At 70.3% G+C, this 56,926-nt stretch carries 52 protein-coding genes and 2 pseudogenes (1 of these 54 cut by a window edge); 23 read left to right on the top strand and 31 right to left on the bottom strand.

All coding sequences use genetic code 11. From position 1 onward, the window contains the following. A protein-coding gene (locus tag AB0J02_RS40380) for a MerR family transcriptional regulator (protein WP_363198897.1) crosses the window boundary here: on the top strand, positions 1-281 show its 3' portion. Its footprint begins 817 nt before the window's first position; the window shows 281 of its 1,098 coding nt (coding positions 818-1,098); its start codon lies beyond the left edge, outside the window; the stop codon is at positions 279-281. A 193-nt stretch (positions 282-474) separates the two neighbouring features. Further along, entirely contained in the window at positions 475-2,073 is a 1,599-nt protein-coding gene (locus tag AB0J02_RS40375; protein WP_363198896.1) for an APC family permease, read from the top strand. A 175-nt stretch (positions 2,074-2,248) separates the two neighbouring features. Here AB0J02_RS40375 and AB0J02_RS40370 read toward each other — a convergent pair whose 3' ends face one another. After that, a complete protein-coding gene (locus AB0J02_RS40370) occupies positions 2,249-2,485 on the bottom strand; it encodes a hypothetical protein (protein ID WP_363198895.1) in 237 nt (78 codons plus the stop codon). Between the two features lie 520 nt (positions 2,486-3,005). Beyond that, on the bottom strand, positions 3,006-3,971 hold the full coding sequence (locus AB0J02_RS40365; RefSeq protein WP_363198894.1) for an NAD(P)-dependent alcohol dehydrogenase: 966 nt from the start codon (positions 3,969-3,971) through the stop codon (positions 3,006-3,008). A gap of 101 nt (positions 3,972-4,072) precedes the next feature. On the opposite strand from AB0J02_RS40365, the gene AB0J02_RS40360 reads away from it, so the two are divergent. Then, a complete protein-coding gene (locus AB0J02_RS40360; protein WP_363198905.1) occupies positions 4,073-4,753 on the top strand; it encodes a helix-turn-helix domain-containing protein in 681 nt (226 codons plus the stop codon). Positions 4,754-4,853: 100 nt separating this feature from the next. Here the strand turns inward: AB0J02_RS40360 and AB0J02_RS40355 are convergent, their stop codons facing one another. Then, on the bottom strand, positions 4,854-5,303 hold the full coding sequence (locus AB0J02_RS40355) for a hypothetical protein (RefSeq protein ID WP_363198893.1): 450 nt from the start codon (positions 5,301-5,303) through the stop codon (positions 4,854-4,856). 103 nt (positions 5,304-5,406) lie between these two features. Here AB0J02_RS40355 and AB0J02_RS40350 point away from each other — a divergent pair, with 103 nt between their 5' ends. Further along, entirely contained in the window at positions 5,407-6,000 is a 594-nt protein-coding gene (locus AB0J02_RS40350) for a GPP34 family phosphoprotein (protein WP_363198892.1), read from the top strand. Positions 6,001-6,694: 694 nt separating this feature from the next. Here AB0J02_RS40350 and AB0J02_RS40345 read toward each other — a convergent pair. Continuing rightward, positions 6,695-7,831: an oxygenase MpaB family protein gene (locus tag AB0J02_RS40345; protein WP_363198891.1), complete on the bottom strand. Its 1,137-nt coding sequence runs from the start codon at positions 7,829-7,831 to the stop codon at positions 6,695-6,697. Between the two features lie 305 nt (positions 7,832-8,136). On the opposite strand from AB0J02_RS40345, the gene AB0J02_RS40340 reads away from it, so the two are divergent. Further along, the gene (locus AB0J02_RS40340; protein WP_363198890.1) at positions 8,137-8,697 is read left to right on the top strand and encodes a TetR/AcrR family transcriptional regulator; all 561 of its coding nucleotides are present in this window, start codon (positions 8,137-8,139) and stop codon (positions 8,695-8,697) included. Between the two features lie 219 nt (positions 8,698-8,916). Further along, entirely contained in the window at positions 8,917-9,486 is a 570-nt protein-coding gene (locus tag AB0J02_RS40335) for an MFS transporter (RefSeq protein ID WP_363198889.1), read from the top strand. A 34-nt stretch (positions 9,487-9,520) separates the two neighbouring features. Here AB0J02_RS40335 and AB0J02_RS40330 read toward each other — a convergent pair whose 3' ends face one another. After that, entirely contained in the window at positions 9,521-10,492 is a 972-nt protein-coding gene (locus AB0J02_RS40330) for an SDR family NAD(P)-dependent oxidoreductase (RefSeq protein WP_363198888.1), read from the bottom strand. 141 nt (positions 10,493-10,633) lie between these two features. Between AB0J02_RS40330 and AB0J02_RS40325 the strand changes: the two genes are divergently transcribed. From AB0J02_RS40325 to AB0J02_RS40315, 3 genes are all read left to right on the top strand, one after another. Continuing rightward, on the top strand, positions 10,634-11,143 hold the full coding sequence (locus tag AB0J02_RS40325) for a TetR/AcrR family transcriptional regulator (protein WP_363198904.1): 510 nt from the start codon (positions 10,634-10,636) through the stop codon (positions 11,141-11,143). 412 nt (positions 11,144-11,555) lie between these two features. After that, complete coding sequence (locus AB0J02_RS40320) at positions 11,556-12,695, top strand: ferredoxin reductase (protein WP_363198887.1); 1,140 nt, start codon at positions 11,556-11,558, stop codon at positions 12,693-12,695. A 27-nt stretch (positions 12,696-12,722) separates the two neighbouring features. Next, the gene (locus tag AB0J02_RS40315) at positions 12,723-13,877 is read left to right on the top strand and encodes an acyl-CoA desaturase (RefSeq protein ID WP_363198886.1); all 1,155 of its coding nucleotides are present in this window, start codon (positions 12,723-12,725) and stop codon (positions 13,875-13,877) included. Here the strand turns inward: AB0J02_RS40315 and AB0J02_RS40310 are convergent, their stop codons facing one another. The 3 genes from AB0J02_RS40310 to AB0J02_RS40300 form a co-directional block, all read right to left on the bottom strand. Beyond that, positions 13,878-14,657 (bottom strand): hypothetical protein, encoded by a 780-nt coding sequence (locus AB0J02_RS40310; RefSeq protein WP_363198885.1) that lies wholly within the window; start codon positions 14,655-14,657, stop codon positions 13,878-13,880. Positions 14,658-14,774: 117 nt separating this feature from the next. After that, a complete protein-coding gene (locus AB0J02_RS40305; protein ID WP_363198884.1) occupies positions 14,775-16,004 on the bottom strand; it encodes an FAD-dependent monooxygenase in 1,230 nt (409 codons plus the stop codon). Further along, entirely contained in the window at positions 16,001-17,401 is a 1,401-nt protein-coding gene (locus tag AB0J02_RS40300; protein ID WP_363198883.1) for an MFS transporter, read from the bottom strand. The genes AB0J02_RS40305 and AB0J02_RS40300 overlap by 4 nt, the downstream gene beginning before the upstream one ends. Positions 17,402-17,565: 164 nt before the next feature. Here AB0J02_RS40300 and AB0J02_RS40295 point away from each other — a divergent pair, with 164 nt between their 5' ends. Further along, on the top strand, positions 17,566-18,198 hold the full coding sequence (locus AB0J02_RS40295; RefSeq protein WP_363198882.1) for a TetR/AcrR family transcriptional regulator: 633 nt from the start codon (positions 17,566-17,568) through the stop codon (positions 18,196-18,198). 100 nt (positions 18,199-18,298) lie between these two features. On the opposite strand, the gene AB0J02_RS40290 is transcribed toward AB0J02_RS40295, so the two are convergent. The 6 genes from AB0J02_RS40290 to AB0J02_RS40265 form a co-directional block, all read right to left on the bottom strand. Beyond that, positions 18,299-19,090: an NAD(P)H-binding protein gene (locus AB0J02_RS40290; RefSeq protein WP_363198881.1), complete on the bottom strand. Its 792-nt coding sequence runs from the start codon at positions 19,088-19,090 to the stop codon at positions 18,299-18,301. Between the two features lie 133 nt (positions 19,091-19,223). Then, positions 19,224-20,129: a Gfo/Idh/MocA family oxidoreductase gene (locus tag AB0J02_RS40285; RefSeq protein WP_363198880.1), complete on the bottom strand. Its 906-nt coding sequence runs from the start codon at positions 20,127-20,129 to the stop codon at positions 19,224-19,226. After that, on the bottom strand, positions 20,126-21,379 hold the full coding sequence (locus AB0J02_RS40280) for an ROK family transcriptional regulator (protein WP_363198879.1): 1,254 nt from the start codon (positions 21,377-21,379) through the stop codon (positions 20,126-20,128). Before AB0J02_RS40280 ends, AB0J02_RS40285 begins: the two co-directional genes overlap by 4 nt. A 15-nt stretch (positions 21,380-21,394) precedes the next feature. Next, entirely contained in the window at positions 21,395-22,261 is an 867-nt protein-coding gene (locus tag AB0J02_RS40275) for a carbohydrate ABC transporter permease (RefSeq protein ID WP_363198903.1), read from the bottom strand. A 14-nt stretch (positions 22,262-22,275) separates the two neighbouring features. After that, on the bottom strand, positions 22,276-23,298 hold the full coding sequence (locus tag AB0J02_RS40270) for a sugar ABC transporter permease (RefSeq protein WP_363198878.1): 1,023 nt from the start codon (positions 23,296-23,298) through the stop codon (positions 22,276-22,278). 53 nt (positions 23,299-23,351) lie between these two features. Next, the gene (locus tag AB0J02_RS40265; RefSeq protein ID WP_363198877.1) at positions 23,352-24,755 is read right to left on the bottom strand and encodes an extracellular solute-binding protein; all 1,404 of its coding nucleotides are present in this window, start codon (positions 24,753-24,755) and stop codon (positions 23,352-23,354) included. A gap of 131 nt (positions 24,756-24,886) precedes the next feature. Between AB0J02_RS40265 and AB0J02_RS40260 the strand changes: the two genes are divergently transcribed. The 4 genes from AB0J02_RS40260 to AB0J02_RS40245 are packed head-to-tail and all read left to right on the top strand — an operon-like array spanning position 24,887 to position 30,013. Further along, positions 24,887-25,933 carry a zinc-binding alcohol dehydrogenase gene (locus tag AB0J02_RS40260; RefSeq protein ID WP_363198876.1) on the top strand — a complete coding sequence of 349 codons (1,047 nt, stop codon included), beginning with the start codon at positions 24,887-24,889 and terminating at the stop codon, positions 25,931-25,933. 11 nt (positions 25,934-25,944) lie between these two features. Next, the gene (locus tag AB0J02_RS40255) at positions 25,945-26,745 is read left to right on the top strand and encodes a sugar phosphate isomerase/epimerase family protein (protein WP_363198875.1); all 801 of its coding nucleotides are present in this window, start codon (positions 25,945-25,947) and stop codon (positions 26,743-26,745) included. Next, positions 26,742-28,091 carry a trehalase family glycosidase gene (locus AB0J02_RS40250; protein ID WP_363198874.1) on the top strand — a complete coding sequence of 450 codons (1,350 nt, stop codon included), beginning with the start codon at positions 26,742-26,744 and terminating at the stop codon, positions 28,089-28,091. The genes AB0J02_RS40255 and AB0J02_RS40250 overlap by 4 nt, the downstream gene beginning before the upstream one ends. Further along, positions 28,088-30,013: a glycogen debranching N-terminal domain-containing protein gene (locus tag AB0J02_RS40245; protein ID WP_363198873.1), complete on the top strand. Its 1,926-nt coding sequence runs from the start codon at positions 28,088-28,090 to the stop codon at positions 30,011-30,013. Before AB0J02_RS40250 ends, AB0J02_RS40245 begins: the two co-directional genes overlap by 4 nt. A 49-nt stretch (positions 30,014-30,062) precedes the next feature. On the opposite strand, the gene AB0J02_RS40240 is transcribed toward AB0J02_RS40245, so the two are convergent. The 4 genes from AB0J02_RS40240 to AB0J02_RS40225 all read right to left on the bottom strand — a co-directional run bounded on the left by AB0J02_RS40240 (position 30,063) and on the right by AB0J02_RS40225 (position 33,333). Next, the gene (locus AB0J02_RS40240; protein WP_363198872.1) at positions 30,063-31,346 is read right to left on the bottom strand and encodes an MFS transporter; all 1,284 of its coding nucleotides are present in this window, start codon (positions 31,344-31,346) and stop codon (positions 30,063-30,065) included. Then, complete coding sequence (locus AB0J02_RS40235; RefSeq protein WP_363198871.1) at positions 31,343-31,831, bottom strand: MarR family transcriptional regulator; 489 nt, start codon at positions 31,829-31,831, stop codon at positions 31,343-31,345. The genes AB0J02_RS40240 and AB0J02_RS40235 overlap by 4 nt, the downstream gene beginning before the upstream one ends. 232 nt (positions 31,832-32,063) lie before the next feature. Next, a complete protein-coding gene (locus tag AB0J02_RS40230) occupies positions 32,064-32,429 on the bottom strand; it encodes a darcynin family protein (protein ID WP_363198870.1) in 366 nt (121 codons plus the stop codon). After that, entirely contained in the window at positions 32,419-33,333 is a 915-nt protein-coding gene (locus AB0J02_RS40225) for an NAD(P)H-binding protein (RefSeq protein WP_363198869.1), read from the bottom strand. The genes AB0J02_RS40230 and AB0J02_RS40225 overlap by 11 nt, the downstream gene beginning before the upstream one ends. 112 nt (positions 33,334-33,445) lie before the next feature. Here AB0J02_RS40225 and AB0J02_RS40220 point away from each other — a divergent pair, with 112 nt between their 5' ends. Beyond that, complete coding sequence (locus AB0J02_RS40220) at positions 33,446-34,414, top strand: LysR family transcriptional regulator (RefSeq protein WP_363198868.1); 969 nt, start codon at positions 33,446-33,448, stop codon at positions 34,412-34,414. Between the two features lie 18 nt (positions 34,415-34,432). Then, a complete protein-coding gene (locus AB0J02_RS40215; protein WP_363198867.1) occupies positions 34,433-34,852 on the top strand; it encodes a PPOX class F420-dependent oxidoreductase in 420 nt (139 codons plus the stop codon). A 50-nt stretch (positions 34,853-34,902) separates the two neighbouring features. On the opposite strand, the gene AB0J02_RS40210 is transcribed toward AB0J02_RS40215, so the two are convergent. After that, entirely contained in the window at positions 34,903-35,529 is a 627-nt protein-coding gene (locus tag AB0J02_RS40210) for a hypothetical protein (RefSeq protein WP_363198866.1), read from the bottom strand. A 273-nt stretch (positions 35,530-35,802) separates the two neighbouring features. Between AB0J02_RS40210 and AB0J02_RS40205 the strand changes: the two genes are divergently transcribed. The 4 genes from AB0J02_RS40205 (at position 35,803) to AB0J02_RS40190 (ending at position 41,340) form a co-directional block, all read left to right on the top strand. Then, positions 35,803-36,903, top strand: a complete 1,101-nt coding sequence (locus tag AB0J02_RS40205) for a hypothetical protein (RefSeq protein WP_363198865.1) — start codon at positions 35,803-35,805, stop codon at positions 36,901-36,903. A gap of 664 nt (positions 36,904-37,567) precedes the next feature. Next, positions 37,568-38,980, top strand: coding sequence for a family 2B encapsulin nanocompartment shell protein (locus tag AB0J02_RS40200; protein ID WP_363198864.1), 1,413 nt, complete (start codon positions 37,568-37,570; stop codon positions 38,978-38,980). A gap of 116 nt (positions 38,981-39,096) precedes the next feature. Continuing rightward, a complete protein-coding gene (locus tag AB0J02_RS40195) occupies positions 39,097-40,437 on the top strand; it encodes a family 2 encapsulin nanocompartment cargo protein terpene cyclase (RefSeq protein ID WP_363198863.1) in 1,341 nt (446 codons plus the stop codon). 15 nt (positions 40,438-40,452) lie between these two features. After that, positions 40,453-41,340, top strand: coding sequence for a geranyl diphosphate 2-C-methyltransferase (locus AB0J02_RS40190; protein ID WP_363198862.1), 888 nt, complete (start codon positions 40,453-40,455; stop codon positions 41,338-41,340). Between the two features lie 682 nt (positions 41,341-42,022). Here the strand turns inward: AB0J02_RS40190 and AB0J02_RS40185 are convergent. Together AB0J02_RS40185 and AB0J02_RS40180 are read right to left on the bottom strand one after the other, a co-directional pair. Continuing rightward, entirely contained in the window at positions 42,023-42,349 is a 327-nt protein-coding gene (locus AB0J02_RS40185) for a hypothetical protein (RefSeq protein ID WP_363198861.1), read from the bottom strand. Between the two features lie 737 nt (positions 42,350-43,086). Then, positions 43,087-43,325, bottom strand: a pseudogene (locus AB0J02_RS40180) (sigma factor); the annotation flags it as partial. Positions 43,326-43,479: 154 nt separating this feature from the next. Between AB0J02_RS40180 and AB0J02_RS40175 the strand changes: the two are divergent. Further along, entirely contained in the window at positions 43,480-45,126 is a 1,647-nt protein-coding gene (locus tag AB0J02_RS40175) for a hypothetical protein (protein WP_363198860.1), read from the top strand. Positions 45,127-45,159: 33 nt separating this feature from the next. On the opposite strand, the gene AB0J02_RS40170 is transcribed toward AB0J02_RS40175, so the two are convergent. From AB0J02_RS40170 to AB0J02_RS40150, 5 genes are all read right to left on the bottom strand, one after another. Continuing rightward, positions 45,160-45,642: a hypothetical protein gene (locus tag AB0J02_RS40170; protein WP_363198859.1), complete on the bottom strand. Its 483-nt coding sequence runs from the start codon at positions 45,640-45,642 to the stop codon at positions 45,160-45,162. A 96-nt stretch (positions 45,643-45,738) separates the two neighbouring features. Further along, a complete protein-coding gene (locus AB0J02_RS40165) occupies positions 45,739-46,731 on the bottom strand; it encodes a transcriptional regulator (protein ID WP_363198858.1) in 993 nt (330 codons plus the stop codon). Between the two features lie 116 nt (positions 46,732-46,847). Then, positions 46,848-47,777: an aldo/keto reductase gene (locus AB0J02_RS40160; protein ID WP_363198857.1), complete on the bottom strand. Its 930-nt coding sequence runs from the start codon at positions 47,775-47,777 to the stop codon at positions 46,848-46,850. 73 nt (positions 47,778-47,850) lie between these two features. Further along, positions 47,851-48,909: an aminoglycoside phosphotransferase family protein gene (locus AB0J02_RS40155; protein ID WP_363198856.1), complete on the bottom strand. Its 1,059-nt coding sequence runs from the start codon at positions 48,907-48,909 to the stop codon at positions 47,851-47,853. Positions 48,910-49,082: 173 nt separating this feature from the next. Beyond that, positions 49,083-51,917, bottom strand: coding sequence for a BTAD domain-containing putative transcriptional regulator (locus AB0J02_RS40150; RefSeq protein WP_363198855.1), 2,835 nt, complete (start codon positions 51,915-51,917; stop codon positions 49,083-49,085). 178 nt (positions 51,918-52,095) lie between these two features. On the opposite strand from AB0J02_RS40150, the gene AB0J02_RS40145 reads away from it, so the two are divergent. Next, positions 52,096-52,473 (top strand): SH3 domain-containing protein, encoded by a 378-nt coding sequence (locus AB0J02_RS40145; protein WP_363198854.1) that lies wholly within the window; start codon positions 52,096-52,098, stop codon positions 52,471-52,473. Positions 52,474-53,265: 792 nt separating this feature from the next. On the opposite strand, the gene AB0J02_RS40140 is transcribed toward AB0J02_RS40145, so the two are convergent. The 4 genes and pseudogenes from AB0J02_RS40140 to AB0J02_RS40125 all read right to left on the bottom strand — a co-directional run bounded on the left by AB0J02_RS40140 (position 53,266) and on the right by AB0J02_RS40125 (position 55,770). Then, the gene (locus tag AB0J02_RS40140; protein WP_363198902.1) at positions 53,266-53,571 is read right to left on the bottom strand and encodes a S1 RNA-binding domain-containing protein; all 306 of its coding nucleotides are present in this window, start codon (positions 53,569-53,571) and stop codon (positions 53,266-53,268) included. A gap of 32 nt (positions 53,572-53,603) precedes the next feature. Further along, positions 53,604-54,539 (bottom strand): annotated as a pseudogene (locus tag AB0J02_RS40135) (IS481 family transposase). Between the two features lie 114 nt (positions 54,540-54,653). After that, the gene (locus AB0J02_RS40130) at positions 54,654-54,875 is read right to left on the bottom strand and encodes a hypothetical protein (protein WP_363198853.1); all 222 of its coding nucleotides are present in this window, start codon (positions 54,873-54,875) and stop codon (positions 54,654-54,656) included. 502 nt (positions 54,876-55,377) lie between these two features. After that, a complete protein-coding gene (locus tag AB0J02_RS40125; RefSeq protein WP_363198852.1) occupies positions 55,378-55,770 on the bottom strand; it encodes an ATP-binding protein in 393 nt (130 codons plus the stop codon). 254 nt (positions 55,771-56,024) lie between these two features. On the opposite strand from AB0J02_RS40125, the gene AB0J02_RS40120 reads away from it, so the two are divergent. Continuing rightward, positions 56,025-56,429 (top strand): STAS domain-containing protein, encoded by a 405-nt coding sequence (locus AB0J02_RS40120; protein ID WP_363198851.1) that lies wholly within the window; start codon positions 56,025-56,027, stop codon positions 56,427-56,429. 356 nt (positions 56,430-56,785) lie between these two features. On the opposite strand, the gene AB0J02_RS40115 is transcribed toward AB0J02_RS40120, so the two are convergent. Further along, positions 56,786-56,926: hydrophobic protein (locus AB0J02_RS40115; RefSeq protein WP_363198901.1), on the bottom strand; the 141-nt coding region annotated here is incomplete at its 5' end.

Genomic DNA, 56,926 nt, shown 5'->3' with positions numbered 1-56,926 from the left:
GTGGGATGGCCGACGCGATCGGCGCTCGCGCCGAGCCGGTCCCCGTCCCGTGGGACTGCGCCGATGGCCTCTTCGAAGCGTACTGGCGCCGACCAGAGGCGTATCTGGAGGATCAGGTGCGCCGCGCGATATCGGTGTGGACGAGGGTCGGACCGGAGGCCGAGCAGCGTGCGGTGCGAAGCCTCGGCGACGACCTCGACTCCGGCCGGTGGGCCGAGCGCAACAGTGACCTCACCGACCTCGACGCGGCAGATCTCGGCCTGCGCCTCCTCATGGCCTGAACCGCGCCGCAACTCCGGGGTGTTGACGCCTGCCATGTCGGCACCCGAAGCTCCGCGAAGTGGTTCGGCGCGGCGGCGACTCACGTGCGCGTCCCGCCCCGACGGCGCGGGACGGGCCGATCTTCGACACACGCGACGTGCCGCGTGACACGCTGGCCCCCGGGGGCCCGTGATCGTCGAGGAGGTTTGCCACGTGGCGCAGCAACAACCGGTGGAGACTGCCGGTGCCCCGGACGTCCGTGCCGAGGAGAACCGGCTGCGCAAAGACCTCGGGTTCTGGGGTCTGACCGCGATCGGCTTCTCCAACATCCTCGGCTCGGGCTGGTTGTTCGCCGCCATGTACGCCGCTCAGACCGCCGGCCCCGCCGCGTTGCTGTCCTGGGTCGCGGCCGGTCTGCTCTGCGCACTGGTGGCCCTGGTCATGGTCGAACTCGGCGCCACCAGGCCGGAAGGCGGCGGCACGGTCCGCTGGCCGCTGTACGCCAACGGGCGACTGGTCGGCACGGTCGTCGGCTGGTCCGTCCTGCTCTCGGTGGGCGGCACCGCGGCCGAGATCAGCGCGATCATGCAGTACGCCGCCCACTACGTGCCCGGGCTGTACCACGGCGACAGCCTCACCGCGTCGGGCCTGGGCGTCGCCGCGGCACTGAGCGTGCTGCTCACCGCGCTGAACTGGTTCGCGGTGCGGCTGTTCGCACGCGTGAACAACCTGGTGTCGGTGTTCAAGGTCGTCGTCCCCGTGCTCACGGTGGTCGCCCTGTTCCTGTCCGGCACCCACGCGGGCCGCCTCACGGACCATGGGGGATTCGCCCCGTACGGTTACGCGGCCTGCCTCACCGCCCTCGCCGGCGGCGGCATCGTGTACTCCGTGAACGGGTTTCAGGCCCCGCTCGACTTCTCCGGCGAAGCCCGCAATCCGCGCCGCAACGTACCCGCCGCCGTCCTCACCGGCATCGGCCTCGCGGTACTGGTCTACCTCGGACTCCAACTCGCCTTCCTCTACACCGTGCCGGACTCGCTGCTCGCGCACGGCTGGCAGGGAGTCAACTTCGAGTCGCCGTTCGGCCAGCTCGCCCTCGTCCTCAACCTGCACTGGCTGGCCACCCTGCTCTACGCCGACGCGGTGGTCTCCCCGGGCGGCTCCGCCTACGTGGGCGTCGCGATCGACGCCCGCCACACCTACGCCCTCTCCAAGAACGGCCTGCTGCCCCGCTTCTTCATGCGCATCGACCCCCGCTCCGGCATCGCACGCCGCGCCCTGGTCCTCAACCTCGCGGTCATCATCGTGTTCATGCTGCCGTTCGGCGGCTGGCAGGACATCGTGAGCGTGATGGGCGACATGTATCTGATCATCTACGCCGCCTCGGCGGTCGCCGTGGCGTCCTTCCGGGCACACGACCGGGAGCGTGGTGTGCCCCTCGCCGACGGCCACATGCCGGGGGTGCGCTGGATCGCACCCGTCAGCTTCGCCGTGGCGACCGAGTTCGTCTACTGGTCGGGCTGGGACGACCTTCGGCTCGCCCTGCCTCTCGTCCTTGCCGGTGTCCCCCTGTTCCTGCTGCAACGACGCAGGACGGCAGGCAGCCCCCCGGCCCAGGAACTACGTCAGGGCGCCTGGCTCGTGTTCCACCTGGCGGCGCTGACCCTGTTGTCGTGGCTCGGCACGTTCGGCGGCTCCGGACATCTGCCCGCGCCCTACGACTCGCTTCTGGTGGGCGTCGCCGCCTTCGCGGTCTTCGGATGGGCGGTCCGTTCGGGAGCCGCCCACCTCCGCACGAACCCGGCCCACTGAGCGAGGACAGGCGTTCACGCGCCCGGCCCCGGGAGGGATCGCCCACCACATCCCCCCACCGGCACGGGAGTTGGAGGTGGTTTCGGCTCGTGCTGCCGCCCGGCTGAATGCCCTTTACTACCGACTGGAGCAGCCGCCTCTCGGGCAGCCTGTACCGGAAGGAGCCGCGCCCGGCTCAGCGGCGTCGTTCCTCGGGCCACGGCCGAAAACGCCGCCGGCCGGCTTCCGCCGCCCGCTCGGCAAGGCGCCGTCGCAACCAGCCCATCCAGAACCCCAAGGGAGTCACAACAAGTCCCAGCAGCAGCGCCATCCACCAACCGATGCCGGCACCCGAGAAGCGCAGCACCAGCACGACGACCGCGTAGACGGCCGCAACGATCAGGACATCCCGCGTTCTCTTCGAGAGGTTCATCCGGGCCGGATACCCCAGCATCCGACGAACACGACGAAGGGGCGCCCACGCGGTCACAGTTCGGCCAAGCCGGCGACGTCACGGCTGCCCCGCGCAGCAGGCTTCAGCCATGACAACTCCAGAGCCGGGCAAGTCTGCAACATGGGCGAGAGTCCTTGCCGCGATCGTCCTCCTCGTGATCCTGCCGCTCGTGATCTGGGCCTTGTACTCGATATCGAGGTCAAGCGCCGTTCCCTGGTGAAGCCCGTCCTTGACCGACCTGCGTCGACCGGCCCAGCACCGTGCTGCCCGCAAGGTTGCCGAAGACACCTCCCACGGACCTGGCTCGGCGCGGCACATACCGTCGGAGTGGCAGCCGGCCCCGGAATCCAGCAAGGCCCCCACAGCCGCCGCCCACCACACCACCTCCACGGCAGCAGGAGACAGCGGCACGGTCACCGTGCTGTGCGTCGGAGGCTGTTACCAGTAGGCGTCCGACACGTGGATCTGCCTGACTCCGACCAGCGGCTTCACCGTGGTTCTACGCGACCCTGACCACGTACTTGCCCTGCACGCCACCCGCCTCCAACGCCCGGTGTGCCGCCGCTGTCTCCTCCAGAGGGAAGACCGTGTCCACCGCCGGGCTCAGCTTCCCCTCGACGACATGGCGGGCCAGGTCGTCGAAATGCCCCTGCGTGGGGTTGCCGCTGAAGAAGCGCACCCGGGCGTGTCCGTGGACCATGCCGGCCGCGAGGTAGCCGAGCGACGCAGCGGGTCGTTTCAGGTCGAAGGCGATGGCGACCATCCGCCCGCCGGGATCCAGGAGGCGCCGGAAGGCCCGCAGGTCGGTCCCCGCGGTGTCCAGGACCACGTCGAAGCGGCCGAGATCCGTCGGCCGGACGGTTCGGTGGTCGACGGTGTGGTGTGCGCCGAGCTCGCGGACGAAGTCGAGGTTGGCGGCGCGGGCGAGGGCTGTGACCTCGGCGCCGTACGCCCGTCCGAGCTGGACGGCGGCGTTGCCGACGCCGCCCGCCGCGCCCCGTACGAGGAGTCGTTCGCCGGGGCGCAGCCCGGCCTTGTCCCGCAGGGCGGTGACCGCCGTGGTGGCCACCGGCAGCGCGGCGGCGTCCACCAGATCCAGTCCGTCGGGGACCCGGCCGACCCGCTCGGCGGGCACGGTCACGTACTCGGCGGCGCTGCCGAACCCGGCGGTGCGGCCCAGAACCCCCCAGATGCGGTCGCCGAGCGCAAACTGCGTTGCTCCGGTACCCAGTGCGGCGACCTCGCCGGTGAAGTCCAAGCCGACGCGCAGGGGGAACTTCCGCCCGGTGACGAGGCGGAGACGGCCTGCTCGGGCTGCCAGTTCGCCGCCGTTGACGCTGAACGCGCGGACCTTCACAAGGACCTCGCCGGGGGCCGGCTCGGGGCGTGGGACCCGGCCCACGTAGAGCACATCGGGGCCGCCGTAGCGGTCGTAGAGGACTGCCTTCATCATGCGGTCGTTCATCGTTCTGCCTTTGCCGCCGGTGACCGTACGGGGATGTGACACCGACCGTAAGCTCGTAAGTGGACACAATCGTCCGCTTGGACCGGAAGCGAGAGACAGTGATGGTGGAATCCTCTCGGATCACAGCTCAGGACGGGGTACGGGCGGATGCCCGGCGCAACCGGGAGCGCGTCCTCGTCGCCGCGCGCGCGGTCTTCGCCGAGCACGGAATCGATGCCCCGATGGCGACCGTGGCCCGCCGGGCCGGGGTCGGCGTAGCAACGCTGTACCGGCATTTCCCGACCCGGGACGCCCTGGTGCGGGGCGCCTTCGCACAGCAGATGGAGACCTGCGCTCGAGCGCTGACCGAGGCTCTGGCCGCGCCTGACCCATGGCAGGGCTTTCAACACCTGGTAGAGACGGTCTGCGCGTTGCAACGGGAGGAACGCGGGTTCCCGGCCGCGTTCGTGGCGGCTTTCCCGGAGAGTACGTCGGAGCACGCGCAGTCACGGAAACAAGCCGAGCGGGACTTCATGACCCTGGTACGCAGGGCTCAGGCGTCGGGCGCGCTGCGGGCGGATTTTCACCCTTCGGACCTCGCCGTGGTCCTGTTGGCACACTGCGGTCTGGTGACCGCCGTACCGGGTGACGGTGCAGCGTCCCGGCGCCTGGTGGCCTATCTGCTCCAGTCGTTCCGCGCCGACGCGGCCAACCAACCACTGCCTCCGCCGGCCGCGCTGGCCCTGCGCAGTCTCCCGATCGCAGCCGACGGTCCCCAGCGGCGGCGGTCCTCCAGAGCCTGACATGTAGCGCTGCCTGGCCCGGGCACGTTCTGTCGGCAGGGCGGCTGAGAGTCGTAGCCTCGCGTGGAGGTGTGATGCCCCACGTGAACTACCGGCTCGTTCATGGCCCGTGGAGTTCGGTCTCCCAAGCCTGAAACGGCGGCTCGACCTCGTACGTCGGGTCACAACAGCTGCGGATCCACTGTGCGGCGCGGTACTGCGCATCCCCGTCGTTCAGCACCTCTCCGTTTGTATCGACTTGCAACACATTGGTGTAGATCGCGAAAACCCGCTCCAACGGTGAACCGAACTGGAAGAGAGCGGGCCGGTAGTCAAACCCGTCGAGCAGATCGACGTCGATGGTGCCGTTCGCGAGGTAGAAGGCGAAGAACCGAAGCGAAGCACGTACGTCGACGGAGAGATGTCCCATCAGCACATCATGTCTGGCCGGGTCGACGGACCGCTGCCGCCCCTGGCTCGGCGGTGCTGTTCGGTCGGCTGTCCCCGAGCCCCGGGCCTCGCCGCCGTTCTGCGGATCGGCCTCCCGCACGACAAGGTCGGAGTAGGACACACGGCCGGCGGACCACAGCGAGAATGGACAAGCGGGGCCCGGTCCGCATCGGGCGGCCCTGACCCCCGCACCCCCGCACTCGGCCACCTCACGGGAGCTGCTCATGACCACAGCACGAGACCTCGCGATCATCGCCCTGAACGTGGCGCCCGACAGGCCGGTGGAGCCGGGCAATCTGTCTCTCGTGCTCGCGGGCGCCGAGGTTCTCGACCTCATCGCGGCCCGGTCCGTAGTCCTTGACGGCGACCGCATCCTGCCGGGCCCCCAGTCGCTCACGGGCGACCGTCTGCTGGACGAGGCGGCCTCGGCGCTCGTACGGCAGGAACCGTACGAGGCGGTCGAGGACTGGCTGTGGCGCCGCGGCCGCGGTCTGTCCTCGGCCTACGTCGACGAGCTGGAACGGATCGGGCTGACGACCCGCCCGCGAGGCCGCCGGATCCCCCTGCGGACCGGGCGGACGGAGCTGGCCGACTCGGCCGCCCGGCGCGAGGCGGAGGAGCGCTGGGCTTCGGGCGAGCCCACGCTCGCAGCGCTGGGCGCCGCAGCCGGAATCCGTGAGGAACCGATCGAGGGCCTCACCGAAGAGGCCGTCACCGTGCTGGCCGCTGTCGGCAACGCGGTGCAGGAACTGGAGGCCGTACGGCAGCGGAAGGTGATCGAGGACGCCGCGTTCGACAACATCTGGCGTGGCTACTAGACACCGTGACGTCGCCGCGGCTCCGGGCCTCGGTGACGACCGACCCGATCACGTCGATCCGCGCGTCGAAGATCCCGCTGCGGAGGGGCACGTCGCTGCCCAAGATCCGCACCCAGTCGCCCTGTTGGGCCGCCCAGTGCTCGGCGGCGCCCAGGGTCGTGCAGCCGCGCTCTTCGATGAGCGAGCGTCGGCCGACGCGTGCGGCCCAAGTATGCGTACACCGAACCCTCAATCGTCAGCGCCTGATCTCACCTACGGCGCCGATGACAGCCACTACAGGCCGACCACTCCGACGGACAGCCAAAGAGTGCGGATAATGTTTTCGCGACAGTCGCGCCTTCCTCATCTGCGCGGGGAGTGAACATCCGCTGCTGCCCCCTGGCGGCGAATATGCCGATGAGAACGCGGCCACCCGCCTCGCTTGCCACAAGCACCTTTCCAGATACCGTTCAAGGTCCGCTTGACCCTGAGCTTCCCAACTGGCGGAAATAAGCGGCGTGTTCAGTGCCGATACGCGTCCATGATCCCGGTGTAAAGGGACTGGTCGATGCCTCGCGATGCACGCAGCGCAGCATGGTACGGGTCTCGATGCGCTCACCCGATCGGCGCATCACAGTCTGCTCGAAGCATTGCCAACTGCATCGCCACCTGCACCGCCACCAGCATCTGCAGATGGCGAAAGAGGAACCCGGACCTAGGCGTCGAGCGCCGCGACGTCCGGCGCCTGTTCGTGGAAATGTCGCTGCAGGTGCCGTTCGATGAAGCGCTCTCCTCGGCGCTGGAGGTGTGCGCGTCCCGCCTCGGTGCGGCCGAGTATCTGGTAACGCAGGAGGTTGGCGGCTATGACGGGCGGCACGGCCCAGGGCAGGGCGGGCGGCAGGTTCAGATCGCGCATGCCCTGGCGGCCGAGGAAGTAGCGCAGCATGCTCAGCAGGCGGGCTCGAGCATAGGCGCGGCGCACTCGGGCGAAATGGGGGAAGTACAGGTGGCGCTGTGCTTCCACGAGTGCGCCGGCCAGGGGCGGGCCCGCTGTTCCGCCGTAGCTCTGGGTGAGCAACAGGTGGTAGTTCAGGCGATGTTGCTGGGACTCGCGATCGCAGAGCCAGTCCTCGTCCACGCCCATCAGGTGGCCGACGTACTTCCACAGGTGCATGAGTGCGCGTGACTCCGCGCGGGTCACGCGCACGCCAAGGAGGCGGACGCCGAGCAGTTGGACGGCGTTGAACAGACCCAGGGTGGCGGCAAGGTCGGATCTGTTGATCGGCAGGCCCCAGCGCTCGACGTCCCATCGGCCGCCGTGCTCGACCCGATGGTTGACCAGGGCGTGCATGAGGCGGACATGCACCGTCAGACGGAAGCCCTCCCCCGTGCGGCGCAGGGCGCCGGGGGCGGTGACCGCCGTCGCCCACAGCTGGGTCTCGGCGATCCTGCGCAGCGCGGAGCCGCCGAGCAGACCGCCCGTCTCGACCAGTAACCGCGGCGGGCCGTCGAATCGGTACGAGCCGATCAGCGCGAGCTGCAGCATCACATCGGCGGTGTTGCGACCGAATCGGCGCGCCACCCGCCCGCCCTCGTCGACCAGGTCGAAGTCCACCCAGTCCGGCACCGGGTCGACCGCGGCGAAGAAATCTCGAAGCGCTCGGGGCGGGTCGGGCACCGAGTCGATGCCGTCGACGAGCGCGCGCCGGAACTGCCGCATCGTGACTTTGTCGGGGTGCGCGGCGTCGGGGGTGCGCAGGGCACTCGCCAGGGCCGCGCCGATCTCGTCGCGTGCTGTCAGCCGCTCGCCGATAGTGGCGAGCAGCCGTTCGTCGACGCGGCCGCGGCTCACACGCAGAACGCGCAGCGGCCGCCCCACGCGGCGGTTGCGGCGTTCGGTCTCGCGGAAGCGTCGGGGGTACGTGCGCCGGGGCGTCCGTTTCTGGTGGGGCGTCCTCGTCCGGAACGGCGGCTCGGCCAAGTCATCTCGCGGTGAAGGCTCGTGTGCGACCATGAGTCGATGCTGACGGCCTTTCATATTCGCGTTCAACTCGTCTTCTGATGCCCACGTCATCGCCTGGCCACAATGCCCGGCGTGCGCCGCGCACTCGCGTTTCCCCGCGCAGGGCTCCGCGTCAGGAGCGGTCGCGGGCGACCGTGGAGCGCATCCTGGAGGCCGGCGAGCGGGTCCTGGCCGAGCACGGCTACGAGGGCGCTTCGACCAGCCGCATAGCGACGACGGCCGGCCTCAGTCCCGGCTCGCTGTACCAGTACTTCCCCCACAAGGACGCCATCGTCCTGTCCGTACTGGAGCGCTACAGCGACCAGCTGGTGTCCGGGGTCACCGCCCAGATGACGGGGCAGTTCGAGCAGCCCGCGCCGGTGATCGTCCGCACCACGCTCTCCACCCTGCTCGACGGCCTCGACGTGGAACCGCCGTTCCTGCGCGCCGCCATCGTCGACGGCCCTCGGCTGGACGACGGCCGAACCCTGCGGGCCTTCGAGGACCGCATCGGCGAACTGGTCCTCGCCTATCTCACCACCCGACGTGAGGAGTTGCGCCCGGACATCTCACTGCCCGCGGCGGCGTGGATGCTTGTCCGCACGGTCGAACATCTGACGGTCCGCTACCTCCTGGACCGCCCGCCCATCCCCAGGGACCACTTCCTGGCGGAGCTGACTCAAATGACGCTCAATTACCTCAGAGCGGCGGACTGACCTCTCGCTGCGCAAGTCCCACTCCACTCTGGCGCCGACGCGGCATCGGGACTTCGACGCGGCCCAGGACGGGTCGCCGACGCCCGCCGCGCCATCGCACCCAAGCGCCGAGACCGTCAGCCCTCTCGCGCCATAGCTCCCATCAGCGCGTCCAGCAGACCCGGCGCCGCCTCCTGGAGGGCCGCGCGGCGGAGGCGGTGACCGCGGGAGGGGCCGACCATGACCGGCTGGAAAATGCCCACCTCCACGCTCTACTCCCTGTACGCCGCGAAGTGGGACTACCCACCCTTCCTGACCACCATCATCTTCGCCGCGTACGGGGCCGTGGCAGTTGTCGCGATCCTCGTCTCCGGGGCCCTGTCCGACCGGTTCGGCCGACGGCCCGTACTCCTGGTGGCCGTCCTGCTCCTGCTCGCCGGGCTCGCCGTCTTCGTCTTCGCCGCGGGACCCGGGTATCTCGTCGTGGCACGGATGCTCAACGGTGCGGGGATCGGTGCGATCGTCGTCGTCGGCGGGGCCGCGCCGCTCGACGTGAACCCGGAACGGGCGGCGCGCAGCGGGACGCTCACCGCCATCGCGTTCAACGTCGGCATCGCCGTCGCCGCACTCGGCACCGCGATCCTCGCCCAGGCCGGCTTCCACCCCCTGCTCCCGCCGTATCTCGCTGACGCGCTCATCGCCCTCGTCCTGCTCGCACTCCTCCTGGTGATGCGTGAGCCGCACCCCTCGGCCGGTGCCAAGCCACTCGGGATCCCGCGCCCGCACGTCCCCAAGGAGATCCGCGCATGACCGGCCTGGGCCGAGGGCGTCGGGCTTGGAGAGTTCAGACGCGGAGCAGGTCGGCCGAGACAGCCCAGAGACGCTCGGCGAGGGCGGGGTCGAGCGCCCATTCCTTGACACCGTGCGGATGTTGCGCGAGATCGGCGTCGTTCGGCACGGTGTACGCCTCTTGGGCGTCGTCGAGATAGTGGCCTCCGGAGTGGGCGAACTCGGGGGCGACGGCGGCGACGATGCCGGTGGCGGCACCCTGCTCGACCGTTTTGTACGTGAAGACTCCGGCGGCCTCGGCCGCGTCGAGTGATTTCTTCTGTGCCGGTGTGAAGTTGCGCTGCAGTCCCGTCGCGACGCCGCCCGGGTTCACCGCGTTGGCGATGATGCCGTCGGACTCCCAGAGGCGGGTCGCCTCCACGGCGAAGAGAGAGTTCGCCGTCTTCGACTGGGCGTAGGCGATCTGCGGGTCGTAGCCGCGGCGCTCGAAGTGGAGGTCGTCGAAGTCGATGCCGGCACGCATGTGTGCCGTCGAACTGACCGAGACGATCCGTGCTCCCGTGCGGTCGGTCGCTCCGCGGGCCAGGGCGCGGTGAAGGCCGATGGCCAGAGCGAAATGGCCGAGATGGTTCGTCGCGCATTGCAGCTCCCATCCCTCCCGCGTTCGCTCGAGACCGCCGGTGACCACGCCCGCGTTGTTGATCAGCAGGTGAAGCGGGCCGCTCCACGCCCCGACGAACCGCGTGACGGATGCCCTGTCGGCGAGGTCGAGCAGGGCGACGCGCGGCCGGATCCCTCCGGTCGATCTCTCGATCCCGTCAGCGACGGCGTCACCCGCGGCCACGTTCCGGACAGCGAGCGTCACGTCCGCCCCGGCAGCGGTCAGCGCGCGGGCCGTCTCGACCCCGAGTCCGGAAGTCGCTCCCGTGACGATCGCGCGGACGCCGGTGAGATCGATGTCCCGCAGCACCTCGTCCGCGGTGCTGGAGGCGGTGAAGCGCGTAGAGATGAGTTTGCGAGGAGTCATAGCCGCGACTATACAAACTAGACGCGATTTGTATAGTTCGGTCGACGCCCGTACGCTCGCTCCATGAGCAGTCCCCATGTCGGCCACCCGCCGTCGACAGCCGCCGATACCGACCGCCGGACCGTGGTTCTGGATTCCGCCATGGTCACGTTCGCGCGATTCGGCTACCGGAAGACCTCTATGGAGGCGGTGGCACGGGCGGCGCAGATCTCCCGGCCCGGCCTCTACTTCCTCTTCTCCTCCAAGGAGACTCTCTTCCGTGCCGCGGTCACCCAGGCCCTGGAACGGGACATCGCAGCGGTCGAACACGCCCTGGCCGACACCGGCCGCCCCCTTCCGGAGCGGCTGGTCGAGGCGTTCGACCGGTGGGCGGGCCGCTACATCGGCCCGCTGACGCGCGATGTCACGGTGGTCATCGAGGACAACCCCGGCCTCCTCGGGGAGATCGTCGAGAGCGCGCCGCGACGTTTCGAGGAACTGGTCACCGGCGCGATCGCCGCCGAGTCAGGGCAACGAGCGGCTGCTTCCGTCGCACAGACGATGATCAGCGCATCGATCGGCCTCAAGCATCAGGCCGCGTCACGTGAGTTCTATCTCGACCGGCTGAAGGTCGCTGTGGATCTCCTCGTGGGCCCGGCCGCCTCCTCGTAGGACCCGTGCTCCCGGACGGTGACGGTCGGGGCCGCCTGCCGGTCGGTGTGCCCTTCTCCCCCGACAGCACCAGGCCCCGGCCCGCGTCCGCAGCTCCGCGGTGACGCGCTCCGCTGTCCCGTTGCCGAGTCCTTCCGACGTAGCTCCGCTGCGTCGCCATCGGGACATGTTCGCGTGCCCCGACAGCGTCGGCACCCTGGCCGCCGGTGCGTTCCGCCTGCCAGAAGCCGTGCGGTGCATGGCGCGAAGCGTGCCGTGGGGCGGTGTGGTCCGCCGTGCCATGTGCTTTGCTCGGTCGCAAGCGGCCCGGCATCGGCGGCGGGCCGGACGCGGGGTTGAGAGCGATGCCGCGCGATTACAGGGGAGTTCGCAACCGGCACATCGAGGGATCAGGAGAGGGAGGCGCACCCGCATGTCCCCACACCCGCGCTGGTGGTCGGGAGTGTTGCCGTCACACCTCAACGGACCGCTGGGCGGGTGGCCCGGTCACCGAGCCGCTCTGGCGGCCGTGTCCTGGCTGACCCGCCCGCTCTCGCCGGACGACTATCTCGGCCTGCTCGACCCCCTGTGGTCGGCGCGGCATCCGGCGGGCCGGGTCAGCGCAGTGCGAGCGGAGGGCCCCGGTGCGGCCACGCTGACGATCCGGCCGGGGAGGGGCTGGCACGGGCACCGGGCCGGGCAGTACCTCCCGCTCGGCGTCGAGATCGACGGCATACGGCACTGGCGTACGTACTCGATCACCTCACCGTCCACCGGCCAACCCGGCGAAGTCACCGTCACCGTGAAGGCCCATCGCGAGGGGAAGGTGTCTCCGTACCTGGTGCACCGAGCCGCTCCCGGCGCCGTGGTCCGCCTCGGGCCTGCCCAGGGTGAGTTCGTGCTGCCGCACCCCCTCCCCCGCCGGCTGCTGTTCGTGACGGCCGGCAGCGGCATCACACCTGTCATGGGGATGCTGCGGACCCTCGCCCGCCACCATGGCTCCGTTCCGGACACCCTCCTCCTGCACAGCGCGCCGGCACCGGCCGAGTGCCTCTTTCGTGCCGAACTGTCCTCCATGAACGCCCAGTTGCCTTGGCTGAGCGTCCACCGGACCCATACGCGTACGGACAGCCGCCTCACCCCGGACCGGATCGCCCGCCTCTGCCCGGACTGGCGCGTCCGGGACACCTGGGTGTGCGGTCCGGCCGGACTGCTCGACGCGACCGAGCGGCAGTGGGCCGCCGCGGGCGTACGGGAACGGCTGCGGGTGGAGCGCTTCCATCTGGCACCCCTGCTGCCACCGGGTGCCGATGCCGTCGGCGGCCGAGTCCGGTTCGCGCGCAGCGGCAAAAACGCGGACGCCGCGGGCGCCGCGCCCCTGCTCGCCGTCGGCGAATCAGCGGGCGTGGCGATGCCTCACGGGTGCCGTCGCGGCATCTGCCGGAGCTGCCTCACCCCGCTCGTCGACGGCCGCGTGCGCGACCTGCGGACGGGTGAACTGCACGGCGAACCGGGCGAGTTGATCCAGACCTGCGTCAACGCCGCAGCGGGCCCCCTCGTCCTCGACCTGTGAGACATCAGAGCTCTCGAAGGAGGCTCCATGCCCATGCCCCCGACCGTCACCGGACTCGACAAACCGCTGCAGCCCATGGCCTCGGGCGCCGACCGCGCGGAACAACTGGGCCGGGAGCTGGACCAGCTGCGCGCCGAGATCATCGCGGCCCGCGGCCCGGACGACGCCCACTACATCCATACGGTGATCGCCGTGCAGCGCGGCTGTGAAGTGGGCGGCAGGATCGCGCTCGCCTTCTCCCTGTTCCCGCCCGCCTGGGTGGCGGGCACCAGCCTGCTCACGGTCGCCAAGACCCTGGAGAACATGGAGCTGGGCCACAACATCCTGCACGGCCAGTGGGACTGGCTCGGCGACCCGGCGATCAGCTCGACGACCTGGGACTGGGATTTCGTCACACCGGTCGACGCCTGGAAACACACCCACAACCACCTCCACCACACATACACCAATGTCGTCGGCCGCGACCGCGACCTCGGCTACACCGTCCTGCGCATGAGCCCGGACCAGCCGTGGCGCCCCGTTCATCTGCTCCAGCCGTTGTACGCCGCTCTGCTCGCGCCCGTCTTCGAGTGGGGCATCGCCCTCTACGACCTGGAGACCGACGCCGCGTGGGCCGGCCGCAAGAGCGTGCGCGCCCTATTGCGCGATGCAACCGAGCTGGCCCGTAAGGCAGTTCACCAGGCGGCCAAGGACTATGTCCTCTTCCCGCTCCTGTCCGGGCCCTCTGCGCTGCCCTGCCTCCTGGGCAACCTCACCGCCAACGGCGCCCGCAACATCTGGGCCCACACGGTCATCTTCTGTGGCCACTTTCCCGGCGACGTACAGACCTTCTCCGAGGAGCAGCTCGAAGGCGAGAGCCGCGGCGACTGGTACCTGCGGCAGATCCAGGGCTCGGCGAACATCGAAGGGAGTCCCCTGCTGCACGTCCTCTCCGGCAACCTGAGCCACCAGATCGAGCACCATCTCTTCCCCGACCTGCCCAGCAACCGCTACGCCCAACTCGCCCCGCGCGTGCGGGAGATATGCGCCCGCTACGGCCTCCCGTACGTCACCGGGCCACTGTGGCGCCAGTACGCGTCGATGTGGGGCCGCATCCTGCGCCACACCCTGCCCCCGCGTAACGGCACCCGGGGCGCGGACAGCGCAGGTGTCGAACCTGCCGTCGAGGACCCTCACGCATGATCACATGAAGGCCGGGGCAGGCCTCCGCCGCCGCCCGGTCCCGCCCGGCTGACCCCTGGCGTCGGCCCCGGCGTCCATGCCCGCCGCGACGAGAGGCAGCACGTCCTCATACGCCTCGGTGTCTCGCGGAGCCTCGATCGCCGCTGTGGCACACAGGTCCTGGATCACGGTGTCCTCGTCCTGGGCGGCCACGCGGGCCAGCTCGGCAGGGCGGGGCAGCCGGCTGTCGGCGGCCAGCCGATAGGCGAACCGCCGCACCCCGCGGTCGGAGGACGCGAAGAGTGCGGCGAGCCGCCCGCGGGAGGCCCGGCGCAGGGTCTCCCCGAGCACCTCGACGCCGAAGACGCCTCTGTCGCGGCGGCCGACGCGCAGGATCAGCGGTGCGAACCGGATGGCGGCATCAACGTCCAAGGCCTCGCGCAGCAGCCGCCGAGCGTGCTCGCGCACCGGGCCGACCCAGTCGGCGCAGCGGAGCACGATCAACGGCAACAGGTCGGGACAGCGGGACGACCGACGCAACGCCTCCTGCCGGATACGACCGTCGCGGTGGCACAGCGCCACCGCCAGCCGAGCCTCGTCGACCTGGGTCAAGTCGACGGGCAGCGGGGCAGAGTGCTCCCATTCCGGCAGAACCCCCGGGCGGTGCCAGGCAATTTCACGCACTCCTGCGTCCAGCGCGAGCCAGTCGCCGGGGCCGGCACCGACGAGCGCGCTCCGCAGCGGCGCGCCTCCCGCGAGCAACACCGCCGCCCGGACCCCGCCTTCGGCGTCCTTGATCATTACCGTCCCTCACTCCCGCAGCCGTAGCGGGTGATCGTAGGGCGCGGGATATATGTGCGCCCAGCTCCCAAGTACCGCGTCGCCGGTGACGCCCCTCACGGGCGCGCTTGCCCGGCCTCACGCCAAGGGCATGAATTCGGGCAGGGTGAGAGCCGAATGGGCAGGTCGTCGTTGCACGGGGGGCACAGCGCGCGGCGCGCCGAGGCTGCGCAGCATGTCGTTGCGCTGCTCCAGAGCCCGAGCGGTGGTCGGGAAGAGCGTGGCATCGCCCTCGCCGACCTGCTCCTGATTTACGGTCACGAAGTCACGGGTGGTGTGTTCGTAGGCGGCGAAGCCGGCGGCGTGGTCCCGGTCCGCCAGGGAGCCGGCGAGCATGTACGCGCCGACGAGGGCGAGGCTGGAGCCTTGTCCGGTAAGGAACGAGGGTGCGTATGCGGCGTCGCCCACGAGCGCGATCCTGCCGTTGGACCAGCGGGGCATGCGGATCTGGCTGACCCCGTCGAAGAACAGGTCGTCCGCGTCGCGCAGGGCGGCCAGCATGCCCGGGACCTCCCACCCCGCGTCGGCGAAGACCGCGGCGACCAGGTCCCGTTGGGCCTCCGGGTCGCGGAACGCCTCGAACGGCGGTTCCGGGTGGGCGAAGTTCAGGAAGGCGTGCACGGTGTCGTTGTCCCCCACGGCGTAGAGTGCCGCGGCCCTGCCCGGGGTGTTCCACATCATGAGTTCGCGGGAGAGCCCGAAGGAGTTGCGCATGGTGAACCCGGCGAAGCAGTAGCCGAGATATCGGTGGAACTGCTCTTCGGGGCCGAACAGCAACGCGCGGGTACGCGAGTGCAGGCCGTCCGCGCCGAACACCATGTCGAACGTACGCCTGCCGCCCCCGCGGAAGGTGACGTCGACCCCGTGGCCGGACTGGTCGAGGGTGTCGATGGAGTCGTTGAACAGGAACTCCACGTCGTCACTGACCGCCGTGTAGAGAGCGTCGGTCAGGTCCCCTCGCCGTACCTCGATGTCGTGTCCCGCGACTCCGCCGGTGACGGTGTGCGGGTCGACCGAGGCGACCTCGCTGCCGTCTCCGTCGAGAAAGGTGAGCCGGCGCACGTCGATGTGCGCGTCCTGCAGTCGCGGCAGGATTCCCATCCTGCGGACGACCTCAAGTGCGGTGCCGCGTACGTCGATGGGGTACCCGCCGCCGCGAAGTGCACTCGCCTTCTCGACCACCGTGACCGCGAAGCCGTAGCGGTTCAGCCAGAACGCGAGGGCGGGTCCCGCGATGCCGGCCCCGGATATCAAAACCTTGCGCCTCGGGCGGGTACGGGTGTTCCTCAGCAGATCGGTGCGGGTCATTCCTTGACTCCTTTGCTCAGGGTGCGGGCGACGAGCAGGGACAGCGCCGTGACGGCGCCGGCCATGACGAAGCCGGTGACGAAGGCCGGTTCGGCCGGGACATCCGACCCGGCAGGGGTTCCGGCGGTGAGGATCGCGCCACTGACCTGCACACCCACGGCGAAGCCGATCACGCGCGTCACCAGGACGAGGCTGGTGGCGATGCCGGTGTCGCTTCGATCGACGGAGGTGGCGGTACCGGTCACCAGCGCCGTGACGCACAGGCCGTTGGCAAGCGCGATCATCATCTTGCCGAGGACGAGGTGCCAGATCTCGGTGTGCACGGCTGCCAGGGCGATCAGGGCGGCTGCCATGGTGACGATCCCGCCGGTGACCACGGCGCGCGAGCCGAAACGCCGCGCCCCGATCCCACCGATCGGCCCGGCCAGCGACGCGGCCACGGCGCCGGGCAGCAGGAAGAGGCCGATCTCGGTGGCGCCGGCCCCGAATCCGTAGCCGTCGGCGTCGACGGCGAACAGCTGCGGGACGAGATAGACCGGCACCGAGGTACCGACGCAGATCACGAAGGTCAGCACACACGACTTCCACACCGCAGGCCGCGCCAGCATGCGCAGATCGACCATCGGCGAGGCCGCACGCCGCTCAACGGCGGTCCATCCGGTCACGAAGGCGGCCAACACCACGATGAGCACGCCGAACACGAGGGGCTGCGAGCCGAGGTCGGGGGCAAGGGCGAGCACGAGCATGAGCGTGATCAGCGTCCCGCTCAAGAGAATCAGGCCGGGCCAGTCGACCCGGGTGCCGTCCGGCGGGCCCAACTGGTCATGCGGCATCAGCCTGTTCACAAGGATGGTGGCCCCGATGACCGCGATCGTCGGCAGCGCGAACATCCAGTGCCGGGACAGCCCTTCCGCCACGGGCCCGGCCGACAGCGTTCCCGCCATCCCGCCGCCGACGAACAACCCGCTGACCGTCCCGATGGCCACCTTCGACTCTCCCGCGGGGAGGTGTTCGCGTACCAGGATGAACGACAGGGGCAGCGCGCCCACCATCGCCCCTTGCAGGATTTGACCGAGCAGCAGCACCGGCAGGTTCGGCGCCAAGGCGGACACCAGGCCACCGGCGCAGACCACCGCCATCAGCCGGATCAGAACCCGTTTTCCGCCGTAGCGGTCACCTAATTTGCCCGCGACGGGTGTGACGAGCGCGCCGGTGATGAGGAGCACGATGCTGAGCAACGCTCCCTCGGCGGGGCTCATATGCAACTCACGTTGCAGGAGCGGGAGCGTCGGCGTCACCACCGACTCCAGGGCACCGGTGGCGACTGCCAGCATGCCGAGGGCCCAGACAGCGGCCTTCCCCATGCGGACCGGGGAAACAGCCAGAGTTGCGGTCATGGACGTCCTTTCCGTCGTTGGTGGGGCGAACTCGCGTCAGTGGCATCCGAGTTGACGAAGGCGCGGCCGCGCCGAGCGAAGCGGGTTCCTTGCGTGCGGGCCCCGTCGAGCCAGTATTACACTACACCGTGCAGTGTAGTTCGATGAGCGGCTAAGATGTGCCCATGCCGACCACGAAGACACTGCGCGAGGGGTCCACGCCGAAGCGGGCCGCCATCCTCACGGCTGCCCGGGAACTGTTCCTCGCCGACGGCTTCGACCGGTCCAGCGTCGACGCGATCGCCGCCCGGGCCGAGGTGTCCAAGCGGACGGTCTACGACTACTTCGGCGACAAGCAGACGCTGCTGCAAGCAGTGGTCGACGCCGTCGGCCAGTCAATGATCACTACGATCAGGCACACCCTCGACGACACCCTCACCGAGCTCACCGAGGACGCCGACCTCGAGGACGCCCTGGTCACGTTCTCGATGCGCATCGCGACCGACATGCTCGGCTCGGCGGAGTACGCGACGCTGCAACGACTGGTCCGGGCGGAGTCCGGCCACCTGCCGCACCGGGGCTACAACTCCATGGCCGACACCCCCGACGAGGCGATCGCCGAGCGGTTCGCCGCGTTCGCCGCGGCCGGGCTGCTCGACGTCCCCGACCCTCGTCTCGCGGCCGATCAGTTCATCGCGCTGACCTTCGGTGTCGCCCTGGACAGGCTCGGTTCCGCGAATGCCGTGGAGGACACCCGCGTCCAGCCGCTCGTCGTCGAGGGAGTGCGGACCTTCCTCCGGGCATACCGGACCAAGTAGCGCCGGGACAGCTCTGCTCGAAGCCTGCGCCCGGTTCCACGGTGTCGATGCCGACCGGGTCATGCCGTCCGCAGAGAGTGCTGCCCTGGCGTCCTACGTGTCAGGGACGGAAGGCGTCGGCGTGTGCGGCGGCCCACTGTGCGAAGGTCCGTGGCGGCCGTCCGACGACTTCCTCCACCGTCGAAGTCGTCCTGCCCACTGTCCCGGGCACCATCGCCCACATGTGCAGCATGAACTCGATGCCCTCGTCGGGCCTGCCCTCGGCCCGCCACTGACGGCGTGCCTGGGCATCGGTCGGCTCGGTGCAACGGATCACGCGGCCGGTCGCCGCCGCGACGGCGGACACCTTTTCGACCGGCGTGAGTGCTTCAGGGCCCGTCACGATGAGGCGCCTTCCCGCGTAACCGCCGCGGGCCGGCACGGTCGCGGCGACGTCGGCGACGTCCGACTCGTCGGCCGAAGCAGTCCTGCGGTGCGCGGACGGCTCGCGAACCTCTGCCGTGCCGCGGATGGCCTCGGCCCATCCCAGGGCGTTCGACATGAGGTCGATCGGCCAGATGAACGTCCGCTCGAGGCCGGAGGCACGCACGGCCTGCTCCACCTCTTCTTCTTCGCCGGGGGCCAGGACTGTCAGCCGTCGCACGCCCGCCTCCACGGCCATGGCCATGATCTGGGGCCCGGTCCGCAACGGGGCGTGGTCATGCCCGGTGGCTTTGAGCAGGTGCACGGCAAAGACACCGCCGAAAGCCGCTGTCAGCGTTCGCGGCGTCGTGAGGTCGCCGCTCACCACCTCCACGTCGCTGGGCAGACCCGTCGCCTCGACCGGGCTGCGTGTGAGCGCGCGAACCGTCTGTCCGGCTTGCCGAAGTCGCTCGACCACCTGGCAGCCCAAGGTCCCCAGGTGCTGGATGTCAGAAGCGGACCCTACGGGGCAACCAGGTCAGCCTCTGTCCGCGAGCCGCTGGTCCGGCCGGTCGGCACCGTGAAGTGGGTCGGCTCCTGAAGCGCGGGACAAACGGTGCGGATCAGCTCCCCGGCGCGGCGCGGTGCAGCAGCCGCTGAAGCCGTAGACCACGGTGCGCGTCGAGGCCGCCCGACCTCCCGGTGCGGACCGCCGTGGCGAACTCGCGCCGGAGGATCGGCCAGCACTCCTCGTGGTCGATCCCGGCCGTGTCGTAGACGAGTTCGTGCTGCCGGCCGAACAACTCGACCCGGGTCAGCGCCCGTTCGCGGGGCACCGCGCCGGACAGCGACGCCTGGCTCACGGCTCCGTTCTCGTGCTCGCAGGTCAGCTCGGTCCAGCGGCGTGTGTCGCCGGTGCTGCGCACCTCGGCGATGGGACCCACCGCGGCGTCCAGGAGGTCGAGCAGGTGCGGGCCCAGGTCGAGGAGCACGCCGTGTTCGAGTCGCCAGGACGTGGCGAAGTCACCGCCGAGGAAGGCCCCGTGGAGGTAGCAGGAACGGGCGCCGATGACGTCGAGCTGTTGTGCCTCCTCGATGAAGCGGCGGGTCACGGGGTGGTACCGCTTGGTCAGGACGAGCTGCGTGACGACGCCCGCCTCGTCGACCGCGTCCACGAGCCGTTCGGCGGCCGCGAGGTCCAGGGCCAGTGGCTTCTCCAGGAGAAGTGCCTTGCCGTGCCTGGCCGCGAGGGGCGCGAGTTCGGCCTGGACGGACGGTGGCACCGCGAAGGCGACGGCCTCGCAGTGGTCGAGGAGGTCCTCGAAACGCGCCGCCACCCGTGCGCCGTAGGGCGCGGCCGTCTCCTGGGCCGCCTCCGTACGGCGTGCCCAGACGGCGGTGAGCTGTGTCTCGGGCCCGGCGGCGAGCATCCGGGCGTGCATCGCGCGGGCCCACGGGCCCGCGCCGACGAGCCCCACGCGGACGGGCTGCCGGGTCCAGGTGACGGGTGCGGTTGCCGTGTCGGTCACGAATTTTCCTGCTCTTCCGGTGCGGTGCGGACGGGAGGCGTTGCCGCCAGGGCGCGGAGCCGGGCGTCGGCCCGCTCCGGCGCGTAGAGCACGTCGACGACCATCGCGGCGGCGCCGATCAGGCCCGCGTGTTCGCCGAGCCGGGAGGTGACGACGTTCAGGTGGGCGGTGGTACGGGGCATGGCGCGCTGGTAGAGGAGTTCGCGGACACCGGTCATGAAGGGGATGCCCGACAGGTCTCCGGCGAGCATGAGTACACCGGGGTTGAGCAGCGTCACGACGGTGACCAGGACCTCGCCCACGCGTCGGCCCGCATCCCGGGCGAGGCGGACCGCGTCCGGGTGGCCTTGGTCGAGGAGTGCCTTGACGTCGGCTCCGGGGGTGACGTCGAGTCCGAGGTCGCTCAGGCCCTTGGCCAGGGCGCGGCCACTCGCCACGGCCGCGAGGCAGCCGTAGGAGCCGCACATGCACAGGGCGTCGGGCCGGTCGTGGAGGCGGATGTGGCCGATGTCGCCCGCGCCTCCGTCGATGCCGCGGTAGATGTCGTCGTTGACGACGACACCGGCGCCGATGCCGGTGGAGACTTTCACGAGGACGAACGCGGAGCAGTCCGGGTGACTGGTCCGCTGTTCGGCGAACGCCATCAGGTTGGCGTCGTTGTCGACGAACACCGGCACAGCCGTTGCCTCCGTGCCCTCCATGCTGGGGCCCACGTGCTGCGCGTACGCCTCCTGCATCCGCTCCCGGATCGGGTACCGGTCCCAGCCCGGCATGATCGGCGGCTGCACGACCTGCCCCGTCTCCCAGTCCACGGGGCCGGGCACGGAGAGGCCGATTCCGCAGACGCGGTGGGCCGGGGTCCCGGCGGCGGCGAGCAATTCGGGGAACCAGCGCGCGAGTTGGTCGAGCACCCGGTCGGGGCCGTCGCCGATGTCCAGTTCGGCCCGGTGTTCGGCCAGGACGGTGCCGGCGAGGTCGAGGACGGCCGCGCGGGCGTACCGGGTCTCCAGGTCGATCGCGATGACGGCGGCGTGGCCGGGGTCGAAGGCGAGGCGGTGGGAGGGGCGGCCGCCGGTCGAGGTGCCGGTGTCCTGGCGCAGCCAGCCGGCCCGGTTGAGGTCGTCGAGGCGCAGCCCCACGGTGGACCGGGACATACCGGTCGCGCGTTGCAGATCGGCGCGGGTGTTGGCCTGGCCGCTGCGGATGAGCTGCAGCAGTCGGCCCGAGCTCGCCGGACTCGGCGTCGTCATCGCTGTTTCCCCTGTTCAGCTCTTGTCGGCGCCGCTGGTGAGGCCTTCGGTGAGCAGGCGTTCTGCGGCGAAGAACAGAATTACCACGGGAAGCGTCAGCACCACCGAACCGGCCATGAGTACCGTCTTGGAGACCTCGATGCCGTTGGACAGCTGGGCCAGGCCCAGCGAGACGGTCCACTTGCCGGGGTCGGCGGCGAGGAACAGCAGGGCGAAGAGGAATTCGTTCCACGCGATCATCAGCACGTACAGGCCGGTTGCCATCAGGGACGGCAGGGCCAGCGGCAGGATCACCTTGCGCATGGTCTGCAGGCGGCTGCAGCCGTCGAGGGCTGCGGCTTCCTCGATGGAGTACGGGATGGTGACGAGGTAGTTCTTCAGCATGTAGATCGCCACGGGGACCGTCTGTGCGACGTAGACGATGGCGAGCCCGACGAGGCTGGAGGACAGGCCGATCTTCGCGAACATCACGAACAGCGGGACGGCGAGGAGCGTCGAGGGGAAGAGGTAGACGGCGAGGAACAGCGCGCTGACCTGGCGGCTGCCGAAGAACTTCAGCCGGCTGATCGCGTACGCGCCGGGTACCGCGGCGAGCAGGGTCAGCGCGACCGTGCCGAGCGACACCAGGGCGGAGTTGCGCAGGAGTTGGAGGAACCCCTGGCCGCCGTCGTCGGTGGAGCGCAGTACCTCGCTGTACGTGTCGAAGGTGAGCTGTTTGGCCGACACCCACAGGGAGCCGGGGTCGAGCAGCAGGGAGTCGATGGGCTTCACCGACAGGAGCAGCATGTAGTAGAAGGGCACGCAGGTGATCAGCACCAGGAAGGCGATGACCACCCATCGTGCGACGCCGAAGAAGGTCTCCTCGAACTGGGCTCGTGTCATGGCCGCCTTACGGGTCACGACTCCTCCTGCATCTTGTTGCCGAAGAACTTGAAGTACAGGCCCAGCAGGACCATGAGGGCGACGGCCAGGACGAGTGCCTGGGCGGCCGCGGCGCCGACGTCGTAGCGCGAGGTGAGGAAGTCGTAGACGCGGACGGCGGCGACGTCGGTGCCCGCTCCGCCGCCGGTCAGCAGATAGACGTCGTCGAACTTGTTGAAGGTCATGATGAAGCGGAGCACGCACAGCAGCGCGATCACGGGCATGAGCTGCGGCAGCAGCACGTGCCGGAACTGCTGGGTGGGTGTGGCGCCGTCGACCTTCGCGGCTTCCTCGAGGCCGTCCGGTACCGCCTGGAGGCGGGCGAGGATGAACAGGAAGGCGAAGGGGAAGTAGCGCCAGCACTCGAACGCGATGACGGTGAGCAGCGCCAGCGGGATGTCGAAGTGCAGGCCGAGCAGGTGGACTTCGTACGAGCGGGTCGACAGGAACGCGATGGGATCGTCCCAGCCGAAGAGCTTCTGTCCCCACTCGTTGACGATGCCGTACTGCGGGCTGAGCGCGACCTCCCACACGAAGGCGACGGCCACGACGGGCGCCACGTACGGCAGGAGCATCGCGGCGCGCAGCAAACCGCGGCCGCGGAAGGGCCGGCGCAGCGCGAGGGCGGCGACGAGGCCGAGCGCGACGGAGCCGAAGGTGCCGCCCACGGTGTACAGGACGGTGGTGCCGAGGCTGGACCAGAAGCCGTCGGAGTTGAAGACCTGCTCGAAGTTGCGCAGGCTCCAGTTGCCGAACAGGCCCATGCCCTGGATGTCGACGAGCTTGGCGTGCTGGAAGGCGAGCAGGACCGTCCACAGGATGGGCAGCACCACGACGACGAGGACGACGAGGAAGGTGGGGCTCACGAAGGCGAGGCCGGCCCGGTTGGTGCGGCGGCTCGCGGTCATGGGTTTGCCGCGGCGGTTGTCGGCGGGCGGTGTCGGCGAGCCGTCGGGGGGGTTGTGGCGCTGGGGTGCGCTGGGGGTGGCGGTAGTCATGCTGCGGCTTTCGACGAGGCGTTCATGAGGTGTGGCGGTGCGGCGGGGGGCCGCTACTGCAGGGACTTCTTGAGGGCCGCGACCTCTTCCTCGGCTTCCCGGGCGGCGTCGGAGGGTGAGGTCTGGCCGCTGGTCATGGAGCCGATGGCCTTGGGCACGGGCAGTTCGCCGTTGGTGGCGCCGACCAGGGCGCCTTCTCCTTGCTCGATGCCCCAGCGGCGGATGTCGCCGACGCCGTCGGCAAGTTGGTCGAGGAGTTCGGGCGAGTACACCTCGTCGAGCGGCTTGCGGGCGCCGACGCCGATCTCGCTGTGCCGCCAGGCGGCCACGTACTTGTCGGGCTGTGCGGCCGTGCCGTGGCGGACCGGGATCTTGCCCTCGGCGGCCATGCCGAACCACGACTCGTAGCCGCTGCCCATCATGTACTCGATGAACTCGCGGGAGGCCGCGGTCTCGGCGGTCTTCGTGGTCACCCAGGACGTGACTTCGCCGAACTGCGCGGGCTTGTCCGAGTCCGCGCCCTTCAGTGCGGTGACGATGCCTGTGTTGTCGGAGAGGAACCGCGGGTCGTCGCCGCACTCCTTGCAGCTGGGCAGGGCGTCCTTGCGCAGGCCCGCGAGCTCGTCCAGGAGGAACGACGACCAGATCATCATGGACGACCGCCCGGAGAAGTAGGTGGCGCGCGTCGAGTCGACGGTCTGGGTGCCCGGGGCTCCGTACTCGCGCGCCAGCTGGTCATACGTGTGGAACGCCTTGACGCACTGCGGCGAGTCGAGTGTGACCTCGCCCTGTTCGTCGACGAGCTGGCAGTTGTCGGCCAGGGCCAGGCTCTCGAAGCTCTGCGAGGTGAAGACGTCCGAGGGGTCGGTCGCGGCGGACATGCCGTCGTGCCCCTCGGTGGTGAGCTTCTTGGCGGCCTTGAGCGCCTTCGCGTACGTGTCCGGCGCCTTGAGGCCCGCCCTGTCGAACTGGTCCTTGCGGTAGACCAGGAGCTGCAGCCACGCGTCGGAGGGGACGCCGAGGTTCACGTTCCCGTCGGTGGTCAGGTCGAGGGCGTTCTTGTCGAACGTGCCGCGCCCCAGATCCTTGACGATTTCTCGGGGGACGTCGGTGTTGAGCAGTCCGTTGGTGTACATCTGCCAGACCTGTCCCATGGGGGCGGCGCCGATCACGTCCGGCAGGTGGCCCGAGGCCGCGGCGGACATGATCAGTTGCGGCATCTGCCCCTCGTCGACGCCGACGAGATGGACCTTGACGCCCGTCTTCTTCTCGAACCCGTCGACGATCTTCTGCGTCGCGGCGACCCGGTCCGGAAGGTTCTCCTGGGACCACACCGTGATCTCGCGGTCCGGAGTGCCCGGCCCTGTGCTGGTGGAGCAACCGGCGAGCAGCCCGATACCCAGAGCCGTTGTGACGCCGACCGCGGTCGTCTTCGACCGCTTGGTCCTGGTGCGCATTGCCTGTCCTCATCGCCGACTTACGTCTATCCGTGACGCATCTCAGCACTACTTTTGCCTGTTGACAAGACATAAGTTGAGGATATCGTCGTCACAACCACCACCCGCATCACCTCTTTTCGGAGTCGTCCGTGGAACGCGTCGTTCAATTCACAGGTCCCCGCCAAGTGGAGGTGGCCGAGCACGACAGCGCCGGGCTGCCGCCCGGCCACCTGCGTGTCCGCACCCGCTACTCCGGCATCTCCGCGGGAACCGAGCTCACGGCCTACCGTGGTACGAACCCCTACCTGACCCGGACGTGGGACGCCGACGCCCGGCTGTTCCGCGACGACGAGGCCGGAATCAGCTACCCGGTCGTCGGCTGGGGCTACTCCGAGGTCGGCGAAGTCACCGAAGTCTCCCCGGAGTTGACCGGTACACCGGGTATGCCCGCCGTCGGCGACCTCGTGTGGGGCATCTGGGGCCACCGCAGCGAGGGCATCGTTCCCGCCGAGCGCATGGTCGGCCACACCCTGCCCGCCGGACTCGAGCCGCTGGCCGGGGCGTTCGCCCGCGTCGGCGCCATCGCCTACAACGCGGTCCTGGCCGGCGGCATCAACCTCGGCGAGGACGTCGCCGTCTTCGGCCAGGGCGTCATCGGCCTCATCGCCACCCGCCTCGCCCAGCTCAGCGGCGCCCGCGTCACCGCGGTCGACGCGCTGGACAACCGGCTGGAGAAGGCGAAGGGCTACGGCGCCCACCGCACCCTCAACGCCCGCTCCGGCGCTGTCGCCGAGTCCATCCGCGAGGCGACCGCGGGCCGCGGCACCGACCTGGCCATCGAGATCAGCGGCGCCTACCCGGCGCTGCACGAGGCCGTCCGCTCGGTGACCGTCGGCGGTCGCGTCGTGGCCTCCGGCTTCTACCAGGGCGACGCGATCGGGCTGCGCCTTGGCGACGAGTTCCACCACAACCGCGTGGAGATCGTCTGCTCGCAGATCGGCGGCGTACCGGCCCCGCTGTCCTGCCGCTGGAGCGTGGAACGCCTGCAGCAGACGTTCCTGCGCCTGGTCGCCGAAGGACAGGTCGACGTGGAGTCCCTCGTCAGCCACGTCGTGCCCGTCGCGGACGCCGCCGACGCCTACGTCCTGCTCGACGAGCGCCCCGCCGACGCCCTCCAGGTCGTCCTGGAATTCTGAGAGGTACCGACATGCTGAAGACCGCTGCCCAGGAACAGCTGCTGCCCGGCTCCACCCTCCAGGAGAAGTGGGACTTCGCGCAGCAGGCCGGTTACGACGCCATCGAACTGCGCGCCAAGGGCGACCTCCACTTCGCCTCCCGCCTCCCGGAGTTGAAGCAGGCGCTCAGCGACGGTGTCGTCATGCCCACCGTGTGCGTGGAGATGCTGCACTTCTTCGCCGCCTTCGACGACGACCTGCGCCGTGACGCCATCGAGCAGATGAAGTCGCAGCTCACGGTCATCGCGGAGATAGGCGGGCTCGGCGCGCAGACACCGGCCTCGTACGGCATGTTCTCCCGCCGGCTGCCCCCCTTCGAGCCACCGCGCTCCGAGGAACAGGACCGCGAGATCCTGCTGTCCGGTCTGACCGAACTCGGTGAACACGCCGCCGCCGAGGGCGTCACCCTCTACCTCGAACCGCTCAACCGGTACGAGGACCACATGGTCAACCGTCTGGAGCAGGCCGCAGACCTGATCAAGACGGTGGGTCTCGACTCGGTGCGGATCGGCATCGACAGTTACCACATGAACATCGAGGAGAGCGATCCCGCCGCGGCGATCCTGGCCCACGCCCCCTACATCGGGCACGCGCAGGTCTCCGACTCCAACCGCTTCCAGCCGGGCGCCGGCCACCTCGACTGGCCGGCCTGGCTGAACGCCCTGCACACCATCGGCTACGACGGCTACCTCGCCGCCGAGTGCCGGCTGACCGGTGACCCCGTCGAGGCGGTCCGTTCGGTGCCCGCGTTCCTCAAGGGGTCCGGCGCGTGACGTCACTCCTCGACCGGCCCGCGTCGCACCGCTCCGCAGACCTGACCCTGCGGCGCGGTGCGACGCGTGTCCTCCTCGACAACTGGGCGGCCACCGGCACCGTGCCCTCCCGCACCCTCTACCCGCACCAGTGGAGCTGGGACTCCGCGTTCATCGCGATCGGTCTGCGGCACCTGTCCGCGCGCCGCGCCCAGCGCGAGCTGGAATCGCTGTTCACCGCTCAGTGGGGCGACGGACGCGTCCCGCACATCGTCTTCAACGCCTCGGTGCCCAACGGCGCCTACTTCCCCAGCCCCGACTTCTGGCGGTCCTCCACCGCGGGCGCCACGGCCGGTGCGCCCACGCTGCGCGAGACCTCCGGCATCATCCAGCCGCCGGTGCACGCCCTCGCGGCCTGGCTCACCCACGAGGCCGACACCGAGGAGTCGCGGCGCCGCGACTTCCTGCCGAGGCTGTACCCGCGGCTCGTCGCCTGGCACAACTACCTGTCGGACTCCCGTGACCTGGGCGGGGGCGGCCTCGCCGCCATCGTCCACCCCTGGGAACCCGGCATGGACAACAGCCCCTGCTGGGACGCCCCGCTGGCCCGTGTCACCCCGGCCGCCCCCGCCACCTTCCGGCGCGCGGACCTCGACCACGGCCACCCCGCGGACCGGCCCACCGACCTCGACTACGGCCGCTACGTCCAACTCGCCGTCGAATACCGCGACGCGGGCTACGACGACCGCGCGGCCCGCCCCTCCTTCGCCCTGGAAGACCCGTGCGTCAACGCCCTGTTGATCGCCAGCGAGCTCGCCCTCGCGAAGATCGCCACACAGGTGGGTGAAGGCGCCACGGTCCACACACAGCGGGCCGACCGGCTCACCGACGCCCTCGTGAGCCGCCTCTGGGACGACGAGGCCGGCATGTTCCTCGCCCGCGACCTGACCAGCGACACGCTCATCCGCGAACGCAGCGTGGCCGGGCTGGTACCCCTGATCGCCCCCGGCCTTCCCGCGGAACTCGTGGACCGCCTGGTGTCGACCCTGGACGGCCCGCACTTCCGGGCCGACGCCACCGACCTCGTCCCGAGTTACGACCTGGCGGGACCGGTCTTCGACCCCACCCGGTACTGGCGCGGCCCCGCCTGGTTCAACACCGCCTGGCTGGTCGAGCGCGGCCTGCGCACACACGGACGGCACACCCACGCCGACCGCATCCGCTCGGCGCTCCTCAGGACGGCCGGAGCCACGCAGTTCGCCGAATACGTCGACCCGACCACGGGCGAGGGACGCGGCGCCCGCGCCTTCTCGTGGACAGCGGCGCTCACCCTCGACCTGCTCACCACCCAGGAGGCACACCGATGAGCAGCGGCGCCCCCCACGCCCAACTGGTGCGCGACGCCACGTTCGTACACCTCGACGCCGACGGCGGCATCACGGGCACTCGCGGGACAACGCCCGACGGCCTGTTCGTCCGCGACGGCCGCCACCTGAGCCTCTGGCAGCTCACCGTCGACGGCAGCGCGCCGGTCGTCCTCTCCCCGCTCACACCCACCGGGCACGGCACCGGCGAATGTGTCCTGACCCCCGAGGGCACCCGCGACGCCCCGCCCGCCTACACGGTGCTGCGCCGCCAGGCGGTCACCGCGGGCGCGTTCACCGATGTCCTGAGTTTCGTCAGCAACAGCCCCGATCCGCTCGTCGCCGACGTCGTCCTGACCCTGACCGCCGACTTCGCCGACACCTTCGAACTGCGCGCGGACGACCGCCACTACCCCAAGCCCGGCTCGACGCACCGGACCCACCGCACCGACACGGGGCTCGCGTTCGACTACCGCAGGGACGACTGGCACGTGCGCACCACGGTGAGCGCCACGCCCACACCCGAAGACACACGTATCAACGGCGAAGCGCCGCACACGTTTGCCTGGCGCATCGCCCTGGAACCGCACGGCCGAGCCGACGTTCACCTGAATGTCCACGCACACCCGAACGGCGACCCCCTCCTCCCCGCGATCAGCACGGACGCGTCGGACATCCCTCTCTCCGCCGAGGTTTCCGATGACCTGGATCGCAGCCTGGACAAGGCCTGCCTCCAAGGCCTCGCCGACCTGGACCTGTTGACGATCCCGGCCACCGGCGTGGACGGCGAGCCCGTGACCGTTCCCGCGGCCGGTGTGCCCTGGTTCCTGACCCTGTTCGGCCGCGACTCGCTGCTCACCTCGTACTTCATGCTCCCCTACCGGCCCGAACTGGCTGCCGGCACGCTCAGCGCGCTCGCCGCAACCCAGGGACAGAGCCACGACACCTTCCGCGGCGAACAGCCCGGCCGCATCGTGCACGAGATCCGGCACGGGGAACTCGCCCACTTCCGGCAGGTCCCCTACGGCCGCTACTACGGGACGATCGACGCCACTCCCCTGTTCCTGGTGCTGTTGCACGCGCACTACGAGACGACCAAGGACGCGGCGCCGGCCACCCGCCTGGAGCGGCACGCCCGGTCCGCGGTCGACTGGCTCCTCGGCGACGGCGGCCTCACCGAGCACGGCTACCTGGTGTACACCCCCGACCCCGGCGGCCTGGTCAACCAGAACTGGAAGGACTCCGCAGGCGCCGTCTGCCACAAGGACGGCACCCAGGCGAAGGGCCCCATCGCCGTGTGCGAAGCCCAGGGCTACGCCTACGACGCGCTCCGCCGAACGGCACGGCTGGCGGAACACGTGTGGCACGACCCGCACTACGCACAGGAGTTGGACCGGCTGGCCGACGAACTGCGCGCCCGTTTCGGCCGGGATTTCTGGATGGCGGAGGACGATTTCCCGGCCCTCGCCCTGGACGGCGCGGGACAACAGGTCGACGCGCTCGCCTCGGACGCGGGACACCTGCTCTGGTCGGGCATCCTCGACGAGGACCGGGCCCGGCGCGCGGGCCGGCGGCTGCTGGAACCCGACTTCTTCTCCGGCTGGGCGATCCGCACCCTGGCCTCGGGCCAGCGGCCCTACCATCCGCTCTCGTATCACCGCGGCAGCGCCTGGCCCCACGACAACGGCGTCATCGCTCTCGGCCTGGCGCGCTACGGCCTGGCCGACGAAGTCGCGCGAGTGGTGGCAGGCCTGACGGCGGCGTCGGCCCACCACGGCCACCGCCTGCCCGAGGTCCTCGGCGGGTACGACCGCACGGCGTCCGCACGCCCGGTCCCCTACCCGCACTCGTGCTCCCCACAGGCCTGGGCGGCGGCGACCCCATGGGCCTTGCGCACCGCGCTGCATCGTTTGAGGGCGACCTGAGCCAGCAGCAGGCGCTGCGATCTGCGAACCGCAATGACGCCCGGCAGACCTAACCGGGCATCGCCGCCGCGTCCGCGGTCTCAGAGCCGGTCGGCTCCGCGGCGGGCAGTGGCGTGCGATAGGCGCGCAGAGGGGAATTCGCCGCGGCTACGAGGGCGGTCGCCACGATCGCGGACAGGCCGCCGGCGATCAGGGAGAAGGAGGCGGAGGTCGCCGATGCGATGAGGCCGCCGCGGAAGTTGCCGAGTTCGGGTCCCGCGACGCCGATGACGTGTTCCACGGAGGAGACCCGCCCCCGGTAGGCGTCCGGGGTCTCCAACTGGACCAGAGCACTGCGGGTGACCACCGATACGGTGTCGGCGGCGCCGGCCACGGCCAGGAAGCCGAGTGCCGTCCACAGCGGCCCCGCCAGGCCGAAGCCGATCATCGCCAGACCCCAGAGGCCGGCCGCCGTCAGCTGGACCAGGCCGCCGCGCCGCAGGCGCGTCACCGTGCCGGAGAGCAGGCCGGCCGTGATGCCGCCGACCGCGACGGCCGAGAGGAACAGGCCGAGGGTCTGCGGGTTGTTGTCGAAGCGGACCGCGTTGACCATCGGGAACAACGCGATGGGCATGGCGAGCAGGGTCGCGGACAGGTCGGTGGCCATCGAGCCCCACAGCGTCGGGCGCCGCAGGATGATCCGCCAGCCACCACGCGACGGGCGGCGCCTGCCCCGAGAGACGGTGCCCTCGGGTTCGAGCGCCGGCAGGCGGATCAGCGAGAGGAGCGAGACCAGAGCGGCCGCGGCCTGCGTGGCGAAGGCCGCGGAAAGACTCCAGCGGGCGATGATCAGCCCGGCCAGCGCCGGACCGGCGAGCATCGCTGCCTGGAAAGAGACGTTGGTCAGCGCGAGCCCGGTCGCGACCTGGTCCGGCGGCAGCAGACGTACCGGAAAGGTGCGCCGGGCAGGAGCGCCGAGAGCGCCGCAGGCGGTTCCCGCGGCCACCAGGGCGAGCACCAGCAGCACGTTCTGGTTGCCCGCCAGCGCCTGGGCACACATGCCGGCTGCCGCCAGCAACTGGCCTGCGGTGGCGGCCCGTACCACTCTGCGACGGTCGACGGTGTCGGCCAGGGTGCCGCCGAGCAGGCCGAAAAGGATCATCGGCACTCCCGTGGCGAGCCCGATGGTGCCGGTGCCCACCGCGCTGCCGGTCAGGTCCCAGACCTGGGCCAGCACCGCCACGTTCGCTATCTGCCCGCCGAGCTGAGATGCCGAGGTGCCGAGCCACAGGGCCCGGAACGGGCTGCTGCCGCGGAGCGGGCGGGTATCGAGGAACCGGACGCGCACCCTCATCGGGGTGGTTCCACGAGGTGGTGCAGGATCCGCCGGCGCATCGAACGACGCTCCAGCGCCTTGCGCACCTCTTCGACGACGGCGGTCATCGCGTGCGGGACCTCAGCGTCCAGCTCGGCGACCGTCGCGTGCGTGGCGCGCCACTCGGCCTCCAGGAAGGGCACCAGTGAACGGCCGCGCTCGGTCAGGTCGATCCGCCGGGTGCGGGCGTCGGCTCCCGGCTCGGAGGTGACCAGATCCTCCTTGCGCATGGCGGCGATGGTCTGGCTGATCGCGGAGTGCGAGCGGTTCAGTGACGTGGCGAGCTCGCGGATGGTCAGCGGCCCGGTGTGGGCGAGCCGGATCAGCGGATAGGCGAAACGGGGCCGCACGCCCTTGATGCCCCGCTCGAGATAGACCTGCTCGATCTCGGCGTCCATGGCGGCCAGCAACGCGTGCAACGACTGCCAGGGATCGGGCAGCGCCGTGGGGTCGGAGATTGTCACAGCGCTAATATAACAGCGCTGCAGCGATTGCCGGTGCCACTTGACCAGTCGCCCGACTCGCCCCGGCGCCACGGCGACGCGCCCGCGGAGGGCTGACCGGAAGACACACCGTGGCGGGTCTCCCCCGCGGGCAACAGCCGGTTCGGCGTCGCACGTCGGACACGACCTGCGCGCCGATGCCCTCCGGTCCGATGAGGCCCGGGGGACATTCGGCGTCGCAGAACGAGGGGTGTCAGGTGGTGATGGTGGTGACGGCGTCGACTCCGTAGGCACGGGCGTAGCCGTTCTCGGTGCCGACGAGGAGGTCGACGACCGTGAAGTAGCGGTCCCAGAACGGGGTTTCGCGCAGTGCGTCGATGAGGAGCTGGTAGGCGTTGTGGTCGTCGGCTTCCCAGACCCAGACGTCGGTGACGCGGGTGGAGTAGAACTCCGTGTCGTAGAAGCGTGAGCGGACGCCGGTGGTCTTGGCCTTGATCGCGGGGACCACTTGGGTGGCGAACGCGTCCACGCGTTCCTGGGGCGTCATGGCGAGCCACTCAGGTGTGGTCTTGATGAGCATGAACGCGGTGACCGGCGGGGTGGTCTTCTCAGTGGGCATGACGGGTGCCTTCCGACAGGACTGCGGGCTTGAGGGTCCGGGCGCACCAGTCCTCGAAGGTGGTGGGGGTGCTGGTGGCCGGGGTGCGGGTGACACCTGCGTCGAGGCCTTCGTTCTTGGCCCTCTTCATGTCGACGATGCCCTGGGCGAACGCCTTGTTGAGGCCGTAGCCGACGAGGCTGGTGTGCAGTTCGTCGAGCGGCTGGCGTTCGTAGCGGACGGGGCGGCCGAGCGTTTCGGTCATGATGCGGGCCAGGTCGTCGGGGGAAAGGTCCTGGGGTCCGAGGACCGGGACGCTGTCGCTGCCGGACCACGAGCGGTTCAGCAGCAGGCCTGCGGCGACGGCCGCGATGTCGGCGACGGCGACGAGGGGCGCCTTGCGGTCTGCGTCGACCGCGTCGGTGAAGACGCCCGTCTCGCGGATCGTGTCCGCGTCCTCGAGAAGGTTGTCGAAGAAGGACGGGTTGGCCAGGGCACGGTAGGCCACGCCGGTGTCGGTGATGAGGTCGTCCATGGCGAGGGTCGCGGTGACGAGTCCTGCGCGGTGGGCGACCGAGGTGCCGCGGCCGAGCGCGGAGACGCCGACGACGTGACCGACGCCGTGGGCGGCGAGTGCCTTCGCGGCAGGCCGGGTGAATCCGCAGTAGGCGTCCTCGGGAGTCAGGGACGCGTCCGGCGGGACGAGCCAGAACACGGCGTCGGCGCCCTCGAAGGCGCGGTCGACCACCTCGGCGTCGCCGTGCGAGCCGGTGATCACCTCGACGCGTTCGCGTACCGCGTCGGGGAGGCGGGCGGGGTCACGTACGACCACCCGCAATTCCTCGCCGCGGGCGGGGGCGGAGTCCAGGAGCAGGGGCAGCAGCCGGCGGCCGATGTTCCCGGTGGGAGCGGTAATGACGATCATGAAAACCTCAAGGTCGTGCCGGATCGGGACAACCCCAATCCTGGTGAGGACCAGGGTGTTGCCACAATGGGAACTTGAGCACGGGATCATTGCCTGAAATGGAATAACATCTATGAGCAGCAGTTCTGAGCCTGTCATCGACGCCAATCTCGCCGTCGCGTTGCACGCTTTGCTGACCGAGGAGAGCGTCACGCGTGCCGCGGCCCGGCTGCACACGTCGCCCGCCGCGATGAGCCGCACACTCGCCCGGCTGCGGCGCATCCTCCAGGACCCGCTGCTGGTCCGGGCCGGCCAGAGCATGGTCCCCACCCCGCGAGCCGAGGCCCTGCGCGAGGAGACGGCCGCGGTGGTGCACCGCCTGGGAGCACTGCTGGCTCCTGGCGCCGGCGTCGATCCCGCGGTCCTGCGCAGCACTTTCACCCTCCAGACGGCCGACCTGATCGGCGCCGCGCTGGCCCCGGGGATGCTGCGGCTGGCCCGGCAGGAGGCGCCGGGGATCTCGTTGCGGTTCCGGGCCGAGGAACTGGAAGCCGGACCGGCCCTGCGCGACGGCCGGATCGACCTGGAGATCGGGTCCATCGACCACGTCGACCCCGAGACCCGGGTCGAAGAACTGGCCACCCTTCACATGTCGGCGGCAGTCCGGCCCGGCCACCCCCTCACCGAAGGAGCCCTGACCCCGGAGCGGCTCGCTGCCGCCGAACACGTGGTGGTGAGCCGCCGCGGCCGGTTCACCGGTCCCCTGGACACCGCACTGGCCGAGCGGGACCTCCGCCGACGCGTCGCTGTCGTCCTCCCCAGCCACATGGCCGCGATGGCCCTCGCCGCCCGCAGCGACATCGTCGCCCTCATCCCCACCGCCCTCTCCGGCGCCGCGCCCTCCCCCCTCACCGACGCCGCCACCACCCTGGGCCTTCGCCTCCTCGACATCCCTCTGCCCCTGCCACCGCTGACCATCGGCATGGCATGGCACCCCCGCCACGCGGCCGACGGGGGCCACCACTGGCTCCGCACCGCGGTGCGCCGGACATTTCATGCGCCCGGAGGGCTTTCGCAAGGACTTGAACTCAACCCGGGTTGAGGTTTTAGCGTTTCCGGCATGGACTCAATCTTCACCCCGAAGGAACGCGCCTATCTGCTCGGCCAGGGGCTCGGCCGACTGGCCACCGCCGCCCCGGACGGGACCCTGGCCCTGCGCCCGGTCGGGTTCCGGCTCAACGAGGACGGGACGGTCGACATCGGCGGCCCCGACAATGCGAAGAGCCGTAAGTTCCGCAACGCCAAGGCCCATCCCCAGGTCTCGTTCGTCGTCGACGACATGACCCCGCCGGACGAACCCGACGCCGTCGCCCCCGGGTGGGGGCGCGGCGTCGAGATTCGGGGCCGTGCGGAACTGATCGTGGTCGAAGTGCCGCCCGTGGCACCGGACTTCTTCAGCAACGACGTCATCCGGATCCACCCGGAGCGGGTCATCAGCTGGCACCTCGAAGGCCAGGGCAACCACGCCCGCGACGTCTAGCCACGGTCACGCTCGTCGCCGTCCCGGGGCCGGCCGGGCCATGTGCGCACTCAGTTCCGCGGAGGCACGGCCAAGGCACGGACCAGCGCGGCGCCGACGCGCTCCGAGTGCTCCGGCAGCTGCTCGGTGGCCCAGACGGCGGCCAGGTCCAGAAAGTCGACGAGATCTCTTTCCGCGGCTGCCAACAGGCGGCGGAGCTCGTCCGCGGCCACGTCGATCCATTGCCCGGTGTCGGCCTCGGCGTCGACGGTGAGGCGGACGACGCCGCCGTGGCACTCGGCGGCAGGCGAGGGATCGTGGCCGAACCACGCCACGGAAGCGTCCCCGTCGAGGACTTCCCACCAGTCGCCTCGGTCCTCCAGCCCAGTGCAGCACCCTGGCATCACACGGGTTCCGGTTTCGGTGTCGATCACCTGCAGCCCGCCCGCCGCGAACAGCGGGTCCATGGTCAGGAGTCCGTGCAGGAAGCCGCCGAGTGGATCGCCGGGGCGCGGCGGGCGGTCATCTGAGGGATCGATGTCGTTGCAAGCGGCCAGAGCCATCACCGCCGTGCTGACCTCGTCCGGTGTGAGCTGTCCATCGAGAGCCAGGAAGGTGAAGGGCTCGGCATCCGAGATCGGCCACAGGTCGAAGCCCACACGGCTGGGGACTTCGAGGACGGGCTGGACAGTGATCATCTCGGGATGATGTCGCAGACCCTTCGTAGGCGCACGGGTATTTCTGTGTCCTGCCTGGCCACGAGGTTTCGACCGCCGACGTGACAGCCTGCGTCGGCGTCGCCGGATGGAAGCAGTCGGCCCAGGCGTGCTTCGGCGCGGACCGACCCGGCTCCCAACTACCGCGCTTCGCACCACAGTTGACGGGCCACCCGGACGGACGACGGTCGCAAAACAGCTTGGACGGCCGCTGCCGGAGTGCGACGATACCGCTGTTTCTCTTGCGGAGGGCCCTTGTTCGTTTTCGTCTGTGCGCGGTGTGAGGCAGAGCTGACCACTCCGTTGTCCCAGGTCTGTCTTCCGGCCCACGCCCGCCAGTCGTACGGAAACGGGATTCAGCTTCCCGTACTCATGGAAGCGGGGACGTTCGCCGTGGACCCGGAGCCTTGGGGTCCGCCGTGGCGGCTGTGGGACGAGATCGATCCGCGCGAGGCGGAGGCCCGGGGCATCTACGCACCGGTCCCCACCCTGTCCGACGGCGTACCCGGCGCGGTCGCGATCGCACCGGGAGACGCGCGGGGCACCGGCCTGATCCCCGGGCGGAACGATGGTGGCTGCTGCGGTCTCGACGGGAGGGACGGCCCGAACACGGCGTGCGAGGTGTGCGCCCTGCCCGTGGCGACCAGGATCGACGACTGCTCGCTCTGGCAGGCCCTCTGGTTCACCCCAACTGCCGTGCACCGCTTACGCGTCGGCAGCGCGGACGCCGTCGCACCGCTCTCCTGGCGGGAGTTGACCGAGAACGGGAAGATCACCCCTCCGCTCGAACCGATCGCCACCTGGGGAGGGCGGCTCGGCACGAGCCACTTCTGGTCATGGAGTCCGCAATGGGAGGCGGCAGCCGGCCGGGCACTCGCCCATCTAGTGGCCGCTTCCGAAGGACAGCCTGTACAGGTCCCTGACGGCCTGACCGCGGAAGTGTTCCAACGCGCTCTCGACACTCTGCTGCCTACGGGCCCGACGCCGCGGCGCGCCGTCCTGGCCGGTCCGGGACTGCCCGCCGGTGGAGCCGACATCCTCCTCGTGCCCGTCCATCCGGAGACGGGCCGGACCTGGGCGCCTGACGGCCCGGCCCGATCGGTCCCCCTCGTGCCGCTGCCGCTGGGGGTGTGGCTGTCGTTGGCCCTTCACCCGCCGGGCCTGCCGCATCCCGCGTCGGGCGGCATACCCGCAGACGTTCTCCGGGACGAACCGCTCCCGCCGCACCCCGGCCTCTTCCGGGCCGACCGGAGAGCGTTCCAACGCACGCTGGCCCGGCTTCCGGCCGCTCGCAACCCGTGGCTGTGCGAGGCACTTGAGAACGTTCCGCACTCCGCGCTCACCGGCCTCTTCTAGGGCCTGTCTTCACACTTCCCTCGTCTCCCGGAGGGCGCCCCGGCGGCGTTCGGTGCGTGCTCTCGGCGGGCCGGGTGCAGGGCCTCGTACGGGGCGTACTGGGCGTACTCGGCTTCGCGCCCGGCGCGGCGAGAGTGCGTACCGGGCGTCGCCGGGCAGAGGGGAGTTCGAAGACAGGCCCCAGCCGAGGTCTACGGGCGCGGGCCGATCCGACGCGTCAAGCACCAGGGCAGTGGCGTGACCGGCGAGGCCGACGCCTGTCCGGTTTCCGATGCCGTGACGTGAGGTCGGCCGTGCCGCACGCGGACGGCCACGGCAGCGGCAGACGTCCCGCCGAAGCCCGGCCGCCCGCGCTGACCTGGAGGGACGACGTTTCAGACCTCCCGCGAGCCGGCGGACTCGCGCTGAGTGAACCCGGCCTGTCGCACCCGGGGCGCGTACGAAAACGGGGCCAAGTTCCGCCGGTACCTGGGCAAACATCCGGCGGCCATGGTCATCGTATCGAGTTAACGTCGACGGCTTTTCTTGGTCCAACTGGTGCGGCGGCCCTTACTGTTCTTGCGAAATCTGGATGCATTCCCGTCTGTATCCCGGCATTTCATCCCGTTGTCCCGATCGCACCCAGGCATACGCGCTGCCGCCCGAACCAAGGAGAGCTCCCCCGATGACCGTTGACTCGACCCCGGAGGCTCGCCTGGAGCCGCCCCGGCAATCCAGCCTGGGCACGGCGGCGGCCCGCAATCTCTCCACCACGACCAAGTCCGCGCCGCAGATGCAGGAGATCACCTCTCGCTGGCTGCTGCGGATGCTCCCCTGGGTGGAGACCACGGGCGGGACCTATCGGGTGAACCGTCGTCTGACCTACACCGTGGGCGACGGAAGCGTGGAGTTCGTCCAGGACGGCGCCGACGTCCGGGTGATCCCCCGTGAGCTCGGTGAACTGGCGCTGCTGCGGGGCTTCGACGACATCGACGTGCTGACCGCGATCGCCGAACGATGCGTGCAACGCGACTTCCGGGCCGGCGAGACACTGGTCGAGCGCGGAGCGCCGGCGACTCGGCTGCACCTGATCGCCCACGGCCGCGTCAACCAGATCGCCGTGGGCGAGTACGGCGACGAAGTCGCTCTCGATGTACTCGCGGACGGCGACCGGTTCGGCGACGACGCCCTGCTGGACGAGGACGCGAGCTGGGAGCAGACCGCGGTCGCCGAGACCCCGGGCACGCTGCTCACCCTGTCGCGCGCCGACTTCGCGGCAGTGCTGGACACAGCGCCGAGCCTGCGCGCCCACGTAGAAGAGTTCACGTCGCTTTCACGTCGACGCCAGAACCGACGCGGTGAGGCGGAGATCGCGATGTCGGCCGGCCACCGGGGTGAGCACGAGTTGCCCGGCGCGTTCGTCGACTACGACCTGAACCCGCGCGAGTACGAGCTCTCGGTCGCGCAGACGATCCTGCGGGTCCACACCAGGGTCGCCGACCTCTACAACGAGCCGATGAACCAGACCAAGGAGCAACTCCGGCTCACCATCGAGGCGTTGCGCGAGCGCCAGGAGCACGAGCTCATCAACAACCGGGAGTTCGGCCTGCTCCACAACGCCGACTTCAAGCAGCGCATCCAGACGCGCTCCGGCCCGCCGACGCCGGATGACCTGGACGAGCTGCTCTGCCGCCGTCGCGGTTCGAAGTTCTACCTCGCGCATCCCCGGACGATCGCGGCGATCGGTCGCGGGTTCAACGCGCGCGGGCTCTACCCGGACCACGTCGACCTCGGCGGCCAGCAGGTACCGGCCTGGCGCGGGGTCCCGATCCTCCCGTGCAACAAGATCCCCATCACGAAGGAGCAGACCAGCTCGATCCTCATCATGCGTACCGGCGAGGAGAACCAGGGCGTCATCGGTCTGCGGCAGACCGGCCTGCCGGACGAGTACGAACCGGGGCTGTCGGTCCGGTTCATGGGCGTCGAGGAGAAGTCGATCACCTCCTACCTCGTCAGCACCTACTACTCCGCCGCCATCCTCGTGCCGGACGCGGTCGGCGTTCTGGAGAACGTGCAGATCGCCCGCCGGCCCAAGTAGCGGTTCAGCCCGCACAGCTCGGCGTGTCACCCCGGTCCACCCGGGTCGGTCGCGCATGCCCGAAGGGCCCGGGACAGCCGCCCACGCCCCACCAAGGAGCCCTCAAGGAGTCATGGATGCCCCAGCCTGATCCGCCCCCTCCTCAGTCGAGCCTGCCGGAAGCGGCCTCCCGCTTCGGGGCGCATGTACTTGCTGATGCCGCTGCCCGCGCATGCGACATCAGCGTTGCCACCGGCGGCCCACCCCGTACGCCGTCCCCGCCCGCCGCATTCGCGGTGCCCGCGCCGGCCCCGGCTCCCCTCGATGCCCCGGCGGCCGCGGCCCCATCGCCGGGTGCCGACCTGGGACGGCTCCTGCGCGGCCCCAGCGGTATCGGCACGGCGGGCCTGCGCCTGAGCCCGCGGGAGGAACCACCACAACACCCCGAGCCGTCAGCCTCGGTACCGACGGACCCGGTGCCGTCGACAACTGCCGCGGCGGGCACGCCGATTCCCGGCCTGTACCACCACCCCGTACCCGAGCCCGATCCCGTGCGGATCCAGGAGGTCAGCCGCAGGATCAAGGACTGGGCCCTGGACGAGGTCTCGCTGTACCCCGACGACTGGGAGGAGGAGTTCGACGGCTTCTCCGTGGGCAGCTATATGGTCGGCTGTCATCCCGACGCGCCCACCATCGACCACTTGATGATCGCCACCCGGCTGATGGTGGCCGAGAACGCGGTGGACGACTGCTACTGCGAGGACCACGGTGGCTCGCCCATCGGCCTCGGCGAGCGTCTTCTGCTGGCGCACACCGCCCTCGACCCCCTCCACACGACGGAGGAGTACCAGCCGGACTGGGCGAAGTCGCTCCACGCGGACGCGCCCCGGCGCGCGTACCGCTCCGCGATGGAGTACTTCGTCCAGGCCAGCAGCCCGTCACAGGCCGACCGGTTCCGGCACGACATGGCCCGGCTGCACATGGGTTACCTCGCCGAGGCCGCCTGGGCCCAGCTGGACGAGGTCCCCGAGGTGTGGGAGTACCTGGCGATGCGCCAGTTCAACAACTTCCGCCCCTGCCCCACCATCACCGACACCGTCGGCGGCTACGAACTGCCGGCGGACCTGCACGCCCAGCCGGCCATGCAGAAGGTCATCGCACTCGCGGGGAACGCGACGACCATCGTCAACGACCTGTACTCGTACACCAAGGAACTCGACGCTCCCGGCAGGCACTTGAACCTGCCGGTCGTGATCGCGGAACGTGAGGATCTCTCCGACCGCGACGCCTATCTGAAGTCGGTCGAGGTCCACAACGACCTCATGCACGACTTCGAGGCCAACGCCGCGGCGCTGGCCGCCGACTGCCCCCTGCCGAATGTTCAACGCTTCCTGCGCGGCGTCGCCGCATGGGTCGACGGCAACCACCACTGGCACCAGAACAACACCTATCGCTACAGCCTTCCCGACTTCTGGTAAAGATTGGATTCCTCAGTGACCAGCACCGAACTCACCGCTGACACCCGCGACCTCCCCCTGTTCGTCCCCAACCCGGCCACGCCCTACCAGGGCGACATCGCCCGCTACTGGGACGGCGAGGCGAGGCCGGTGAACCTGCGGCTCGGCGATGTCGACGGTCTCTATCACCACCACTACGGCATCGGTGAGGTCGACCACTCGGCGCTCGGCGACAGCCAGGACGCCAAGAGCGAGCAGAAGTTGATCGCCGAACTCCACCGGCTGGAGTCGTCCCAGGCCGATCTCCTGCTGCGGCACCTGGGCGACATCGGACGGGACGACACCCTGATGGACGCCGGCTGCGGCCGCGGCGGCTCGATGGTGATGGCGCACCAGCGCTTCGGATGCACGGTCGAAGGAGTCACCCTGTCGGCCAAGCAGGCCGACTTCGCCAACGGCCGCGCAGCCGAACTCGGCATCCAGGACCACGTCCGCGCCCGCGTCTGCAACATGCTCGACACGCCTTTCGAGACCGGGCAGGCCGCGGCCTCGTGGAACAACGAGTCGAGCATGTACGTCGACCTGCACGACCTCTTCGCCGAGCACTCCCGCGTTCTCTCGGTCGGCGGTCGCTACGTGACCATCACCGGCTGCTGGAATCCGCGGTACGGCCAGCCCTCGAAGTGGGTGTCCCAGATCAACGCGCACTTCGAGTGCAACATCCACTCCCGCCGGGAGTACCTGCGTGCCATGGCCGACAACCGCCTCGTGCCGCAGACCGTCATCGACCTCACGCCCGACACCCTGCCGTACTGGGAACTGAGGGCCACGTCTTCGCTGGTCACGGGGATCGAGGACGCGTTCATCAACTCGTACAGGGACGGATCTTTCCAGTACCTCCTGATCGCGGCCGACCGCGTCTGAGCACTCGCTGAAGGGGAGGGCCCGGACGGACCGGGCCCTCCCCGCACACGACCTCGGGACCAGCTCGGAGCCGTCGAGGCTCGCCTGCTCGGACGTTCTCCGACGACGTTCGGGAGCGCGGGCCTCGGCTCACATACGCGTCCGTTCCGGCGGCGGCCAGTACCGCCGCGTCCGACGGCCGCGGGGCGGCTGTCGGACGCCTGGGTCTGCCAGGTCAGCGCCTCCCCCGCAGGGCCCGTGCCCGGGAAGGTCGCCGCGCCGAGTGTCCACCAGAGGGGCAGGAACCAAGACCGCGCGGTTCCGACCGTGACCGCCCCCAGAGCGGTCAAGCCCAACAGGCCCGCCGTGTCGCGGACCACGGATCCGAGCGGCCCGAAGCGTGTGACGGTGGGCAGCGTGGCCAGCAGGAGCATGAGCACGCAGCCCAGGGCCGTGGCCAGGTGGGACATCCGCAGCCATGCCCACGGCCTCGACGCCGTGCGGTCCAGGGTGTCGTCGGGGCCGCCGAGCGTGGCGGTGACGACGGCCACGAGGAGCAGCACCGTCAGGGCGAGTACGGTGCTGCCCACTTCGCCTTTGTCGCCGAAGACCGTCGCCAGCAGCCACGCGAGCGCGGTGCCAGCGACCGCCGCGCCTAGCGCCGTCGGCACCTGGCGCGAGCGGACGTAGAGTGTCAGCCCTCTCATCGGGCGCCCCGGTTCAGGAGGTCGGTGGTGTCCTGGCACTTCTGGGCGGCCTGGTAGACGGCGGTCACCCGGGCGGCGGCCTCGGCCGACGGCAGTGCCTTCAGCCCTTCGTAGAGCCTGACGGCCTCCGGGTCCTCGAATTCGAGGCCTTGGGCACCGACGGTCGGCTCCCGGTCGAGCAGCCAGTAGGCGGCCGCGGTGGCGACCGGGAAGTTCCGGGTGTCTCCGCAGTGGAGAGGGCCGGTGAGCACTTCGGTGAGCATCGTCGGTTCGAGCCGGCCCGGGTGGGCGAGGCGACCGTGCTTGTCGACCGCGATCCTCATCAGCGCGGTGTCGGACCGCGACCTCGGTGCGGTGGGAGGAAAGATCGTGGTGGTGTCCTCGTGTGCCTCGACGACCGGCGTTTCGAAAGGAGTTCCAGCGCGTGCCGGGCCTTGGGGGTCACCGCGGGCAGCAATCTTTCGTGCGCTCGACTGACGCAGACCTGCGGGGTGTCGTCGGTGCACACCAGTTGCTGGGCGACGGGGTCGAGCATCGCCTGGTCATAGGCGTCACCGGTCGGTACGACCAGAGCCGTTGCCGTCGCCCCGATCGCCAGTGGCACCAGCGCGGTGAACGCGAACTTGCGGTTCCGGACGGCGAAGAGCACGACGCCGGCCACGGCCACCACGACCATCCAGAGTGCCTGGGCGACGCTGACTCGGCCGCCCACGGTGGTGTAGTCGCTGAACATGCTCATCCCCATGCCCGGGGAGAACGCCGCCGAGATGCCGCCGTCCGGAAGGGCGTGGGGCGCGAAGACCAGCAGCGCGAAGCCGAGCACGGCCAGCGCGGGGCCGGTGGCGAGCGCCGGAACGAGGCGTCCGACGGCCAGACCGAGCCAGACCGAGGCGATCATCGCGACCAGCCCGACCAGCCCGACGGCCACGACGACGAACGCGGCCGACGGCAGGTAGCGCGCCGTGTCGGCGATCCGTGGCGCCGCCGCGAAGAGCGTGACCAGGTACGCGACGAGAACGGCCAGCCCGGTCGTGACCAGGATCGGCACCCGCTCCTGCCGGGCGCGGCGGCGGAACGCGTCGACGAGACGGTTCGCGGCGATCGTCCAGAGCCAGCCGACCGCACTGCCCCTGGTCACGGAGCCCGCATAGCTGCCGGCCGCCCGCCAGACCGCCAGGTAGGTCTCCTGAAGCGCCGCTGCGCCAACCACGGCGACGTACGCCGGTACAACTCGTCGAACGCCGCCCGGTCTCCACCGGCGACGCGACGCATGAGTTCTGCCTCGTCGAGGTCTGCCATACCTTTCACGATCAGCAAGACGACGCGACCGTCGATTCAGGTTCTCGGGCGGTTCGATGCCACCGCCCGGTGCCGTGCTGCGAAAGGTGGACGGCTCGATCCCCGATGATGGGACTGCCCGGTAACGGATCACGCGATACGGAGAGGTGCGTACATGGCGATGGAGGCCGGCACACGGCAGGACGAGCACGTCACGGGACGGGTGTGGACGGTGCGCCTGGACCCCTACGGCCGCGTTTCCGCCGGCGCGGTCAGGCTTTCCTGCTCCCGTCCGGCCTGCGCCGAGCAGCGCTTTCCCGACGGCACCGCCGCGGGGCGCAAGGCCGCGATCGGTCACGTCAACACGCACTTGGCCCACATCCGTACGGGTGGCGGGCCGCGCGGGGAGGCGTCGTGCGCCTGCCGCGTCGCCGACTGCGCATGGCACACCCCCGACCCCGAGACCGTGCGCCAGGGCGGAAGACGGCCGACGACCGGCGCGGTGCGGTGCGGGGGCCCGATGGTCCTGACCGTGTACGCGGACCGCGCCGGACGGCTGTGGCGGATCGCGGAGATGTGCGCACGCTGCGCGGCCGCCACCCCCGACTGCCGCGTCCTCGACACCGCGCCGCCCCCGGCACGCACCGCCCCCGCAGGGCCGGTCCGGACGGCCGGCAACCAGGATGCGAGCTCCTCGGGTGGCACGTCGGGCGGCACGGAGAAGACCGGTGTCGCGGCGGTGTTCTCCGACTACGCTGCCGGTACGTCGTCAGCCGTCGCCACACCGGCTTCGGTCCCCCGCGCCCGCGCCGCCGCACCGGACAGAACCCCGCAGAGAGCGAAGCGGTGGGGGAAGATCGCGCAGCGGACCGTGCCGCAGGACCTCAAGCCCGACGTCCTGCGCCTCGAACTCATCGAGCTCGGGGACGCGTTCCGCGCCTACCAGCAGCGTCCCGATCCCGACCTCGTCCTGCTCGCCGAACTTCATGAGCGCAAGGCCCGCGCCTTCCGTCTGTGGGCCGACGCGAGCGGTGACCGGACCCTGCGCCCCGAGGCCGAGCGCGCCGAGACGGCCGCGCGGACCACTAGGGAGATGCACGCCAACCGCAGCGGCCAGGTGATCGGCGACCCGGCGGACCACGACGGGCCGGTGGTGGAACGGCTGCTGACGCGGGGCCAGGCCGTGCACGCCCGCGCCGTGCTGAACCATATCGCCGCCCACGCCCCGCACCCCGAGGCCGAGGTCCGCCTGGCGGTCTTCATGCTCACCCTGCGGGCCGCCCGCGCCGGCACCGGGAACATCACCGGCCAGGACCTGACCGGCTGGCTCCAGGACGATGCCGAACGCGTTCTGGAGCAGTTGGTCGTATCCGACTGGCTGCTCCTGCCCGGCACCGTCGCCGACGTGATGGCCTCCCGCTCCGAGGACCCCACCGCCATCACCGTCCCGACTCTGCTGCCCGATCGGGCGCGCCCGCTCACCCTCGGCAAGAACAACCGGGCGCGGATCTCGGGCTGGGCGCAGAGGGTCGTGGGTGACCGGAAGATCCGAAAGAAGAAGGCCACCGCGACCGACCGGCTCCTGGCCCTGTACACCGCCGCCCACACCCGGCCCGACGGCCGCCTCGGCGGCCCCGAGGAGGACGACGGGCTGCCCTTGGACCAGGTCGCAGCCTTCTGCGCCCTGGCCCCTGAACAGGTCGCCGAGCATGCCGAACTACTGGTCGCCGCCGACTGGTTCACCGAGGCCGACACCGATCAGGGACGACTCCGGGGGCAGCTCAGCGAGCGCGTCCTGCCGTTGTCCGGGCTGCTGCTGTGACCCCGGCTCCTCCATCCGCCGGGTTGACGGGCGTCAGCAGTTCTTGATGGACCAGACCGGGTTCCAGTTGTAGTTGCCGCCGTAGACGCCCGTAGGGACGGACTTGATGAGGTTGCCGCTCTGGCCGTAGAAGTACGCGGTGGCGCCTCCTGTTTGGGAGTTCTGGTACGAGCCCGCGCCCAGGAAGTTGGAGAGTGTGTAGGTGTCGCAGTAGTAGAGGGAGAAGACCGCGTAGTCCGACCTCGTGGTGTCCCAGGCCGCTACGCACAGGTTGCCGCTCTCGCAGTTGAGGGAGCCGCCGATCGGGACGTGCACGATCTTGTTGGCCTTCGGCCAGGTCGTCGGAGGCTCCGCGGCGGCGGAGCCGGGCGCCGGTGCCGCGGCCGGCATGGTCAGTACGTGGCTCAGATCCCGGTCCGTCGGAGCCGCCTGAGCCGGGCCGGTCGTGAACACGGCTGCCAGCGCCAGTGTCAGGGCGCCGAGGCCTCCGAGCAGCGAACGTCGTCTGTCAAGCATGGTGTGTGAACCCCCTGTCGAACGGGACGTTCGTTCGTCCCGTTCCTTCAAAGCTGTCGTCGCCCCTCCGGCCCCGCCACACACGGAAGTCCTGCCTTAAAGGGAGCCCGCCCCTCCGAGCAGGGCCCGTCCGGCCGGCGTGATGGTGTGGACCACGTGCTTGCCGCGGCGCACGCTCGACAGCAGGTTCGCCCGGCGCAGTACGGCCGTGTGCTGGCTGGCGGCCGGCCCGGATACACCGAGACGCACGGCGAGTTCGCTGGTCGTGCGGCCGGTCACCACGTCCTCCAGAATCGCGGCGCGGGTGCGGCCGATGAGCGCGCCGAGATCCCCTCCCGATGCCGGACGGCCGGGTGGGCGGGCCCAGCCGAGTGCGTGCTGGACGGGGTAGACGAGGACGGGAGGAAGGTCGGGGGCGGCGAGTGTGACCGGTCTTCGGACGCAGAACAGAGAGGGCTGGAGCAGCAACCCCCGTCCGCCGAGCCGGACTTCGCGCTCGACGGGATAGTCGGCCTCCAGCACGGGCGGACGCCAGCGGAGCACGGGCCGGAAGCTCGCCAGCAGTCCTTCGGTGCCGCCCCTGAGTACCTCCCGGGTACGGATCGCCAGGTCGGCGTCCACCTGTGCCCGGACCCGCGACCAGAACGGGGCCAGCGCGAAGCGGTGGTAACCGCGCAAGGCGGCTCCCAGGCTGCGCAGCATCGACGGCTCGCCGTCGGCCAGGGCGCGGGCCTCGGAGAACAGCGGCCGGGTGCGGCGCGGGGAGGCGGCGAGTTCGGTCAGGTCCCTGCGCAGCACCGTGCGGGGTGTGCGCAGCACTGTGTCCACGGCGCCCTCCAGGTCGTAGGAGCCGCCGAGGTCGGGGGTGAGGAAGTCCGGTGAGTATCCGCGCGGCGGCAGCAGCGCGGTGAGCAGCGTTGGCGCCGGCCGCAGCCGCGGGCGGACCAGCCGCCGCCAGTCGCCGAACAGCAGGGGCGCGTCGTCCCCGGCCAGCGCCTGGAAGCTGTTGGTGATCTCCCAGAGGGGATCCGGAGCGGTGGCGACGCGTACGCGCGCGATGTCGTCAGTCGTGAAGTGCACCCTCAGCATGGGGGCTCCGATGGTGGTCGGTCATCGGGTGGGGGGCTGCGCCTCCCGGCAGTGACGGAGCGCCACTGCCGGGAAAGGGCGGCGGTCGAACGGGCCGGACTCGGAGGTGCCCGGCGTCAGGGCAGGATGTGCCCTGCCGTGCGGAAGAGCCGGTACCACTCCTCCCGGGTGAGCGGGAGGTCCGAGCCCGCGGCGGACTCCGCGACCCGGCCCGGGTTGGTGGTGCCGAGCACCACCTGCATGTTCGCCGGGTGGCGGGTGATCCACGCGACGGCGATGCCGGTCGGCGTCACTTCGTACTTCTCGGCCAGCTCGTCGAGGGCGTCGTTCAGCTCCGCGTAGTTCTCGCGGTCGCCGATGAAGACCCCGTCGAAGAAGCCCTTCTGGAACGGCGACCAGGCCTGCAGGGTGATGCCGTTCAGGCGGGCGTGGTCCAACAGGCCGTTGTCCCGGGAGACCGACTGGTCGAGGCCGGCCATGTTCGCGGCGATCCCCGAGGCGATCATCGGGCAGTGGGTGATGCTCAGCTGCACCTGGTTGGCCACCAGCGGCCTGCGTACCGCGGTCCTGAGCAGTTCGATCTGGCCCGGCGTGTGGTTGGAGACGCCGAAGTTCACGACCTTGCCGGCCGCGTGCAGTTCGTCGAAGGCGGCGGCCACCTCCTCCGGCTCGACGAGCGTGTCGGGACGGTGCAGCAGGAGGACGTCGAGGTAGTCGGTGCGCAGGGCCGCGAGCGACTCGTCGACCGTGCGCACGATGTGCTCTTTGGAGAAGTCGAAGAAGCCGGGCCGGATGCCGACCTTGCTCTGGATCAGGATCGACTCGCGCTCCGCGCCGGTGAGTTTGACGGCCTGTCCGAAGCGCTCCTCGCACGCGTGGCGCGAAGGTCCGTAGATGTCGGCGTGGTCGAAGGTGTTGATCCCGGCGTCCCGGGCGCTGTGGTACAGCCCGCGGACGGCCTCGTCGTCGAGTGCGGCGATGCGCATCAGGCCCAGGACGACGTTCGAGGCCCGCAGTTCGGTCTGGGGGAAGGAGAGCGTTTTCACGGTTCCATCCTTGCGAACGGCCCGACGTGGCGCCAGTGACAACCGTCAGCCAGTACGAGGCACGGGTGGCGAGTCAGTACCGAGGCCGGGTGTCGTGCGCGGGCAGTGGGTGCAGCGTGGGCCAGCGTTCCACGAGGCGCCTGGCCAGCGTCGTACTGAGGCGGCCGAGTGCGTGCAGGTGGTCGTGGTCGCGGGAGAGGCCGGCCACCACGTCGAGCCGGTGGACGAGCCGCTCGCGGGCGGAGACGTGGCCCCACTTGAAGTCTTTCACGGGCACGCGCGCCAGGTGGTCGACGGACTCCCGATGGGCGCGCTCCACCAGGGCGTCACCACGGATCAGCCAGCCCGCGCAGGCGTCGGCGAGATCGCCGGGGACGTCGGTGCCGGTCAGGCTCCGCCACGTGGCCCGGTAGGTCTCCTCGGCTTCCGCGAGCGGCGCGGCCGTGACCGACATCGCGCACCAGCAGGTGGGGAACCCGATGCGGAGGTAGGCGAGTTCGACGATCCCGTTGCCCAGCGACGCCTGCTCGAAGTCGACGAAGCGGACGCCGCCGGCGGTGCGCAGGTCGTTGCCGGGGCAGGGGTCACCGTGCAGCAACGCGTGGTGGTCCGACGGGCCGAGCCGGTCGATCAGGCCCGCGAGTTCGCCCGGCACCGCGGGCGGGACGGGCACATCGAGCGCTTCGGCCAGGGCGAGGAAGGATTCGGCGTCGGCGGCCGACGGTCCGGACCAGGCGGGGAGAGTGCCCGCGTCCGCAGGGCCGGTGAGCGCGTGCAGCCGGGCGAGGGACTCGGCGTAGCCGACCATCCAGTCGTCGGAGGCGCCGAGATCGTCCAGGTGCTCCAGGACCAGGACACGGGGCGCCGGGTCCGTGGCGAGCAGCGCGGGCGCCACCGTGGGCCGGGTGGCACGGGCGGCGAGCCGCAACGCGGTGGCCTCGCGCGCGTAGCGCGCATCCGCGCCGGCTCCGGGACCGCCTCCGTCGGTGATCTGTTTGACGATCACCCGCTCCCCGCCGCGCAGCTCGACCCGCCACACGCGGGATCGTGGGCTGCTGTCGAGGAGCCGGGCCGTCGTGGGGCGGCCCACCGAGGAACGCAGCTCGTCACTGAGGGGCACCGAGGTCCACATGACGCGAGCTTAATCCCGTCTCTTTGATACACAGGTGTTTATGACGCAGGTCTTTGTGCCGCAGGTCTTTGTGCCAAGACCCTTTGTGCCAAAGGCCTGTGTCTGACGCACTGTTGAGCTCCGCTGGACCCCCCGAACGGCATCCGTCTACGAAGACGAAGCACCGTCAGTCCTCAGTCCTCAGCCCTCGCCTCCTTGCCGGATGACGCCAGGTTGTCCGTCATGCGCTGCGCCTCCGTGGAGCGTCGCTGGTCGCGGTAGAGGGTCCGGGCGTTGGTCCAGGCCTCGTGGGCGCCGTCCCGGTCGCCGCGCTGGGCGCGGATGTCGCCGAGCCGGGACCAGGTGTCGGCCTCGCGGTTGGCGTTGCCGATGGCCTGGAAGTGGGTGAGTGCCTGATCGTAGGCGTGCAGGGCGTGCTCGGTTCTGCCGGTGCGCCACGCGATGTGGGCCAGCGTGTCCCAGGTGGCGGCCTGGCCCTCGCCGTCCCGGTGGTGCTGCAGCAGAGGCAGTGCCTGGCGGCAGTGCTCCTCGCCGCTCTCGTAGCGGCCGAGGCGTGCCAGGGCCCAGCCGGTCCCGTTGAGGGTGTTGGCCTCACCGACCTCGTCGCCGAGCCGCCGATAGCCCTTGAGCGCTTCGGCGAAGTGCGGAAGGGACCTCTCATGGGCATCGATCCGGACGTGAACCTCCGCCAGCGCGTGGTGAGTTCGGGTGAGGCCCGCGGTGTCGCCGTGGTCGCCGAAGTGCGCGAGGGCCCGGTCCAGGTGGGGCAGCGCGTCCTCGTACCGGCCTGCCTGGGCCAGGGCCACCGCGAGCCGCTGGCGGGTGTGCGCCGCGAGCGCGGCGTCCCGCAGCGCCGCCGCCGCGTCCAGGGCCGCGTACCAGGCCTGGATGCTCTGTGTGAAGAGTCCGCGCCGCCAGCGGAACGTGTGCAGGGACCAGGTCAGCCTGCACACCGCGGAGTGCAGGTTCCGGCGCCGGGCCGTCGCGGCGATGTCCTGCAGGCAGTGCTGCTCCGCCTCGAACCAGGCCAGGGCGCTGTCGGCGTCGTCGAACGTCAGGGGTGCGGCTTCCGGCCGGTGCGCCGGCAGGGGGTCCTCGCCGGTGCGGTGGGGGTCGAGGGCCCGGTGCGCCGCGTCGGCGTTGCTTACGTAGAAGTCGATTACGCGGCCGGTGAGTTGCTCGCGGCGCTCTGTCGGCAGCGCGGCCGCCTGCTCCTCGGCGTACAGCCTGACCAGGTCGTGCATGTGGTAGCGCCCGGGGCGATGGCTCCGGACGAGGCACGCTTCCTCGAGGACGCGCAGGGCCCGGCGCGTCCGGGCGGGCGGTCGGTCGGCGAGATGGGCGAGCGCCGCGAGACCGATGTCCAGGTGCGGCGTCAGACCCATCAGGCAGAGCAGGCGGCTTGCCTCGGGGTCCAGTGCCCGGTGGGACGAGGAGAACAGGATGCGCAGGCCGGTGGAGACCTCGCCGGTGTCCAGGGCGTCGAGTCGGGTGCGCGGATCGCGCAGTTCCCGGGCGAGTTGGTCCAGTGACGCCCCCGGGAGGCCGACCGCGTGCGCGGCCGCGATGTCCAGGGCGAGCGGCAGGCCGGCGCAGGAGCGGACGATGTCACGCAGTGCGGGTTCCGTCTCGGTGCGCGCGCTGCCCACGCGGCGGGCGAAGAGCCGGGCGGATTCCGTGTCGGGCAGCACCGATAGGTCGACGGAGTCGGCTCCGCAGCGCACTTTGAGGCTGCTCAGCCGGTTCCTGCTGGTGACCAGCGTGAGACAGCCGGGAGTGGCGGGCAGCAGCGGGAGGACCTGATCGCTGTTCCTGGCGTTGTCGAGGAGCACGAGCATGCGGCGTTCCGCCATGAGCGTGCGGTAGAGCGCGGCGCGTCCCTCTGTGTCGGGGGGTATCTCGCGGTCGACGGCGCCCAGGGTCATGAGAAACGTATGGAGAACGTCACCGGGCGGGGTGGGCTCCGCCCCGGGGCTGAACCCGTTCAACTGGGCGTAGAGCTGCCCGTCGGGGAACGCGTCGAGGTGCTCGTGCGCCCACCGGAGGGCCAGCCACGTCTTGCCTATTCCGCCCATGCCGCCGACCACGGAGACCGCCGGGACGTGTTGCCGGGCGCGTGCCTCGGTCTGGTCGCCGAGCAGGGTGAGCGCGTCGTCGCGCCCCACGAACCCGGTGGGGCGCGCGGGTAGTTGGCGAGGAATACGGACCGGCGGCTCGGCGTCCGCGGGCCGCGCACCGGCCGGCCGTTCGGGAACCGTGACGAGCAGGTCGTCGTGGGCGTCCAGCATCCGCCGGTGCAGTTCCTGGAGCCGAGGGGTGGGGTCCACTCCCAGGGACTGCGCGAGGTGGCCGCGCAGGTGCTCGTACGCGGTGAGGGCCGCGGCGTGCTGGCCGCTGCGGTACAGAGCCAGGATGTGCTGATGGGCCACCCGTTCGTCCAGCGGGTGCTCGGCTGCGAGCGCGGTGAGCCCGGGAACCAGATCGGCGTGCCCTCCTTCGCCGAGCAGCAGTTCTTGGTGTTCGAGCCGGGCCCGCAGGTGCTCGGCGTCCAGGGTGAGCCGGTATGCGTCCAGCCAGTCGGACCTGAGCCCGGCGAACGGCCGGCCCCGCCACAGTCCGAGCGCCTCCTCGTACTGCCGCTTCGCCTCCTCACCCGTCGCCGCGCGCGCCCGTTCGGCCAAGTACCGGAAGCGGGACAGGTCCACGCGGCACTCGTCGGTCCGCAGCGCGTACCCGGCGGGCGTGCGGACGATGTCCCACTCCTGCCGGTCGGCGGAGGACGTGCGCAGGGCCCGCAGCCGGGAGATGTAGCTGTACAGCGTCGCGGCGGCCCGGGGCGGCGGTGCGCTGCCCCAGACCCGGTCGGTCAACGTGTCCAGCGCCACGGGCCGGTTGACGTCGATCATCAGGAGCGCGAGGACGCATCGCTGCCGAGGGGAGCCGGGGACGGTGTCGGATGTGTGGGAGCGGATGACCACATCGCCCAGGAGCGCGAACCGGATACTCATGCAACTCCTTCTTGCTGTACCGCCTGCTTTCGCGGGCCCGCCCGCCAAAACCGTGACGGGCCGTCAATTAAAGCCGGGCGTACCGGACTTCACTCTGCAAGAAAATATCAAGGTCGTTGCAGGGCGTGTACGGGAGTGTGATGACGCAAGAACGTACTTCCGGGGGAAAGGAACACTTATGAAGCACCGTGTCGCAGGCCGAGGACTCGTCGGACTGTTCGGCGCCGCCGTGCTGTTGGCGGCCACCGGCGGCATCGCCACCGCACAGGGCGCGACCGAGGGGGCCTCGTCGGCATCGCGCGGGGCGACCGCCACCGCGTTCTCCGCGCAGTCCGAGTCAGGTCGCTATCTGACGGACGGCGCCCGCATCCACACGCAGCCCAGCACGACTTCCACCGTGGTCGGCTACGGCTACCAGACCCACGTCGTCACCGTCATATGCCGCCGTGTGGTCGCCGGGCAGGAGTGGTTCTACCACACCGACAACGCCACCGGCGTGACCGGCTGGGGCAGGTACGACGTAGTCGCCCCCTACATCGCGGTGGGTAACTGCTGACCCCTCTCCGGCTTCCGAGCCGGGGCGCGCCGACGCCGCGACCGGCTCTCCGTCCACGGGGGTGGCGGAGGACCGGCGCGGCAGAGGCCACCGTTGCCGCGCCGGGCGCGTCATGGTTTCCAACGTCGGCACGATGGCGCTCTCCCCGTTCGACGAGTTGCGCCACGACGACGGCGGTGAAGGTGCCGACCGAGGGGCTGGAAAGCGGGTCCGTGCTTGAGACGGGGCGCCGGCCAGTGGGGAGCTTCCTGCGGGCACTGCGCGAGAGGCGTGCCCCGTAGTCGCCGTGCCGACATCCGGAGCACTGAGCCCATCTCGGGTTACTGCCAACCGAAGAGGTAGACGATGTACGAGGCCAGCACGGACCCCGCCGTTCCCGCAACGGTCGATATGGCGAGCCAGACAAGCTGTTCGCCCATGCCCTTTTGAGTGTTGTGCAACTTGCTCTCCCTCAGGCTTTGGTACGCCCCCGGCAATCGCTGGGGACAAGCTTGAGACAGGCCCGACATGACAATAGCCGTTGCTCAAGGGGTGCGAGGGCCTGACGAGGAATTCACTCCGCCGACCAAGGCGGGACAGCTGAGCGGCAGCGGTCAGGGATGTGAGGCGCCGTCCTCGCCGACAGTCCCCGCATGGTCTCGGGACGGCGATCTGCAGACGGCCCGGGGTCCGTTCGGCGGCAGCGAGCAACCCCGCCAGGTGTGTGACCTACTGACGCCAGTTGCCTGCTGGCTGTCTCGCCTACGGTCGTACGGTCCGCTGCCGGGCGCCCCAACAGGACAACTACCAGCGCTAACGGACGAGTTGATCTGTTGATCTCAGGAACCCATGCGCGTGGAGTCTGACACGGTGGCACTGGAGGTCCACTTCTGCGTCCCGCACCGTGATCCGGTCGCTCTCGCTCACGAGCTGATCCGGGCTTTCCACGGGCGAGCCGGTCATCTCGGAGACGTGCAGAAGCCCCTCCACGCAAGGGGCGAGCCGCACGAACACTCCGAACGGGACGATCTTCGTGACCGTTTTCAAGGAGATGGAGACCTGGCCACGACGTGTCTCGGACGTGATGACTACTCCGGTGATCCACCGGCCGGCCCCCACCACTTCTGAGGGGTCGCTGATCCAGGACCACGTCAGGTCGGGCACCCGGATGAAACCGGTGCGGAACTCGTCGGGCTCACCGTCGAGATGGACGAAGACCCCGGAGTTGTGAGCCGTCGGCACCGTCCCGGAGACGATCTGGAGGCGTAGGGCCGCAGGTAGGCCCACTCTTCGAGCAGGGTGCGGTTGTAGCGTTCGAGCTTGCCGTTGGCCTGTGGCCGGTAGGCACGGGTCGGTCTGCGGGTTGCGCCGAGGTCTGCCAGGGCCTGCAGCCAGACGAAGCTCTTGCGGTAGGGCCGGGCGTTGTCGGTCAGGACCCGTTCGATGCGGTCGACGCCGTGTGCGGTGAAGAAGGCTGCGACCCGGCGGAGGAAGGCTGCGCAGGTGGCGGCTTTCTCGTCCGGGTGGGTCTCGCTGTAGGCGAGGTGGGTGTGGTCGTCGACGACGGAGTGGATGTAGTCGAAGCCCATGCTGCTGCGGGTGGCGCGGCCGGCCTGGCGGCCAGACCCTGTGCCCGCCGCCGTCGGGGATCCGGCCGAGTTTGTTGACGTCGACGTGGAGGAGTTCGCCGGGCCTCTCGCGTTCGTAGCGGCGGATGACCTGGCCGGTGGGCCGGTCCAGAAACGACAGGCGGTTCAGGCCGTGGCGGGTCAGGATCCGGTGCACCGTCGAGGGAGGCAGGCTGAGGACGGGACCGAGACGGGCGGGGCCGAGTTCACGGTCCTGACGCAGCCGGCAGACCCCGGCCCGGTGTCGGAGCTGGTGCGATGCGGCGTGGTGCGCGGCCGGCTGGAGCGGTCGAGGAGTCCGCTGTCGCCCTCCTCGCGCCAGCGGCGCATCCACTTGTGAGCGGTGGGCCGTGAGATGCCCATCTCGGCCGCAACCTGCGCGACGGGGCGGCCGGTACGGACCCGCTCGACCAGCAGGCGCCTGCCGTGAACGGTCAGCCGGGCATTACGGTGGGACACGAAGGCCTCCGTGCGGTGAAGATTCGACAGCTCCACCACACACGGGGGCCTTCGCCCGTGGCGCTGTCCCTCGACCCGAAAGACAGCGCCGGCCACCGACCGATTCGGCAGCGCTCAGGAGGTGGGCGGGACAGCGTCCGCGCAAACGGTGCAGCGCTTCCCCCGCTGCAACGGCATCCTCCAGTCGACATCTGGCTTGACGGCGTACGCGGACGAAACCTTGTGGGGCATCTCGCGGGTGTCGACGTCGAAGGCGTGAGCGACGGCGTCCGGCTCGATCGCGCTGATGAGGCCGCCCTCGTTGTCCGTTTCTATGGCAATCTTCCAACTCGTCATGGACACCGTGTGCTCGCCCTGGCATCCACGACACCCGTACACCCGTGATCGTGCCACTTGAACAACCCTGCTCCACAATCGCAGGGCTCGGGAAGCAGGCGAGGTCATCGCCGACGTCCTGCTGGGAGCGCTCCTCAACCGAGCAGAATCGAATTCAGGCTTTTTCGACGACCGACCGCGAAGCGGCTCGCCGTCGAAGCCGACGAAGTGGGCGGACCGCACGGCGGACCTCGCGGCGGACTCGTCGGCTGCGTCAGACTCGTCGGCCGTGCCGGTCGCCGCGGCGTCGAGGCAAACGCCGTAGAGCCGTGAGACGCCTGCGGGCCTCGGCTACTTCAAATTCAGGGGGATCCAGCTGCATCAGCTCGGCGAGCCAGGCCGTCAACGGCGGCCGGCTCCATTGGACAGTTCAATGCGAGCTTCCCGCAGCCGTCATAGGACGAGGACGAGGACAGCCCGTGCAGATCACGCGGCTTTGTCAGGAAACCGGGACCGGTGTCCTTCAGTTCAGCGCCAGCGCTGCGGTGATCGTCTTGCCGTCCTGCTCCACCTCGACGTCCAGGCGCGAGCACAGACGCTGAACCACCATCCAGCCGTATCCGCCGGGCAGGCCGTGCCCCGTCGACAGGCGGCGCGGCACCTCGCGACTGCCGTCGCTGACCCGTAGCTGCAGCTCATCGCCTTGAAGGGAAGCGGTGAAACGGGTTACGCCGCCCGCGTGCAGGAGCGCGTTGGCGGTCAGCTCGCTGACCACGAGCAGCGCGTCGTCCCGCAGGCGCTGGGCTCGGGGCAGCGGCAGGCCGCAGCACACCTCCAGCAGGACGGAACGGACCACGGACCGCGCGTCCGCGCAGCTGACGCCCTCTGTTTCCACTACTCCGGCCACACTGCTCACGGCGTTGGTCCCTTCCGGTCGACGTGCAGACTCTGCTTGGCTGGCTGTTGTCATCACTCCTTTCTCCCGTGCCCGAGCACACCGGCCCCACACGTCTTCGCAGGTGATACGTAATCTGCTTCAGGCAGATGCGTTGGCCGCCGGGAAGGGCGCGGGGCCCTGGGGAGGCAAGAACGCCCCGGTCTGCCGCACTTCGAGAGAGCCGACCGTAGGCCGTGATGGATAGCCTGATCACGCTGTGGCAGGCTCTGGTCATGGTTCCTGACAGACAGAGCATCGACGTCACCCGCCAGAACCGGGTGGCGGTGGTCTCGTTCCGTAACGCCATCGACCTCGACGACGCAACCGAGGCCGCCCTCGCGCTGTCCAACGCGCGCACCGACACCAGCACGGCAGGCACGCTGCTCGAACTGGCCGACCTCACCTTCGCCGACAGCACCCTGCTCAACGTGATCCTGCGCGCACACACCGAACACCAGGCCGCGCTGCGCCCCTTCGTCCTGACCGGCCCGTACCACAGCGGCGTGCAGCGGCTCTTCGAGATCACCGGTGTCACCAGCATTCTCGACCTGGCCGACACCCACAGCGACGGCGTACGCCGGGTCCACGAGCTCCTCGCCACCGGCAGCACCACACCACCCGAGACGCCCGCACCCTGAGCGACCCCGAGCACCACGGCTCGCTCGGCACAGCAGCGGCCCCTCTCCAGCGGACAGCCGCTTCTCCGGCCGCCCCTCGAGCGACGCGACGGCAACCGCGCGCCCTCTCCGCGCCACTCGTCATTCCGGGGCAGGCATCGGCCCCCGCGGGGTGGAGGCGCAGGTTCCCACTGCACAACCCGCGAGGGCCGATGCCGCACCCGTACCCGGCGATCCGTCCGATACGCCGGACTCGCGCGGCAACCCCCGCCTCCACACACAACGCGCGTGGGCCCGGCCGTCCCAGGCCGGGCCCACGCGCGTCACGACCACCACCGCCCGTGGCGTCGTGCTGTTCCGTGCATTTCAGATGCGGGTCACCACCGGTACCAACGGCCCTTGCGGCCACCACTCGCGGCGGGCTTGATCACGAAGCCGAGCAGCCACACCACGAGCACGATGATCGCGATCCACCACAGCGCCTTCAGGGCGAAGCCCGCACCGAAGAGGATCAGAGC

Source organism: Streptomyces sp. NPDC050264, assembly GCF_040655895.1.
Classification (GTDB): Bacteria; Actinomycetota; Actinomycetes; order Streptomycetales; family Streptomycetaceae; genus Streptomyces.
Note: the sequence above shows the minus strand (reverse complement) of the source record. Positions and strands in the feature narration are given on the sequence as shown.

Bases quoted from the DNA above. Each gene is read 5' to 3' on its own strand.
- AB0J02_RS40370 (WP_363198895.1), bottom strand. From the start codon at position 2,485: ATGAACCTCTCGAAGAGAACGCGGGATGTCCTGATCGTTGCGGCCGTC.
- AB0J02_RS40365 (WP_363198894.1), bottom strand. From the start codon at position 3,971: ATGAACGACCGCATGATGAAGGCAGTCCTCTACGACCGCTACGGCGGC.
- AB0J02_RS40360 (WP_363198905.1), top strand. From the start codon at position 4,073: ATGGTGGAATCCTCTCGGATCACAGCTCAGGACGGGGTACGGGCGGAT.
- AB0J02_RS40350 (WP_363198892.1), top strand. From the start codon at position 5,407: ATGACCACAGCACGAGACCTCGCGATCATCGCCCTGAACGTGGCGCCC.
- AB0J02_RS40335 (WP_363198889.1), top strand. From the start codon at position 8,917: ATGACCGGCTGGAAAATGCCCACCTCCACGCTCTACTCCCTGTACGCC.
- AB0J02_RS40330 (WP_363198888.1), bottom strand. From the start codon at position 10,492: ATGACTCCTCGCAAACTCATCTCTACGCGCTTCACCGCCTCCAGCACC.
- AB0J02_RS40325 (WP_363198904.1), top strand. From the start codon at position 10,634: ATGGTCACGTTCGCGCGATTCGGCTACCGGAAGACCTCTATGGAGGCG.
- AB0J02_RS40320 (WP_363198887.1), top strand. From the start codon at position 11,556: ATGTCCCCACACCCGCGCTGGTGGTCGGGAGTGTTGCCGTCACACCTC.
- AB0J02_RS40315 (WP_363198886.1), top strand. From the start codon at position 12,723: ATGCCCATGCCCCCGACCGTCACCGGACTCGACAAACCGCTGCAGCCC.
- AB0J02_RS40310 (WP_363198885.1), bottom strand. From the start codon at position 14,657: ATGATCAAGGACGCCGAAGGCGGGGTCCGGGCGGCGGTGTTGCTCGCG.
- AB0J02_RS40305 (WP_363198884.1), bottom strand. From the start codon at position 16,004: ATGACCCGCACCGATCTGCTGAGGAACACCCGTACCCGCCCGAGGCGC.
- AB0J02_RS40300 (WP_363198883.1), bottom strand. From the start codon at position 17,401: ATGACCGCAACTCTGGCTGTTTCCCCGGTCCGCATGGGGAAGGCCGCT.
- AB0J02_RS40295 (WP_363198882.1), top strand. From the start codon at position 17,566: ATGCCGACCACGAAGACACTGCGCGAGGGGTCCACGCCGAAGCGGGCC.
- AB0J02_RS40280 (WP_363198879.1), bottom strand. From the start codon at position 21,379: ATGACGACGCCGAGTCCGGCGAGCTCGGGCCGACTGCTGCAGCTCATC.
- AB0J02_RS40275 (WP_363198903.1), bottom strand. From the start codon at position 22,261: ATGACACGAGCCCAGTTCGAGGAGACCTTCTTCGGCGTCGCACGATGG.
- AB0J02_RS40270 (WP_363198878.1), bottom strand. From the start codon at position 23,298: ATGACTACCGCCACCCCCAGCGCACCCCAGCGCCACAACCCCCCCGAC.
- AB0J02_RS40265 (WP_363198877.1), bottom strand. From the start codon at position 24,755: ATGCGCACCAGGACCAAGCGGTCGAAGACGACCGCGGTCGGCGTCACA.
- AB0J02_RS40255 (WP_363198875.1), top strand. From the start codon at position 25,945: ATGCTGAAGACCGCTGCCCAGGAACAGCTGCTGCCCGGCTCCACCCTC.
- AB0J02_RS40245 (WP_363198873.1), top strand. From the start codon at position 28,088: ATGAGCAGCGGCGCCCCCCACGCCCAACTGGTGCGCGACGCCACGTTC.
- AB0J02_RS40240 (WP_363198872.1), bottom strand. From the start codon at position 31,346: ATGAGGGTGCGCGTCCGGTTCCTCGATACCCGCCCGCTCCGCGGCAGC.
- AB0J02_RS40230 (WP_363198870.1), bottom strand. From the start codon at position 32,429: ATGCCCACTGAGAAGACCACCCCGCCGGTCACCGCGTTCATGCTCATC.
- AB0J02_RS40225 (WP_363198869.1), bottom strand. From the start codon at position 33,333: ATGATCGTCATTACCGCTCCCACCGGGAACATCGGCCGCCGGCTGCTG.
- AB0J02_RS40220 (WP_363198868.1), top strand. From the start codon at position 33,446: ATGAGCAGCAGTTCTGAGCCTGTCATCGACGCCAATCTCGCCGTCGCG.
- AB0J02_RS40215 (WP_363198867.1), top strand. From the start codon at position 34,433: ATGGACTCAATCTTCACCCCGAAGGAACGCGCCTATCTGCTCGGCCAG.
- AB0J02_RS40210 (WP_363198866.1), bottom strand. From the start codon at position 35,529: ATGATCACTGTCCAGCCCGTCCTCGAAGTCCCCAGCCGTGTGGGCTTC.
- AB0J02_RS40200 (WP_363198864.1), top strand. From the start codon at position 37,568: ATGACCGTTGACTCGACCCCGGAGGCTCGCCTGGAGCCGCCCCGGCAA.
- AB0J02_RS40195 (WP_363198863.1), top strand. From the start codon at position 39,097: ATGCCCCAGCCTGATCCGCCCCCTCCTCAGTCGAGCCTGCCGGAAGCG.
- AB0J02_RS40185 (WP_363198861.1), bottom strand. From the start codon at position 42,349: ATGAGGATCGCGGTCGACAAGCACGGTCGCCTCGCCCACCCGGGCCGG.
- AB0J02_RS40175 (WP_363198860.1), top strand. From the start codon at position 43,480: ATGGCGATGGAGGCCGGCACACGGCAGGACGAGCACGTCACGGGACGG.
- AB0J02_RS40170 (WP_363198859.1), bottom strand. From the start codon at position 45,642: ATGCTTGACAGACGACGTTCGCTGCTCGGAGGCCTCGGCGCCCTGACA.
- AB0J02_RS40165 (WP_363198858.1), bottom strand. From the start codon at position 46,731: ATGCTGAGGGTGCACTTCACGACTGACGACATCGCGCGCGTACGCGTC.
- AB0J02_RS40155 (WP_363198856.1), bottom strand. From the start codon at position 48,909: ATGTGGACCTCGGTGCCCCTCAGTGACGAGCTGCGTTCCTCGGTGGGC.
- AB0J02_RS40150 (WP_363198855.1), bottom strand. From the start codon at position 51,917: ATGAGTATCCGGTTCGCGCTCCTGGGCGATGTGGTCATCCGCTCCCAC.
- AB0J02_RS40145 (WP_363198854.1), top strand. From the start codon at position 52,096: ATGAAGCACCGTGTCGCAGGCCGAGGACTCGTCGGACTGTTCGGCGCC.
- AB0J02_RS40130 (WP_363198853.1), bottom strand. From the start codon at position 54,875: ATGACGAGTTGGAAGATTGCCATAGAAACGGACAACGAGGGCGGCCTC.
- AB0J02_RS40120 (WP_363198851.1), top strand. From the start codon at position 56,025: ATGGTTCCTGACAGACAGAGCATCGACGTCACCCGCCAGAACCGGGTG.